The organism is Acidovorax sp. GW460-11-11-14-LB4 (genome assembly GCF_059423685.1).
Genome location: NZ_JBWKYJ010000037.1, coordinates 1 through 43,409, shown reverse-complemented (window position 1 = coordinate 43,409; position 43,409 = coordinate 1). Strand labels below are relative to the sequence as shown.

Annotated in this window: 43 protein-coding genes; 18 read left to right on the top strand and 25 right to left on the bottom strand. The window is 64.7% G+C overall.

The annotated features are described in order from the left end of the window. The 8 genes from AC07X4_RS14435 to AC07X4_RS14400 form a co-directional block, all read left to right on the top strand. On the top strand, positions 1–272 hold a 272-nt coding region (locus AC07X4_RS14435), incomplete at its 5' end, for a hypothetical protein (RefSeq protein ID WP_494740460.1). Beyond that, positions 269–784 carry a hypothetical protein gene (locus AC07X4_RS14430; protein ID WP_494740459.1) on the top strand — a complete coding sequence of 172 codons (516 nt, stop codon included), beginning with the start codon at positions 269–271 and terminating at the stop codon, positions 782–784. The genes AC07X4_RS14435 and AC07X4_RS14430, both read left to right, overlap by 4 nt. 42 nt (positions 785–826) lie before the next feature. Beyond that, a complete protein-coding gene (locus AC07X4_RS14425) occupies positions 827–1,480 on the top strand; it encodes an Lcl C-terminal domain-containing protein (RefSeq protein ID WP_494740458.1) in 654 nt (217 codons plus the stop codon). Between the two features lie 83 nt (positions 1,481–1,563). Further along, on the top strand, positions 1,564–2,064 hold the full coding sequence (locus tag AC07X4_RS14420) for an Lcl domain-containing protein (protein WP_494740457.1): 501 nt from the start codon (positions 1,564–1,566) through the stop codon (positions 2,062–2,064). A gap of 75 nt (positions 2,065–2,139) precedes the next feature. Continuing rightward, on the top strand, positions 2,140–2,610 hold the full coding sequence (locus tag AC07X4_RS14415) for a four helix bundle protein (protein WP_494740456.1): 471 nt from the start codon (positions 2,140–2,142) through the stop codon (positions 2,608–2,610). A gap of 350 nt (positions 2,611–2,960) precedes the next feature. Beyond that, complete coding sequence (locus AC07X4_RS14410) at positions 2,961–3,971, top strand: phosphoadenosine phosphosulfate reductase domain-containing protein (protein WP_494740455.1); 1,011 nt, start codon at positions 2,961–2,963, stop codon at positions 3,969–3,971. A gap of 294 nt (positions 3,972–4,265) precedes the next feature. After that, entirely contained in the window at positions 4,266–5,369 is a 1,104-nt protein-coding gene (locus AC07X4_RS14405; protein WP_494740454.1) for a reverse transcriptase domain-containing protein, read from the top strand. Next, a complete protein-coding gene (locus tag AC07X4_RS14400) occupies positions 5,366–5,665 on the top strand; it encodes a helix-turn-helix transcriptional regulator (protein WP_494740453.1) in 300 nt (99 codons plus the stop codon). The genes AC07X4_RS14405 and AC07X4_RS14400 overlap by 4 nt, the downstream gene beginning before the upstream one ends. On the opposite strand, the gene AC07X4_RS14395 is transcribed toward AC07X4_RS14400, so the two are convergent. Further along, positions 5,637–6,923 carry a tyrosine-type recombinase/integrase gene (locus tag AC07X4_RS14395; protein ID WP_494740452.1) on the bottom strand — a complete coding sequence of 429 codons (1,287 nt, stop codon included), beginning with the start codon at positions 6,921–6,923 and terminating at the stop codon, positions 5,637–5,639. The genes AC07X4_RS14400 and AC07X4_RS14395 overlap by 29 nt on opposite strands. A 211-nt stretch (positions 6,924–7,134) precedes the next feature. On the opposite strand from AC07X4_RS14395, the gene AC07X4_RS14390 reads away from it, so the two are divergent. Continuing rightward, entirely contained in the window at positions 7,135–8,142 is a 1,008-nt protein-coding gene (locus AC07X4_RS14390) for a D-2-hydroxyacid dehydrogenase family protein (RefSeq protein ID WP_056746014.1), read from the top strand. Positions 8,143–8,271: 129 nt separating this feature from the next. Here AC07X4_RS14390 and AC07X4_RS14385 read toward each other — a convergent pair whose 3' ends face one another. The 4 genes from AC07X4_RS14385 to AC07X4_RS14370 form a co-directional block, all read right to left on the bottom strand. Further along, positions 8,272–9,399, bottom strand: a complete 1,128-nt coding sequence (locus AC07X4_RS14385; protein ID WP_056062370.1) for a branched-chain amino acid ABC transporter substrate-binding protein — start codon at positions 9,397–9,399, stop codon at positions 8,272–8,274. Between the two features lie 131 nt (positions 9,400–9,530). After that, positions 9,531–10,124, bottom strand: coding sequence for a hypothetical protein (locus tag AC07X4_RS14380; protein WP_436077467.1), 594 nt, complete (start codon positions 10,122–10,124; stop codon positions 9,531–9,533). Further along, on the bottom strand, positions 10,124–10,558 hold the full coding sequence (locus AC07X4_RS14375) for a DNA polymerase III subunit chi (protein WP_056062368.1): 435 nt from the start codon (positions 10,556–10,558) through the stop codon (positions 10,124–10,126). Before AC07X4_RS14375 ends, AC07X4_RS14380 begins: the two co-directional genes overlap by 1 nt. 6 nt (positions 10,559–10,564) lie before the next feature. Beyond that, positions 10,565–12,121, bottom strand: a complete 1,557-nt coding sequence (locus AC07X4_RS14370) for a leucyl aminopeptidase (protein WP_494740451.1) — start codon at positions 12,119–12,121, stop codon at positions 10,565–10,567. 23 nt (positions 12,122–12,144) lie between these two features. Here AC07X4_RS14370 and lptF point away from each other — a divergent pair, with 23 nt between their 5' ends. The 5 genes from lptF to AC07X4_RS14345 all read left to right on the top strand — a co-directional run bounded on the left by lptF (position 12,145) and on the right by AC07X4_RS14345 (position 16,999). Then, a complete protein-coding gene (gene lptF / locus AC07X4_RS14365; RefSeq protein WP_494740450.1) occupies positions 12,145–13,251 on the top strand; it encodes an LPS export ABC transporter permease LptF in 1,107 nt (368 codons plus the stop codon). Continuing rightward, the gene (gene lptG / locus AC07X4_RS14360; protein ID WP_056062363.1) at positions 13,248–14,357 is read left to right on the top strand and encodes an LPS export ABC transporter permease LptG; all 1,110 of its coding nucleotides are present in this window, start codon (positions 13,248–13,250) and stop codon (positions 14,355–14,357) included. Before lptF ends, lptG begins: the two co-directional genes overlap by 4 nt. A 22-nt stretch (positions 14,358–14,379) precedes the next feature. Then, complete coding sequence (locus tag AC07X4_RS14355) at positions 14,380–14,751, top strand: sirohydrochlorin chelatase (protein WP_260667684.1); 372 nt, start codon at positions 14,380–14,382, stop codon at positions 14,749–14,751. A 72-nt stretch (positions 14,752–14,823) separates the two neighbouring features. Further along, positions 14,824–15,765 carry a CysB family HTH-type transcriptional regulator gene (locus AC07X4_RS14350; protein WP_056062356.1) on the top strand — a complete coding sequence of 314 codons (942 nt, stop codon included), beginning with the start codon at positions 14,824–14,826 and terminating at the stop codon, positions 15,763–15,765. Positions 15,766–15,832: 67 nt separating this feature from the next. Further along, the gene (locus AC07X4_RS14345) at positions 15,833–16,999 is read left to right on the top strand and encodes a pyridoxal phosphate-dependent aminotransferase (protein ID WP_494740449.1); all 1,167 of its coding nucleotides are present in this window, start codon (positions 15,833–15,835) and stop codon (positions 16,997–16,999) included. Between the two features lie 22 nt (positions 17,000–17,021). On the opposite strand, the gene AC07X4_RS14340 is transcribed toward AC07X4_RS14345, so the two are convergent. From AC07X4_RS14340 to AC07X4_RS14285, 12 genes are all read right to left on the bottom strand, one after another. Next, positions 17,022–17,924 (bottom strand): DMT family transporter, encoded by a 903-nt coding sequence (locus tag AC07X4_RS14340; protein ID WP_494740448.1) that lies wholly within the window; start codon positions 17,922–17,924, stop codon positions 17,022–17,024. A 485-nt stretch (positions 17,925–18,409) separates the two neighbouring features. Beyond that, a complete protein-coding gene (locus tag AC07X4_RS14335) occupies positions 18,410–19,945 on the bottom strand; it encodes a RimK family ATP-grasp domain-containing protein (protein WP_137747861.1) in 1,536 nt (511 codons plus the stop codon). 1 nt (position 19,946) lies between these two features. Beyond that, positions 19,947–21,065, bottom strand: coding sequence for a peptidase C39 family protein (locus AC07X4_RS14330; RefSeq protein WP_494740447.1), 1,119 nt, complete (start codon positions 21,063–21,065; stop codon positions 19,947–19,949). Beyond that, complete coding sequence (locus AC07X4_RS14325) at positions 21,062–21,184, bottom strand: hypothetical protein (RefSeq protein WP_436139030.1); 123 nt, start codon at positions 21,182–21,184, stop codon at positions 21,062–21,064. Before AC07X4_RS14325 ends, AC07X4_RS14330 begins: the two co-directional genes overlap by 4 nt. An 87-nt stretch (positions 21,185–21,271) precedes the next feature. Beyond that, positions 21,272–21,604, bottom strand: a complete 333-nt coding sequence (locus AC07X4_RS14320) for a hypothetical protein (protein ID WP_494740446.1) — start codon at positions 21,602–21,604, stop codon at positions 21,272–21,274. A 182-nt stretch (positions 21,605–21,786) separates the two neighbouring features. After that, positions 21,787–22,491, bottom strand: coding sequence for a two-component system response regulator KdpE (kdpE, locus tag AC07X4_RS14315; protein WP_494740445.1), 705 nt, complete (start codon positions 22,489–22,491; stop codon positions 21,787–21,789). A gap of 8 nt (positions 22,492–22,499) precedes the next feature. Next, positions 22,500–25,271, bottom strand: coding sequence for a DUF4118 domain-containing protein (locus tag AC07X4_RS14310; protein WP_494740444.1), 2,772 nt, complete (start codon positions 25,269–25,271; stop codon positions 22,500–22,502). A gap of 46 nt (positions 25,272–25,317) precedes the next feature. Beyond that, entirely contained in the window at positions 25,318–25,890 is a 573-nt protein-coding gene (kdpC, locus tag AC07X4_RS14305) for a potassium-transporting ATPase subunit KdpC (RefSeq protein WP_436139027.1), read from the bottom strand. A gap of 10 nt (positions 25,891–25,900) precedes the next feature. After that, entirely contained in the window at positions 25,901–28,000 is a 2,100-nt protein-coding gene (gene kdpB / locus AC07X4_RS14300; protein WP_494740443.1) for a potassium-transporting ATPase subunit KdpB, read from the bottom strand. Between the two features lie 9 nt (positions 28,001–28,009). Continuing rightward, a complete protein-coding gene (gene kdpA / locus AC07X4_RS14295; protein WP_494740442.1) occupies positions 28,010–29,815 on the bottom strand; it encodes a potassium-transporting ATPase subunit KdpA in 1,806 nt (601 codons plus the stop codon). Position 29,816: 1 nt separating this feature from the next. Further along, the gene (locus AC07X4_RS14290) at positions 29,817–29,915 is read right to left on the bottom strand and encodes a potassium-transporting ATPase subunit F (protein ID WP_055395997.1); all 99 of its coding nucleotides are present in this window, start codon (positions 29,913–29,915) and stop codon (positions 29,817–29,819) included. 229 nt (positions 29,916–30,144) lie between these two features. Continuing rightward, on the bottom strand, positions 30,145–31,119 hold the full coding sequence (locus AC07X4_RS14285; protein WP_494740441.1) for a magnesium and cobalt transport protein CorA: 975 nt from the start codon (positions 31,117–31,119) through the stop codon (positions 30,145–30,147). A gap of 172 nt (positions 31,120–31,291) precedes the next feature. Between AC07X4_RS14285 and AC07X4_RS14280 the strand changes: the two genes are divergently transcribed. Further along, a complete protein-coding gene (locus tag AC07X4_RS14280; RefSeq protein ID WP_494740440.1) occupies positions 31,292–32,023 on the top strand; it encodes a TorF family putative porin in 732 nt (243 codons plus the stop codon). Between the two features lie 30 nt (positions 32,024–32,053). Here AC07X4_RS14280 and AC07X4_RS14275 read toward each other — a convergent pair whose 3' ends face one another. Further along, a complete protein-coding gene (locus tag AC07X4_RS14275; protein ID WP_494740439.1) occupies positions 32,054–33,007 on the bottom strand; it encodes a helix-turn-helix transcriptional regulator in 954 nt (317 codons plus the stop codon). 94 nt (positions 33,008–33,101) lie between these two features. On the opposite strand from AC07X4_RS14275, the gene AC07X4_RS14270 reads away from it, so the two are divergent. Further along, complete coding sequence (locus AC07X4_RS14270) at positions 33,102–33,710, top strand: glutathione S-transferase family protein (protein WP_494740438.1); 609 nt, start codon at positions 33,102–33,104, stop codon at positions 33,708–33,710. Positions 33,711–33,735: 25 nt separating this feature from the next. On the opposite strand, the gene rng is transcribed toward AC07X4_RS14270, so the two are convergent. The 7 genes from rng to AC07X4_RS14235 form a co-directional block, all read right to left on the bottom strand. Continuing rightward, the gene (gene rng / locus AC07X4_RS14265; RefSeq protein WP_494740437.1) at positions 33,736–35,226 is read right to left on the bottom strand and encodes a ribonuclease G; all 1,491 of its coding nucleotides are present in this window, start codon (positions 35,224–35,226) and stop codon (positions 33,736–33,738) included. Between the two features lie 30 nt (positions 35,227–35,256). Continuing rightward, positions 35,257–35,871: a Maf family protein gene (locus tag AC07X4_RS14260; RefSeq protein WP_440597732.1), complete on the bottom strand. Its 615-nt coding sequence runs from the start codon at positions 35,869–35,871 to the stop codon at positions 35,257–35,259. Positions 35,872–36,135: 264 nt separating this feature from the next. After that, on the bottom strand, positions 36,136–36,603 hold the full coding sequence (gene rlmH / locus AC07X4_RS14255) for a 23S rRNA (pseudouridine(1915)-N(3))-methyltransferase RlmH (protein WP_010458753.1): 468 nt from the start codon (positions 36,601–36,603) through the stop codon (positions 36,136–36,138). 73 nt (positions 36,604–36,676) lie between these two features. After that, positions 36,677–37,540, bottom strand: a complete 864-nt coding sequence (rsfS, locus tag AC07X4_RS14250; RefSeq protein ID WP_494740436.1) for a ribosome silencing factor — start codon at positions 37,538–37,540, stop codon at positions 36,677–36,679. A gap of 194 nt (positions 37,541–37,734) precedes the next feature. Beyond that, positions 37,735–38,715, bottom strand: coding sequence for an oxygen-dependent coproporphyrinogen oxidase (hemF, locus tag AC07X4_RS14245; protein ID WP_494740435.1), 981 nt, complete (start codon positions 38,713–38,715; stop codon positions 37,735–37,737). After that, a complete protein-coding gene (gene purD, locus AC07X4_RS14240) occupies positions 38,715–39,995 on the bottom strand; it encodes a phosphoribosylamine--glycine ligase (RefSeq protein ID WP_056746045.1) in 1,281 nt (426 codons plus the stop codon). The genes hemF and purD overlap by 1 nt, the downstream gene beginning before the upstream one ends. A gap of 114 nt (positions 39,996–40,109) precedes the next feature. After that, positions 40,110–40,829, bottom strand: a complete 720-nt coding sequence (locus AC07X4_RS14235) for a YebC/PmpR family DNA-binding transcriptional regulator (protein WP_494740434.1) — start codon at positions 40,827–40,829, stop codon at positions 40,110–40,112. 79 nt (positions 40,830–40,908) lie between these two features. On the opposite strand from AC07X4_RS14235, the gene AC07X4_RS14230 reads away from it, so the two are divergent. Then, on the top strand, positions 40,909–42,447 hold the full coding sequence (locus AC07X4_RS14230; protein WP_494740433.1) for a helicase HerA-like domain-containing protein: 1,539 nt from the start codon (positions 40,909–40,911) through the stop codon (positions 42,445–42,447). A gap of 183 nt (positions 42,448–42,630) precedes the next feature. Beyond that, positions 42,631–43,409: glycine-rich domain-containing protein (locus AC07X4_RS14225; RefSeq protein ID WP_494740432.1), on the top strand; the 779-nt coding region annotated here is incomplete at its 3' end.

Below are 43,409 nucleotides of genomic sequence, written 5' to 3'. Positions count from 1 at the left end.
GCAGCTACGAGGCCCGCCACCCCACCCCGGTGCAAAAAAGCGCAGCCACCCGCGCCGCCAACGCAGCCCGCCGCCGCGCCCAGGCCGAGCGTGTGGACCGCGAAGCACGCGAGCGCAGCGAATTCTTGAACAGCCCGCACTACCGCTGCCCCGAACTGGACCGCAACCCTGGCCTGACCGACGCCCGCTTTGCCGCCTACCACCTGCCCAGCCGCGTGGGCAACCGCCTGCACTTCCCTGACGGCCACATTGAAGAGGTACCCCAGCCATGAACCGCGAACAAAGACGCGCCGCCCAGTTCAAGCGCGGCCTTAGCTACACCCCCCACGGCACCCGCGCCACCGAGAACGACCTGGCGCACAACCGCATCGCCCACGCCCTGGTGCGCGTGCGCATCATGGATGAGGTCATGCAGCTGCGCACCACCGCCGGCATCCACGCCTACATGGGCAGCGACGCCGCCCAGGTGGCCGACACCATGGGCCGCCTTGTCTTTACCGTGGCACACGCTGCAGGCCTGCACGGCCTGGGAGACACGCCAGAGGCCCGCATCCTGCTGGGCACCGCCAACGCCCTGGGCGACGTGGCCGCCACCCCCTCCGCACTGGAGCAGCAACGCGCCGCCATCACCAGCGGCCTGGCCGCCATCGAGCGCCTGCTGCCCCAACTGGCCGAGACCAGCCTGGCCACCGGCGCGCTGGAGTTGGAGTACCAGCTGCGGCGTGGCGACGTGGGCACAGCCAGCGTAGAGCGTGCGCTGCGGCCTGAGCTGGCCACCGCCTAACCCCCAGTCACCTCCGATTCACCCACCACCAAGGCACCCACCATGCACATCGAAACCATCAATATCAACCTGCTGCACACCGGCGAGCCCTTGCCCCCCTCACAAATCGGCATCGACTTGGCGCAGCAGACGCTGGAAGCGCTGCAGCTCCTTGCGAAAGGCGGCAACACCATGCGCACCGCCGTGGCCGCCCCATCGGCACCTGCACCTGCAGCCACCACCGCGCTCACCCCACCCGAACCCGGCCAGCCGTGGCCCGGCCAAGGCGGCATCTTCATCTGCACCCTGCCCGCCCAGTTTGGCCTGCCAGCCCGCCACCTGGTGGTGGGCACCAATGAGGCCGAAGACCTGACCTGGGGCCCTTACGGCGAAGAAGCCCCAGGCGCCACCAGCCAGACCGACGGCCGCACCAACACCACCGCCCTGGTGGCCGCCAGCGACAAATACCCCGCAGCCGAGTGGGCCGCCAAGTACACCGAAGACGGCCATACCGACTACTACCTGCCCAGCCGCATTGAGCTGCTGATGTGCTACCTGCACGCGCCCCAGGTGTTCAAGACCTCACGCTGGTACTGGAGCAGCTCGCAGTGCTCGCGCTACTGCGCCTTTTGCCAGGACTTCGAGTGCGGCGACAGCAGCGCCTACTTCAAGGACGACGAGTTCCGCGCCCGTCCTGTCCGCAGCATTCAACTTTAGCCCTCCAACCCTTCGTCACTTTGGCCCACCCACCACCGGCGCGCAGCGCCGGTCCGACGCAATTTTTTGAAAGGCAGCACCCCATGCGCACCATCACCCTTCCCCTGTTCGGCTCCCTGCTCGCCACCCATGGCGGCCACTTTGGCGCCATCCTGCGCGGCGCAGCCGCCGACGGCAGCCAGGACTACGCCCTGATCGTGTCAGAGGCATCGGCCGACATTGAAGACACCACTTGGTCTGAGGACTACACCACCATCGCCGGAGCCGACAGCAAGACCGACGGCCAGGCCAACACCGACGCCATGGTCGCCGCAGGACTGCAACTGGCGCTGCGCATCAGGGCCCTGGACCTGGGCGGTCATACCGACTGGTACTTGCCCGCCACCGCCGAGCTGCGCGCCCTGTCGGCCACCGTGCCAGAGCTGTTCCAGCAAAAGGACTGGTACTGGAGCAGCACGCAGTACTCGCGCCTCGGCGCCTTTTGCCAGGTCTTCGAGTGCGGCGGCAGCAGCGCCGGCTACAAGGATTTCGAGTTCCGCGCCCGTCCTGTCCGCAGAGTTCAACTTCAGCACTTGAGCACTTAAGCCCTTCCGCCCACCCACCGGCGCGGAGCGCCGGTCGCGCGTGATTTTTTGGCCCACCAGACCCCGCTTTGCACCATGGCCCTCGCCACCGACCTTGAAATCCACAAGTACGGCACCGCCCTGCTTGACCTGTGCACCGACGTGCAGGCCCGCATACCCCGCGCCTTCCGTGCGTCCATGGGGTACCGCATCGCGGACGAGTGCGTGGAGATCCTGGTGCTCATCGGCCGCGCCAACGCGGCCCGCCAGCCGCAAGACCGCGCCACCCACCTGGAGCAGCTGCTGGAACGCCTGCAGGTAGCGCAGATCCTGCTGCGCACTGCGCACGCCAAGCGGCTGATCGCCACCACCCTGTGGGCCAACAGCATCGAGCTGACCGACGCCATCGGCAAGATGGCCAACGGCTGGCTCAAGTCCGCCCGGGCCCGCCTTACCGGCAGCCCTGTGGGCGATGGCGCCAACCAAGCCACCGCCACCCCGTCGGCAGAGCCACAGGGCTATACGCCCAGCCTGTTCGACACCACCGCCGCAGCGCCTGCAGCATGACAGCCAAGGCCGCCATGCCCGTGCGCTTTATGAATCTGGTCGAGCCGCTGGGCGCCAGCAGCACCAGCACCCCAACGGTGCTGCCTGCCAGCCCCACCGCCAGGCGCACCACGGAAACCACCGCGCGGCAAACCAGCGCGGCCCGGTCCGGCGCAGTTTCCCCACTGATCGGCGCAAGCCTTCGGCAGGGCGACGTAGATAGCTCGACGCTTCGCAGTACTCGCGCAACAACGCCTTTTGCCAGGACTTCGAGTACGGCAACAGCAACGCCAACAACAAGGACAACGAGTTCCGCGCCCGTCCTGTCCGCAGATTCATGCCCCACAAAGGGCAAACGCACCACCATCCACGTGGTTTCAGTCTCCAGCGGCAAAGACAGCCTGGCAACGCTGCTCATCGCGCTGGAGAACTGCCCTGCAGACTCCATTCGCGCCATCTTTTGCGACACCGGCAACGAACACGAAGAGGTCTACACCTACCTGGACTACTTGGAAGCCACCCTCGGCATCAAGATCACCCGCCTCAAAGCCGACTTCACCCAGCAGCTGGCGGCCAAGCGCATGTTCATCGCCCGGGACGCACGCACCGGGCGCGACCGAAAAGGCCGCAAGCTGCGCTGGTCCAACAAGGCCAAGCGCCGCGCCCTTGCCGTGATGTACCCCAGCGGCAATCCATTCCTTGACCTGTGCATGTGGAAGGGCCGCTTCCCCAGCCGCAAGGCGCAGTTCTGCACCGAAGAGCTGAAGCGCAACATGGCCGTGGAATACCAGCTGAAGCTGATGGAGTCAGGCCACCGCGTCATCAGCTGGCAGGGCGTTCGCCGCGACGAATCCGAAGCCCGGCGCAATGCCAAGCTGTACGAGCGTGTCGGTGGCGGCCTGTGGATCTTCCGCCCCATCGTGGCATGGACTGCCCATCAGGTGTTTGACTTTGCCCGAGTCAGAGGCATCAAGCCCAACCCGCTATACCTGCAAAACATGGGCCGCGTGGGCTGCATGCCCTGCATCAATTGCCGCAAGGAAGAGCTGCGCGAGATCGCCGCCCGCTGGCCACACCACCTGGAGCGCATTGCCGACTGGGAATGGATCGTCAGCATGTGCAGCAAGCGCGGGTTCTCCACATTCTTTGCCGACAGCCACAGCGCCAGCGACCGCCGCGAGGTGTTTGCCGATCTAAACGTCTGGGCTCGCGTGGAGTGGTCCAAGACCAGCCGCGGCGGCAGGCAGTTCAACCTGCTGGACGAGCTGGAATACGACGGCGCAGGAGGCTGCAGCAGCTCCTACGGCCTGTGCGAACAGCTCGACCCACCTAAGGCTTCATGTAAGCCAAATATGACACATACAGCGAGCCACACGATATGAGCAGCGCAGCCCATGCCGCCCTTGCAGCACTCACAGTCGCGTTAGCAGACCTGATCGCGGCACCCTCTGGACTGTTCAAAAAATCACGACGCAGTTTGCGCTTCGCACTGAACAACCAAAAGCGCAGGCGAACTCGATCCAACCATTTCGGGTGGTCGCCACGCTGGAGAACGTTCTCCATTGCTCTGACATCGCTTTCTGTGACTGCAGTCGCTTCTAGCCACCCACTGAGTTCATCGTTAAAGAGCCGCATACACCCTCCAGGACATGTCTCTTTGCATTTTGACTGACACCATGACCGTGCCCACTCTCAACACCCTGCTGCAGGCCTACATCGACTGCCGCCAGCACAAGCGCAACACAGCCAGCGCCCGCGAGTTTGAGCAGCACCTGGAGCGCAACCTGTGCGACCTGCATGCCGAACTGCTGGACGGCAGCTACCGGCCCGGGCGCAGCATCTGCTTTGCCATCACCCGCCCCAAGCCTCGCGAGGTGTGGGCGGCGCAATTCCGCGACCGCATCGTGCACCACCTGCTGTACAACCATATTGGCCCACGCTTCGAGGCATCGTTTGTGGCCGACTCCTGCGCCTGCATCCCAGGCCGGGGCACCCTGTACGGCGCCCAGCGACTGGAAGCCCAGGTGCGCAGCTGCACCCAGAACTGGGTCCGCCCCACCTTCTACCTGAAGTGCGATTGCGCCAACTTCTTCGTCAGCATCCGCAAGCCCATCCTGCTGCAGCGCCTGGCCGCCCGTATCCATGAGCCCTGGTGGCTGGCGCTCGCCACCACCATCCTCATGCACGACCCGCGCAGCGACGTGGAGGTAAGGGGCAAGACCAGCACCCTACGCCGCGTGCCCGCACACAAGAGCCTGTTCAACGCCCCGGCCGACACCGGCCTGCCCATCGGCAACCTGAGCAGCCAGTTCTTCGCCAACGTGCTGCTGGACGGCCTGGACCAGTATGCCAAGCACCAGCTGCGCGCGCCGTACTACGTGCGCTATGTGGATGACTTTGTGCTGCTGCACCCCGACGCCCAATGGCTCAGCGCCGCACTGCGCGATATCACCGCCTGGCTGCCCGCCAACCTGGGCGTGCAGCTCAACCCCAGCAAGACCATCCTGCAGCCCGTGAGCCGGGGCATCGACTTTGTTGGCCAGGTCATCAAACCCTGGCGCCGCACCACCCGCCGCCGCACCCTGGCCAGCGCCCTGCAGCGCATCGAGCACCTGCCAGCCGCCGAGGTCTTCAGCGCAGGCAACAGCTACCTGGGCCTGGTGCGCCAGGCCAGCCACAGCCACAAGGAGCGCGCGGCCGTGTGCCGGGCGCTGCTGAAGCGCGGGCACGCGGTGGAAGGCATGAATTTGAGCAAGGCATTCAGGAGGAATGAGGCATGACTGATACAACCACCACCGCATTTCCACCCGAAAAGCTGCTCATTCCCGGCACGCCCATGGTGCTGGACCTGCCGGGCGTGGCCACCACGCTGTGCGTGTCGGTCTCCACCGTGCAGCAGATGGTGCGCGAGGGCCACTTCCCCGAGCCGCGCCAGCTCTCAGGCCGCCGCGTGGGGTGGCTGGCGATCGAGGTTGCCACCTGGGCGGCGTCGCGCCCCAAGTCCACCCAGCTGCCACCACCCAACACCGGCGCCCGCAAGCCCCGGCCTACGCAGGCAGCGGCGCAGGCTGCGTGACGATGGATTCCAGCCGCGCATCGAGCGCGGCCAGCCATTGGACCCGCTCTTTGTCGTAGCGGTAGAGGTTGTAGTCACCCGCCACCCCTGGCACCACGTGCCCCAGGATGGCCTCGCCCACCTCATGCGGGCAGCCCATGGCAGCCAGCATGGTGCGGCCAGTGCGGCGCAGGTCATGGGGCGACCAGTGGGTGACGGTCAGGCGCTCGCGCACATGGTCTGGCCGGGTTTTGCAGTAGGGCTGCCGGTAGTGCACTTTGCTCTGCATGTACGCCTGGGTTTGTGGGCCCACCACGCCGGCGCGTGACACGCTGGGGAAAAGCCAGTCACTGTCACCAGCCATCAGCCGCCGCACGATGGCGGCCGCACGGCCAAACAGCGGCACGCGCAGGTCCACCGCGTCCTCGATGTTCCTGTTTTTGGTCAGCCCTTTGGGCATGGTCCACCACAGCACGCCGCCCTCATCCCGCACGAACTCGCGGCGCAGCTGCACGATCTCAGCCCCACGGGTGCAGGTCCACAGCTGCAGCACCAGAAAGTCCTGCACCTGCTGGCTGAACAGGTGCATGTTGCCAGCCACCAGGCCGCGCACCTCGGCATCGGTCAGCACGCGCTTGCCGGTGCCCTTGTGCACGCCGTCGCGCTTGGCACCCTTGCTGCGCAGCTTGCGAGCCAGCACCTGGCGCCACCAGTTGGGCAGATCCTCAGGAATGCGCCCGGCATCCATGGCGTAGTCCCAGGCCGCACCCAGCTCTGTTCTGACCGAATTGGCCAGCACGGGCCGGTCAGACAGGCTGGTGATGAGGTCGAAGGCGAAACGCCGGGTAACTTCGGCAACCGGCAGGGCCTGGTGCTGCAGCGTCGCTTTTTCGAGCCGCTGGCGCACCGCTCGTGCGCCCTTAGCCTCGCGCTGCACATCCATGTACCCCGTGGCGTAGTCCCGCACCAGGTCGCCCAGGGTGTAAACAGCCGGGGCTGGAGGCACCGCCGTGGCGCGCTTCTTGCGGCTGGCCTGGGGGTCGCCACCACCGTCACGCACAGCGCGCAGCTCAGACCACCGGGCCGCAGCCTCCACAGGCGGCATCTCGGGCCAGTAGCCCAAGCGCACCTGTTTCATTTGACCGGTGTCAGGGTGTTTGTAACGATACGTCCACGTTTTGCGACTCGCCGACGCTACAAGCCGTAAGCCTTTGCACCCATCAACGACAATATAAGAACCAGGCTGCAAAGCCTTTGCGGCCCTCGCGTCAAACTGCATTCGCCACCCCTTCAAAGTCAGGGCGGCGCAGGTTTCAAAAAACCTACGCCAAACCTACGCCAAGGCGGCAAGTGTAGCCACATTCAGCCAAGCGCAGACACCAAGAGCCACAACAAAGTGCGCAGCTGAATGAGCGAAAAAATGCAATTAAATCAAGGCGTTGCAGCAAAATCGCCTTGAATATCAATGAGTTATGAAGGCAGAACAAACGATGAATATCGTTATCCTTGACGATTACCAGGATGCAGTGCGCAAGCTGCATTGCGCCTCTCGGCTCGACGCATACACCGCCAAGGTGTACACCAACACAGTCAAAGGGCTGGGGCAGCTTTCGGTGCGACTCAAAGACGCCGACATCATTGTGCTGATCCGCGAACGGACCCAGATCACACGCCAACTGGTTGAAAAGCTCCCGCGGCTCAAGCTCATTGCCCAAACTGGCAAGATTGGGAGCCACATTGATGTAGCGGCATGTACCGAGCGGGGGATCGCGGTGGCAGAAGGGGTCGGCTCCCCCGTGGCTCCCGCCGAGCTGACCTGGGCCCTGGTGATGGCCTCAATGCGCCGCCTGCCCCAGTACATCTCCAACCTCAAGCATGGCGCTTGGCAGCAGTCCGGTCTCAAGACCGCGTCCATGCCCCCCAACTTCGGAGTCGGCAGCGTGCTGCGGGGTAAAACACTGGGTATCTGGGGTTATGGTCGCATCGGACAACTGGTGGCGGGCTATGGACGGGCGTTTGGCATGAACGTGCGCGTCTGGGGGCGTGAAGCCTCACGCGCGCAGGCGCTGACGGATGGGTACCAGGCTGCCGCCACGCGTGAAGAGTTTTTTTCGCAGTGCGACGTGATCTCGTTGCACCTGCGCCTGAACGACGAAACGCGCGGCATCATCTCGCTTGAAGACCTCTCGTGCATGAAGCCCACCTCGCTGCTGGTCAACACGTCCCGTGCAGAATTGATTGAACCCGACGCGCTCATCGCAGCACTCAACCGGGGTCGCCCGGGCCTGGCGGCCGTGGACGTGTTTGAGAGCGAACCCATCCTGCAAGGCCACGCCCTGCTCCGCCTGGAAAACTGCATCTGCACGCCACACATCGGGTACGTGGAGCAGGACAGCTACGAGCTCTACTTTGGTGCAGCTTTCGACAATGTGGTGAATTTCATCAAAGGCACGCCTACCAACATCGTGAATCCTGGCTCGCTACAAGTCAGGCGCTAATCGATCAAACCGTTGCGGCGTTGGCAACGCTGACTACACCGCGCAATTAAAAAAGGCTTCCCGAGGGAAGCCTTTTTTGCGATTGCTGCAAGGCACCGAAATGCCCCGCAGCAGAAAGCAACACTCCAATTACAGAGGTGTCTTCTTGCCGTCCTTGTAGACGTACAGCGTGATCGCTGGGTTCTTCATTTCGCCGTTGGGTTCGAAGGCGATGGTGGAGGTCACGCCCTTGAAGTTGGACTTGGCGAGTTCGTTCACGTACACCTTGGGGTCCACGGAGTTGGCGCGCTTCATAGCGTCCACCAGCAGGAACGTGGCGTCATAGGTGTAGGGGCTGTACACCTGGAACTGGTTGGGGTACTTGGCGTCGTACTTGGCCTTCCAGGCCGTACCGCCAGGCATCTTGGCCAGCGAGGAGCCGCCTTCCGCGCAGATCACATTGGCCAGGGTCTTGGCACCGGCAGCCAGCTTGGCGATTTCGGACGTGCAGACGCCGTCACCACCGAAGTACTTGACGTTGGCCATGCCCAGCTGTTCCATCTGGCGCAGCATGGGGCCGGCTTGAGGGTCCATACCACCGTAGAACACGGCATCAGGGTTCTTGGCCTTGATGGCGGTCAGGATGGCCATGAAGTCCGTGGCCTTGTCGGTGGTGAACTGCTCGTCCACCACCTTCATGCCCTTGGCCGTAGCGGTCTTCTTGAACACGTCGGCAACACCTTGGCCGTAAGCAGTACGGTCATCGATGATGGCAACGGTCTTGAGCTTCAGGGTGTCCACAGCGTAGAAGGCCAGACCAGCGCCCAGGGCGTTGTCGTTGGCGATGATACGGAACGTGGTCTTGTAGCCAGGCTTGGTCAGGTTGGGGTTGGTCGCAGCGCCCGTCACCATGGGGATGCCGCAATCGTTGTACACCTTGGAGGCGGGGATCGTGGTACCGGAGTTGAGGTGGCCGACAACGCCAGCGACCTTGGAGTCGCACAGCTTTTGTGCGGCGGCAGTGCCCTGCTTTGGATCGGCAGCGTCATCTTCAGCCTGCAGCTCGAACTTGATCTTCTTGCCACCGATGGTGACGCCTTGAGCGTTCAGTTCTTCAATGGCCATGCGGGCGCCATTTTCGTTGTCCTTGCCGTAGTGGGCTTGGGCGCCGGAAACCGGAGCCACGTGGCCGATCTTGACCACCTGCTCTTGTGCAGAGGCCACACCAGCAACAGCCGCGATAGCAGCAACCACGGTCAGTTTCAACTTCAATTGCATATCAAATCTCCAGTAAAGATAAACGCTGAGAATCTTCTTGTGTCTCAACGCAGGCGAACATATCGCAATTTACGGGCCAGATCATTAGGGAACACGATTAAACGCAAGAGAAACCACAGGGGAATACCCTGTCATCCCTTGGACACAGGGGGCGCACCACTCGCCAGCTCGTCCGCCACCGCCTCGTACACCGCATGCCGCACCACCGATTCGATCTCTTCGCGCAGACGCGGAAGCACTGACCGCGTCTGCTCCTGCACCACTGTGGCGATTGCTTCGCGCAAGCGCTGGTCCAGCACTACATCCACGCGCTGCATGACGCGGTGCACCATGTACTCCTCCATCCCATCTGGCAAGGCGCGGGCCGCAACGGGCGCAGCCCCTGGCTTTTGGCCAGCAGGGATGGCAGCATGAACCGCCGGGCGAGTTTGGACATGCGATACCGGAGAACGTGATGGCTGGGGAGCAGCCACAGGGATTGGCGCAGCCACCGGGGAGGCCACAGGACGCTCTGTGGCAGGGGGCGCAGCGACCTGCGCCGCACTAGCCGGTCGCGCAGTGGGCAATGCAGGCCTGGCCAACGCCACAGACTGCGACGGCGACAGGACGGTGGTGCGGACCGCCGGATTTGGAGCCCCCGGGGCGAGGGGCGCCACGCCAGGCACCTGCACCACTTCGGTGAGCGTGGGTACAAACCGCGGAGGGGTTTTGGGTGGGAGCGCCATCAGCCCGCTTTCAACACCAGATCATGGCGGGTAATGGCGTAACCCCGGGACGCGTAATGGCGCCAACGCGCACGCGCCTGAGCACGGTCGGCTTCGTCCTGGGCGCTCACCACTTCGACCAGACGGTCAAAGCGACCAAAACCTTCCGGGACTTCCGCATTCAGGTTCAACAGCACTTCGTGATGCGGTGCCAGGCGTGCATCCTGCGCCAGCAACACCGGAGAGGCCTGAACCAGCTCTTCGTCCGAGTCGGCATGGCAATGGGCCACAAAGTCCTGGGGGGCCAACAACCAGAGCATGCGGTCCAGCGCCTGAAGCGCATCCGCAGGCGCGGCAATGACCAAACGAGCCCCGCTGCGCTGCACCTTGCGCGCAAACCGGCATGCGTAGGCCAGCTTGTCGGGTGCGTTGAAGTGAAACGCTACCTCGGTCATGACGCGTCACGCAGCCTTGGGGCTGGAGGACCGCTTGGCGGCTGGCTTGCCCACAGCTCCAGCAGCGGCCGTCCTGGTCACGGAGCGTGACGCGGACTTGGGTGCCTTGGCTTGTCGGACCTGCGACCTGGACTGCTCCAGCACATAGTGCACCAGCAGGCCGACCGGGCGTCCTGTGGAACCCTTGGCCGCGCCTCCCTTCCAGGCAGTGCCCGCAATGTCCAGGTGAGCCCAGGGCATGTCGCCGACGAACTTCTGCAAGAACTTGGCAGCGGTGATGGAGCCACCCGCACGGCCCGCCACGTTGCCCATATCGGCAAAGTTGCTCTTCAAGCCGTCTGCATAGTCATCGTCCAGCGGCATGCGCCAGCAGAGGTCTTGCGCGGCCTCACCAGCCGCCTGCAAGGACTCCGCCAGACCGTCGTTATTGGCAAACAAACCACTGCGTACGCCCCCCAGAGCGATCACGCAGGCGCCGGTCAGCGTCGCAATGTCAACCACGGCAGCAGGCTTGAATCGCGCTGCATAGGTCAACGCATCACACAACACCAGGCGCCCCTCCGCGTCGGTGTTCAAAATCTCGATGGTTTGGCCGCTCATGCTGGTGACCACATCGCCAGGCTTGACGGCGCGCCCGTCCGGCATGTTTTCGCAGGCGGGGATCAGGCCCACCACATTGACGGCAGGCTGCAGTTCGCCCAGCGCGCGGAAGGCTCCCAGCACGCTGGCAGCGCCGCACATGTCGAATTTCATCTCGTCCATCTCGGGCGCGGGCTTGATCGAGATGCCGCCGGTGTCAAAGGTGATGCCCTTGCCCACCAGCACGATGGGTGCCTGGTCCTTGGCAGCGCCGTTGTAGCGCAGCTCGATGAAACGCAGGGGCTCTTCAGAGCCCTTTGCCACAGCCATGAAGGCGCCCATGCCCAGACGCGCCACCTCTGCCGGGCCATGGACCTTGCACTGGATGCGTGGCAGCTTGGCCAGGGTTTTGGCCGCATCCGCCAGCAGGCTGGGGGTGGCATGGTTGGCTGGGCGATTGCCCCACTCCCTCGCAAACTCCACACCAGCGACCAGGGCGACCCCGCTGTCAAACCCGTCACGCGCACCGGTGGCATCGGGCACACCCACCACACAGCGGCTCAGGCTGCGTGCCTCCACCTTGGTCTTGGTGGTGGTGTAGACATAGCTCACGTCTGCCACCGCCTGCACGGCAGCGCTGACAGACGCCGCCGAGGCTGCGCCGGCAAAACACAGCACCATGCGCTTGGTCTGGGGCGCCTTGATGGCACCACCCAGTGCCTGCAGCGCCTGGCGCGTTGCGCGCGCCGACCCATCGCCCAACCCCACCAGCACCACGCGGCGGGCTGCAACGGCAGGCACTTGGTACAGCTGCAGGTGTTTGCCCGCCTTGGTGGTCAGATCTCCGTTCTTGAGTGCCAAGGCCGCCAGGACAGAAAGCGCGTCCTTGCCCGGCTTGAAGCCCTCGGGAAGCAGGACGATCAGCAGGTCGCATTTCTCCGAGGCTGCCGCAGCAAGTTCAAGGGTCTTGAGATCAAAGTTCATAATTGGTGTTTTCCTTCCAGCCAATGTTATTCGATTCATCCATCCGCAAGGAGCTGGCGCGCAGCTTCGGCGCGACCCTTGTGGTGCTGGTGACCGTGGTCATGACCATGATGCTCATCCGCACGCTGGGCCAGGCCTCCAAGGGCAGTGTCAGCCCGTCCGACGTGATGCTCGTCATGGGCTTCACCGTCTTGGGGCAATTGCCCACCATTCTCAGCCTCAGTCTGTTCATTGCGGTGGTCGGCACGCTATCGCGCATGTACCGTGACAGCGAAATGGTGATCTGGTTCGCCAGCGGGCGCGGCCTCATCAGTCTGGTGCGCCCCCTGCTGCGCTTCGCCTGGCCGGTGATGGTGGTGATTGCCGTACTGTCGCTGCTGGTGTGGCCCTGGGCCAACTCCCAGATCCAGGAACTCAAGACCCGCTACGAGCAGCGCAGCGACATCGACCGCATTGCACCGGGCGAGTTCCAGGAGTCGTCCAACGGCAGCCGGGTGTTCTTCATCGACAAGGACACCCCCGACACGCAGGCCGCCAACAACGTCTTCATTGCCGCCAATGACGGCAAACGCGAATCCGTCACTTCCGCCCGCAGCGCCCGGCTGGAGACCCAGGGCGGTGAACGCATGGCCCTGCTGAGCGACGGTCAGCGCCTGGAGACCTCGCGGGACAAGCCCGGCGTGAAGATCAGCGAGTTCAGCCTGTACGGCACCCGCATCGGTAGTGCAGCCCCAGGTGCGGCGGAAGAACTGGCGGTGAAGACACGCACGACCTACGACCTCGTGATGCGGCCGCTGCCGGCCTACCGCGCCGAGCTGGGCTGGCGCCTCGGCCTGGCACTGGCCGCGCTCAACTTTGTGCTGCTGGGTCTGGCCGTGGCCAGCGTCAACCCACGCGCAGCGCGCAGCACGAGCATGGTGTTTGCGCTGTTTGCCTTCATCGTTTACTACAACCTCATGACCTTGGGCCAGAGCTGGGTGGGCGCGGACCGGCTGGGCCTGACCAGTTTCATGGTGCTGCTGCACGGCGGCATGCTGGCGGCCTCACTGCTGGTGCTTGCTGTCCGACACAACCAATGGACGACGGGCCGGCTATGGCAGTCCCTGCGCACCGGAGCGCAGTCCGCATGAAAACCATCCGCCGCCTGATCCACCGTGAGGCGCTGGGCGCCGTCACCTTCGTCACCGTGGGCTTTCTGGCCCTGTTCTTCTTTTTTGACCTGGTGGATGAACTCCGCTGGGTGGGCCGTGCGGGGGAGGATGGCTACCAGCTATCGCACGCGCTGCTGTTTGTGGTGCTCAGCATTCCCAGCCACCTGTACGAACTGCTGCCCATCACCGTGCTGATCGGCACCATCTTTGTGATGGCCCGCCTGGCCCAAAGCTCGGAGTTCACCATCATGCGCACCAGCGGCATGGGCCCCTGGCGGGCGCTGCGCACGCTGCTCACGCTGGGTGGCGTCTTCGTGCTGCTGACCTTTGCTGTCGGTGACTACCTGGCCCCCCTGACGGACCGCACCGCCCAGCTCATCAAGGTGCGCTACCTGGGGCGGCTGACAGCAGGCGCCACGGGCGCATGGCTCAAAGAGCGGCAGGAAGACCACTCCTTTGCCGTCAACGTGCGCGCGCTCACCCCCAATGGCGGCATGCTGGACGTGCGCATCTTCGAGTTTGACGACAAGGGCCGCCTGGCTTCGCAGACGCGGGCCGCGTCAGGGCAGTTCGGCTCGGATGGAGCGTGGACCCTGGAGAAGGTGCAGCGCAGTCACTTTGAACAGCAAAGCGACAAGAACGAGGCCCGCGTGGAGCACCTGGAAAGCCCCTCCCTGCAGTGGCCGACCAAGATCAGTGCCGACATGGTGGCGGCCTCTTTGCTCAAGCCCGATCGCATGGCCACACTGGACCTCTTTCAGTTCATTCGGCACCTGAACGCCAACGGCCAGTCCGCCCAAAAGTACGAGATCGAGTTCTGGCGCAAGGTGTTCTACCCCTTGAGCTGTCTGGTGATGGTGGTGCTGGCGCTGCCTTTTGCGTACTTGCATTTCCGCTCGGGCGGCATCGCGGGCTACGTGTTCGGCGGCGTGATGGCGGGCATCAGCTTCTTCCTGCTCAACAACGTCTTTGGTTATGCAGGCAACCTGCAAAACTGGTCGCCATGGCTGACAGCGGCAGCGCCCGGCCTGATCTACTCCCTGCTCTCGCTGGCGGCCTTTGGCTGGCTGGTGCTGAGACGCTGACACCCTGACCTCGCCCCGCCCCATGACCCACGCCATCGTCCTGTTTGCCCACGGGTCCCGAGACCCCCTGTGGCGCGCCCCTATGGAGGCAGTCGCAACGCGCATTGCAGCGCAAAGTCCGGACCGCCGGGCCATCTGTGCCTACCTGGAACTGTGTGAACCCGCCCTGCCGGACGCCGTCCGGCAATTGGTGGCCGATGGGGCCACCGCCGTCACAGTGGTTCCGATGTTTCTGGGCACCGGCAAGCACGCCCGGGAGGATTTGCCCCTGCTGGTGCAGGAGCTGCGCACCGCCCACCCCGCCGTGCAATTCCACGTCCAGGCCGCCATCGGGGAGGATCCACGCATGACGGCCTTGATGGCAGATATCGCCTGCGAAAGCCCGCCGATCTGAAATTTCTGGGGTGCGGTTCATTCGCTTAGACGATTGCAGCATAATGATGCAATCCTTTAGGCGATATTCGATATGAATCTGCACCAATTCCGCTTCGTTCAAGAGGCTGCGCGCCGCAACCTCAACCTGACCGAGGCCGCCAAGGCCCTGCATACCTCGCAGCCAGGCGTCTCCAAAGCCATCATCGAGCTGGAAGAAGAACTGGGCGTGGACATCTTCGCCCGGCACGGCAAACGCCTCAAGCGCATCACCGAACCCGGCCAGCATGTGCTCAAAAGCATCGAAGTCATCATGCGCGAGGTGGGTAACCTCAAGCGCATCGGCGAGCAGTTCAGCGCGCAAGACAGCGGCACCCTCAGCATCGCCACCACCCACACCCAGGCGCGCTACGTGCTGCCGGTGCCTGTGGCCCGCCTGCGCGAGGCCTACCCCAAGGTCAACGTGAGCCTGCACCAGGCCACACCGCACGAAGTGGCCCGCATGATCATCGACGAGGTGGCCGAGATCGGCATGGCCACCGAATCCCTGGCCGACTACCCCGAACTTGTCACCCTGCCCTGCTACGAATGGCAGCACGTGCTGGTGGTGCCCAACGACCACCCTCTGGCGCAAAAGGAACGCATCGGTCTGGACGACCTTGCGCACGAAGCGCTGATCACCTACCACCCCTCCTTCACCGGGCGCGGCAAGATCGATCACGCCTTCGCAGCGCGCAAGCTCACGCCCCGCATCGTGCTCGAAGCCATCGACTCTGACGTGATCAAGACCTATGTGCGCCTGGGCCTGGGCATCGGCATCGTGGCCGAGATGGCCATGCGCGACGACCCGGTGGGCGACCTGGCCGTGCGCCCCGTGGGCCACCTGTTTGGGCAGAGCGTGGCCCGCGTGGCCTTCAAGCGCGGCGCTTACCTGCGCAACTTTGTCTACAAGTTTGCCGAGCTGCTCAGCGACCGCCTGAGCCGCGAGCTGATTGCCCGCGCGATGACGGGCCATGTCAACGACTACGAGCTGTGACCTCCGTTCAGCCCGAGAAGCACCCTGAACCCTTCCAGAATTTCCTCGTTTTCCACGCTGCTGCGCCATGACCTCCACCACCGCCCGCACACCCGCCTTCCCCAGCAAGCTGCCCAACGTCGGCACCACCATCTTCACCGTGATGTCGGCGCTGGCCACCGAACACAAGGCGGTGAACCTGGGCCAGGGCTTTCCTGACTTTGAATGCGCGCCCGCGCTGGTGAACGCCGTCACCGCCGCCATGCAAGCCGGCCACAACCAGTACCCGCCCATGACCGGTGTGCCCGCCCTGCGCGAAGCCGTGGCCCGCAAGATCGAGGCGCTGCACGGGCGCACCTACAACCCCAACACCGAAATCACCATCACGGCAGGCGCCACGCAGGCCATCATCACCGCCATCCTGGCCATCGTGCACGCGGGCGACGAGGTGATCGTGCTCGACCCGTGCTACGACAGCTATGTGCCGAACATCGAGCTGGCCGGCGGCAAGGCTGTGCGCGTGCCGCTCACACCCGGCACCTTCCGCCCCGACTTTGCCAAGATCAGCGCGGCCATCACGCCCCGCACTCGCGCCATCCTCATCAACAGCCCGCACAACCCCAGCGCCACCATCTGGACGGCCGAGGAAATGCGCCAGCTGGAAGACCTGCTCGCCCCCACCGACATCCTGCTCATCAGCGACGAGGTGTACGAACACATGGTGTTCGACGGTGTCGAGCACCAGAGCGCCGCGCGCTTTCCCGTCCTCGCCGCGCGTGCGTTCATCGTGTCGAGCTTTGGCAAGACCTTCCATGTCACCGGCTGGAAGGTCGGCACCGTGGCCGCCCCTGCAGAACTGACGGCCGAGTTCCGCAAGGTGCACCAGTTCAATGTGTTCACCGTCAACACCCCCGTGCAGCACGGCCTGGTCGCCTACCTGCAAGACCCCACGCCCTACCTGCAGCTGCCCGCGTTCTACCAGGCCAAGCGCGACCTGTTCCGCGAGGGCTTGGCAGGCTCGCGCTTCAAGCTGCTGCCCAGCACGGGCAGCTACTTCCAGTGCGTGGACATCTCGGCGATCAGTGATTTGAACGAGGCTGATTTCTGCCAGTGGCTCACCCGCGAGGTGGGCGTGGCGGCGATTCCGTTGTCGGCGTTTTATGGCGACGGGTTTGACCAGCGTGTGGTGCGGTTCTGCTTCGCCAAGAAGGATGAGACGCTGCGCGCCGCACTGGAGCGGCTGCGCAAGCTGTGATCTGCAGGGCCCTCCAGGACTCTTACTTCGTCTGCCGCGCCAGCCACACACCCGCAGCCGCCAGCGCCATCCCCGCCAGCGCCCAGCCGCTGAGCGTCTCGCCAAACATCGCCCAGGCGATCAGCGCGGTGGTGGGCGGGGTCAGGTAGAACAGGCTGGCCACATTGACCGCGCCGCCCCGGCGGATGAGCAGGTTCAACAGGCTCACGGCTCCCAGTGAGAGCACAAGTACCAGCCAGCCCAGTGCAAACACGAACTCACCGCTCCATGTGATCGCCATGGTTTCGGTGGCATAGGCCAGCACCGCCATGGCAACGGCACACGGCAGGTACTGGATCACCGAGCCGGTACGCAGGTCGAACGAGGGGCAGAACCGCTTCTGGTACAGCGTTCCCGCCGTGATGCCCAGCAGCGCCACCAGGGCGGGCAGCAGCATGCCCGCCAAGGCACAGGCAGGCACGGTCGCCACCTTGCCCACCACCACCAGCGCCACGCCGCTGAACCCCAGCCCCAGCCCCAGCCATTGCGCGGGCCGCACCTTCTCGCCCAGCAATGCGCCCGCGACCAGTGCGGTCAACAGCGGCTGCAAGCCCACGACCAGTGCCGTGATGCCCGACGGCAACCCGTGGCCAATGGCCACGAACACCCCGCCCAGGTACACGCCATGCACCAGCAGGCCCGACACCGCGATGTGCCCCCAGGTCCTGCCGGCCGGGGGCCAGGGCGCGCGCGCCAGCGCCACTACGGCCAGCATGAGCACGGTGACGATGGCAAAGCGCAGCCCCAGGAAGGTCAGCGGCTCGATGTAAGGCAAACCCAGCTTGGCACCGATGAAGCCCGTGCTCCAGAGCGCGACAAACAGCAACGGGACGAGTGAATCCAGCGGATTCGAGACGGGGGACTGTTGGGGTGTTGCCTGGGTCATGGAGTGTGAAGATGAAGCGCCTGCCTGCGGCGGTCACACTGGACTTGGGAGGATGCCAAGGCAGCGGGAGTACGGCAGAGCGCCCGCCAATCATCGCACCGTCTGACTGGCCACTGAGGCTCCGCCCGCGTGCCCTGGTCGTAGACCCGTTCACGAACCAAGCACAAGCAACTGCCATGGCAGCCGTGATGAACCAGCCCCAAGCCCCCGCCGGGCCCACACCTGTGCAGGCTGCGCGGCAAAAGGGGCAGGACTAGCGTCTGTTGGTGAGCGCGGCACAGACACAAACCAAGAAAACAAGAGAAAACACGGCCTTCCGCTCATCTGCAAAGCGCAACATGCTACTTATTTGATAGCAAATCAATCACACACTGCCGCGTCCCCACAGAAGAAAGAGTGGGTGTGAGCAGCCCCACCATCTGCCCACACCCTCCCTTTGCAAACCGGCCGGATTCGGGGGCCGATGCGCCAACGGAAAACACGCGCTAGCCCGCAGCCACCGCCAGGCCCAAGGCGGGCTGGTGATCCAGGCCGCCCACCACCCGGCTGGTACTGAAGCGCTGCTCCACCTGCCTGAGGAAATGCGTGAGCAGCAAGCGGTACAGGCCATCACCCAGCGCGGCGTCCTCCACCCCCACATCCAGGTTCGGGTTGTCGTTGATCTCGATCACGTACACCCCGGACGCCGTGGCCTTCAGGTCCACACCATAAAAACCATGGCCTACCAGGCGGGCAGAGCTGACTGCCGCCGCCAGCACCTGCGGGGGCACCTGGTCCAGCGGTACGGCCTGCACCCGGCCTTCGGTGTATTTGCCGTTGGCCGTGTGTTGCAGGATCTGCCAGTGGCCGTCGCACATGAAGTACTTCGCTGCGAAGATGGCCTGGCCTGCCAGCACGCCGATGCGCCAGTCGAAGTCGGTGTACATGAACTCCTGCACGAGGATGATTTCCGACTCCTTGAGCATGTCCCGGGCGATGCCATGCAGTTGTTCAAAGTTCTCCGCCTTTTTCACACTGCGGCTGAACGCGCCGTCCGGCACCTTCACCACCACCGGGTAGGCCAGCCGGTGCTGCATGTCGGCCAGCGTGCGGCGGCTGACCATGTGCGTGAGCGGGGTGGCGATGGCATGCTCGCGCAGCAGTTCTGCCAGAAAAGCCTTGTTGGTGCAGCGCAGGATGGACGCGGGGTCGTCGATGACCGGCATGCCTTCCGCCATGGCTTTGCGCGCGAACTGGAAGGTGTGGTGGGTCACGGCCGTGGTCTCGCGGATGAAGAGTGCATCAAACTGGGTCAGCCGCGCCAAGTCCTTTTTTTCGATCAGCTCCACGGCAATGCCCATCTCCTGCCCCACATCGACCAGCTTGCGCAGGGTCTTGAGGTTGGACGGCGGCAAACGATCGTGCGGGTCGTGCAGCACCGCCAGGTCCATGCGCGGCTGGGGCATCGCGATCATGGGGCGCCAACTTCGCCGTGTGTACTGGAGCAGCGCTTGCACGAAGACCTCGTCGCGCGCGGCATCCACATCGCGCAGGTCCAGCGCCTGTATGCCACCGATCTGCCAATGGGCCGACTGCTCCTGCCTCTCCAGCGTGACCTCCATCAGCGGGCAACGGAACAGCTCGAAGCTTTTGCGAGCCAGCGCAGCGAGCGCGGGGTCTTCCATGATCCCGAAGAAGACATGCAGCGTCAGTGTGTTCACAGAGCGCGGTATTTCCTTGAGCGGGCCAATCAGCCGGTTGAGCTGCGCCAGCGCCGACGGCTCGATGCGTTTGCGCTGCAGGCTCAGGATGGTGTCCACACTCGGCGTTACGCGGTCACCACGCGCCTCCGCCAGCAGCGAGCAGTAGTAGCCCATGCTGAGGTAGCCGTAGCTCCTGCACAGGTTGGTGACCTTGCGCACGCGCCCACGGTGCAGCGGCTGTTCTGCAACGAATTGCTCTGCCGTGATGACCTTGATGTCGGGCTGGCTCCATCGAAAGTCGGCCAGCTTCTCCACCACGATGACATGTTCTGAGGACAACTTATTTCTTTCCAGAAAGGATGACGGCCGCAGTGCGCCCACGGCGCCCATACCTTGCGACTTTCTTGAATTCGCTCCAGCTGATGGACACACCGCCGTCCGGATCACCGGAAGGTGCCATGGGGTCCAGCAGGCGAAATACCGCACCATCAAAGCCTGTGATGACCACCCAGTGCGGCGTCTTCTGCCGGTGCAGGCGCCACAAGCTGATGAGCACAATGGGCAGGCGCCCCGCCCGCAACTGCTCGATCACGCTGTCGGGCGACACCGGCCGCGCATGGATAGGCACCTGGCGCGCCTCCAGCGCCGCCCTGAAGTCGTTCTCCACCAACTGGATCACGTCCTTCTTGCGGGGGTCGCGCACGCTGTCCATGAACAGCGAGGCACCGGCAGCCGCATACACCGACACCTCAAAGCCGTGGGCCAGCGCGGCATGCGCCAACCCAAAAGGCCCACACCCGCCATGGCCTGCGGCCATGAACACCGTGGTGGCCTCGCGCCACAGGCGGATCTCGGCCGCCTGGTTCACCGGCATGGCCGGGTCCATGGCGGACATCGCCATCAGCAGCGCACAGGGGCCGCAGGTGAAGTCCAGCGTCTGCGCATAGTGGCGCACCTGGTACGACGCCGATGCCTGGGCCAATGCGCCATCGAACAGGTCCTTCTGAAAGCACAGGGCCTGTTCGCCATCCTCGTAGTAAGCGGTTTTGCAACCGGTGTGCACAAAACCGTGGCGTGCGAACAGACGGTGCGCCGACAGGTTGCCAGCCCTGCTCTCCAGCCGCAGCACCGCGCAGCCCGCATCACGCGCACCCTGGATTGCCGCCGCCAGCAGCCCGCTGGCCACGCCCGCGCGCCGCACAGACGGTGCCACCGCAATGGAGTACAGGCGTGCCACAGACGATCCTTCGCGGCGCAATACCACGCAGGCTCCACCCAATGTCTGTCCCGATCGGACCACCAGCACGCGGGCCGAGGGGCTCAACAAAAGACGCCCCCAGCTCCTGCGCGAAATCCTGTCGCTGGAGAACGCGGCGTTTTCCAGCTGCTCCAGTGCGGGCAAATCCGCAGGGCCCGCCTTTGCGACGCCCCGCACATCCGTCGATGGTTGTCGCTTCACGGGCAGTCCCCACGGGGCCGCTGCGCCTTGCGATCGGACAGCTTCAATGCCACCCACCCCACCCCGATCGGAACCACGAGCACCAGCACGGCCATCAGCAATGCGATCCAATCAGCCATGGCGCAGCAGCTCCGAGCCCACGCCAAGCAGGGCACTGCGCACAGAGCCAGCCTCAATGGTTTGGCACCTTTGCGCGCTGCAATGGTTCAATGGCATGAAAGCGCCCCCGCGCAAGAAACGCTGGCCGCACAACCCATTTCGAGCTGGGGCAGGCCAGAGGCCAGGCAACGCTTGGCACTCTCCAGGTCGCGCCGGTGAATGTACAAAGTGCCCTTGGCCGTGCGGCGGGGCACGTCGAACGCCAGGCTGTATCCGCGCAGCTGCCGCCCTAGCACGGCCTGCAGCCTTGCACGCAGGCTTTGCCCATCGGCATACGGCGTTGTGAAGGGAACCAGCACCAACGCGGTGGGCTCGCCATCGCTCTCGCCCAGAGGCAACAGGGATACCCGGTGCAAGCCCATACTTGGACAACTCTTCATGAGCATGTTTTCGCCACACGGAGCCCCCGGCAGGGGCGCTTGTGGCCGGTGTTGAACATGCTGTCAGTCTAGGAAATCCGGCGTAAATCGTTCGTAAAAAATGCGGGGGCCAACATCAAATCGCTGTCAATCCAGCGGGGCTGGCCATGCATGTGCGCGGGCGCACAGGGCTGGCGCCAGCCCTACATCGCAAGGCGGTATCCCACCCCAGACTCGGTGAGCAGATGGCGGGGCTGGGCGGGGTCGGCCTCCAGCTTTTGGCGCAGGTGTCCCATGTAGATGCGCAGGTAGTGGCTCTGGTCCGACCGCATGGGCCCCCACACCTCGCGCAGCAGCTGCTTTTGGGTGATGACCCGCCCCGCATTGGCTACCAGCACCATCAGCATGCGGTACTCGGTGGGGGTCAGGTGCACCTCCGAACCCGCCTTGCGCACCAAGCGCGCACTGCGGTCCACCTCGACATCGCCGAAATGGAACAGGGGCTCCGCCGCCTCCTGCACCAGCCCGTTGCCGGTGGCGGCGCGGGGCCTGCGCAGGTTGGCCCGCACCCGCGCCAGCAACTCGCCGGTGCCAAAGGGTTTGGTGAGGTAGTCGTCTGCACCGGCATCGAGTGCGGCGATCTTGTCGGTCTCATCGGTGCGTGCAGACAGCACGATGATGGGCACGGCGGACCAGCCACGCACATCGCGGATCAGCTCCACCCCATCGCCATCGGGCAGCCCCAGGTCCAGCACCAGCAGGTCGGGGTGGCGGGTGCCTGCGGCAGACAGGCCCTCGCGCAGGGTTCCTGCCTCGTGCACCTGCCAGCCTTCGGCCTCCAGCGCGCTGCGCACAAAGCGCCGGATCTGCGGCTCGTCCTCGATCACCAAAACGGTACGTATCTGCATTGTTTTCTTCAGGGGGCAGAAACGCCCCGCTCCATCTCACTCAAACCGGGGTCGGGCGGAGGCTCGCGCCGCGCCAGGGTCACCGTGAATTCTGCCCCGCCCCCTTCTACGCTGGCGGCGGAGATCGCACCGCCATGCGCTTGCACGACGGCCTTGCAGATCGCCAGCCCCAGGCCCACGCCCGGGGTTGCGGATTCCGCCTGGCCCCGGGTGAATTTTTCAAACAGGGTGTGCTCTTTGCCACGCACCGAGGCGGGCAGGCCCGGGCCATGGTCCCGCACCTTCAGCACCAGCATGTTGTCTGTGGTGGATGCTTTCACCACCACCGGTCCAGCGCCGTATTTGGCCGCATTCTCCAGAAGGTTGACCAGCACGCGCTCGATGAGCACGGGGTCGAACTCCACCAGCGGCAGGTCGGCAGGCACCTCGGTGCGCACAGGCATGTCGCCCAGCGCGGGCCGGGCTGCCCGGATGGCAGAGCCAACCACCTCCTCCACGGACTGCCAGTCCCGCCGCAGATGGACGCTCTGCCCCGACACATCGCTCTCCAGGCGCGCCATGTCCAGCAGGTTGCTGACCAGCGCATTGAGCTGGTGCGCCTGGTGCACGATGGCCTTGGCCACGGTGTTGGTCTCTTGCGGCGGCGCGACCTGCAACGATTCGGCGAGCGTGATCAGGGCCGTGAGGGGGGTGCGCACATCGTGCGATACCGCGCCCAGCAGGGCATTGCGCAGGCGTTCAGACTCCATGTCCACCACGGCCTGCTGCGCAATGTCCACGTAGTGCACACGCTCCAGGGCGATGGCGATCTGCCGGGCGAGGGTGTCGAGCTGCTGCGCCTGTTCCGGGATCAGCAGCCAGCGGGGCTGTGCAGGCTCCAGCGCCAGCACACCACGCACGCGCATGGGGGCCTTCAGGGGCTCATAGCGCCAGGCCTGCGCGGCCAGGGTGTTGGTGGCCAGGCCCGCGCTCTGCCCCTGGCGCAGCGTCCAGTCCGCCACGCTTTTGTCAAAGCCCGGCGGCACATCGTCGGGGTATTCAAGACGGTCCGACGCGTCCAGCGCCACCACCACGGCGCGGCCCCCAAAGTGCCCCTGCACGGCCGCCGCGCCGATCTCGATGACCTGGCTGGTCTCCAGCGCCGCTGACAGCTCGCGCGTCAGCTCAAACAGGGACTGGGCCCGCCGCTCCCGGCTGATCGACACCCCGGCGGCAAACCGCAACCCGGCCGTGAGCTGCCCCACCAGCAGCCCCACGCCCAGCATCACCGCAAAAGTGACGACGTACTGCACATCGCTCACCGCGAACGACAGGCGCGGCGAGACGAAGAAGAAGTCGAACGCCAGCACATTCAGCAAGGCCGCCATCGCTGCGGGCACGCGTCCAAAGCGCATGGCCACCGCGACAACCCCCACCAGGTAGAGCATCACGATGTTGGTGAGCTCCAGCAAACCATGCAACGGTGTCGCCAGCACCGTGACGGCAACGCTGGCGCCCAGTGCCCACAAAAACCCCTGCCAGCGATAGCGCCCTGCGCCGGGCTCGCCCACATCCCCGTCATCGTCCAGGCTCATGTTGCGGTCCCACAGCGCCCGAGGCAGGCGCCGCGAGCTACCCGCATGCGCTGCCTCGACGATGTCGAGCGAAGGCGCCCGTTCGGCCAACTCGCGCGCAACACCCTTGGAAGCGAGAAGTTTGCGCCAGCCCGCCCGCGCGGCGGGGCGCCCCAGCACCAGGGTGGCGCAGTTCAGATGCAGCGCCTGGGCCGCCAGGGCCGGCGCCACGCGGTCGCCCGTGAGCACGGCCGTTTCGGCACCCAGCTCCTGCGCCAGCTGCAGCACGGCCAGAATCCTGTCGCGCTGGGCTGCGCCCAGGCGCTGCAGCCTTGGCGTCTCCACATAGGCGGCATGCCACTTCACATTGAGCTGCCCCGCCAGGCGGGCAGCTGTGCGCACCGTCTGTGCCGCGTCTTCATGGGGCCCGACACAGGCCAGGATGCTGCCCGAGGTGTTCCAGGCACTGGCCACGCGACTGCCGGAAGCACCCGACTGCTCCACCCGCCAGCCCAGCACATCGTCTTCCACGTGCTCCGCCGTGCGCCGCAGCGCAATCTCCCGCAGGGCGATCAGGTTGCCCTTGCGGAAAAAGCTCTGCGCCGCACGCTCGGCCTGCTGGCGCACGTAGACCTTGCCAGCGCCCAGGCGGGCGATCAGCTCGTCGGGCGTGGCATCGACCAGCACCACTTCGTCGGCGTTGTCCAGAACGGTGTCGGGCACCGTTTCGTGCACGCGCACGCCGGTGATGGCCCCCACCGTGCCGTTCAGGCTCTCCAGATGCTGCACATTGAGTGCGGTCCACACGTCGATACCAGCGGCCAGCAGCTCCTGCACATCCTGCCAACGCTTGGCGTGGCGGGAACCCTGCACGTTGGAGTGCGCGAGTTCATCCACCAGCAAGATGGCAGGCTTGCGGGCCAGGGCCGCATCCAGATCGAACTCGGAGAGCGTCCGGCCCCGGTACTCCACCTGCTTCAGGGGCAGCGACTCCAATCCCTCCAGCAGCGCAGCCGTTTCGGCCCGGCCATGGGTTTCCACCACGCCGATGAGGATGTCGCGCCCGGCGCGCCGCTCGCGCTGCGCGGCGCTGAGCATGGCCCAGGTCTTGCCGACCCCGGCATTGGCGCCAAAGTAGATGCGCAGCTTGCCCCGCTGGGTCTGCTCTTCCTGGGCGCGCAGTTGCGCAATCAAAGCATCGGGGTCGGGGCGCTGGATGTCAGTCATGCATCAACAAGTATCGGTGCCAAAAGTCAGAGCATCTAAGCGCACGTCAGCGCAAGCCGTCGAGCGCCAGGTTCAGCGCCAGCACGTTCACCCGGGGTTCACCCAGCAGCCCCCACAGCGGCTGCTCCGCGTGCTTGCCAATCACGGCATTCACGCTGGCCACCGGCAGGCTGCGGGCCCGCGCCACGCGCCCTGCCTGGTACTGCGCCGCAGCCAGGCTGATGTGAGGGTCCAGGCCACTGGCCGAGGCCGTGACCAGGTCCACCGGCACGGGGGCCGTGTTGCCGGGGTCGGCCGCGCGCAGGGCTTCCACGCGCGCTTTCACGGCATCGGCCAGCGCCGGATTGAGCGGCCCCTGGTTGGAACCGCTGGACGCCGCCGCGTTGTACGGCATGGGCGCCGTGGCCGATGGGCGACCCCAGAAATGTCCGGGGTCAGAAAAGTTCTGTCCAATCAGCGAGGAACCGACGGTCTGGCCATTGCGCTGCACCAGACTGCCCGCTGCCTGCTGGGGGAACACCGCCTGGGCGGCGCCCGTCACCACCAGCGGATACAGCAGCCCGGTCAGCACGCTCAACAAGGCAAACAGCACCAGCGCGGGGCGAAGAATGTTTTTCATCAGAATCTCCTCAGATCAGCCCGACGGCCACAAGTATCCAGTCAATCAGCTTGATGCCCACAAACGGCACCAGCAGCCCGCCCAGCCCATAAATGGCCAGGTTGCGACGCAGCAGCGCCGCCGCACCCACCGGGCGGTAGCGCACACCGCTCAAGGCCAGGGGAATCAGGAACACGATCACCAGCGCATTGAAGATCACGGCCGACAGGATGGCGGACGAAGGGCTTGCCAGCTGCATGACATTGAGCGCGGACAGCTGCGGGTAGGTGGACACGAAGATGGCAGGCACGATGGCGAAGTATTTCGCCACATCGTTCGCGATGGAGAAGGTAGTGAGCGAGCCGCGTGTCATCAAGAGCGCCTTGCCGGTCTCCACCACTTCAAGCAACTTGGTGGGGTTGGAGTCCAGGTCCACCATGTTGCCCGCATCCTTGGCGGCCTGTGTGCCGCTGCCCATAGCCACGGCCACGTCGGCCTGAGCGAGTGCAGGGGCATCGTTAGTCCCGTCGCCGGTCATGGCCACCAGCCGGCCTTCGGCCTGGTACTTGCGGATCAGCTCCAGCTTGTCTTCGGGCGTGGCTTCGGCCAGGAAATCGTCCACCCCCGCCTCGGCCGCGATGGCCGCTGCCGTGAGCTTGTTGTCGCCGGTGATCATCACGGTCTTGATGCCCATGCGGCGCAGCTCGATGAAGCGCTCCTTGATGCCCGCCTTGACGATGTCCTTGAGCTCGACGATGCCCAGCACATGGCTGCCCTCGGCCACCGCCAGGGGCGTGCTGCCGCGCAGGGCCACCTGGTCGGCCGCGCTCATGACATCCTGGGGCATCTTGCCGCCCAGAGCTTCCACATGCTTGGCCAGTGCCAGCACGGCGCCCTTGCGCAGCATGGTGCCCGCAGATTCCGGCTGCCCCTCGCCTGCGGGCAGGTCCACGCCGCTCATGCGGGTCTGGGCTGTGAAGGGCACCAGCTTGACGCCCAGCGGGTTCTGGCCGTCCACGCCAGCGCGGCGGGCCAGCTCCACAATGCTGCGGCCTTCCGGCGTTTCATCTGCCAGCGACGCCAGCAAGGCAGCGCGCGCAAGGCGCTCTTTGGACACACCCGGTGCAGGCAAAAATGCGCTGGCCTGGCGGTTGCCGTGGGTGATGGTGCCGGTCTTGTCCAGCAGCAGCACGTCCACGTCACCTGCGGCCTCCACGGCCCGGCCCGAGGTGGCGATCACATTGGCCTGCATCATGCGGCTCATGCCAGCCACCCCCACGGCGGACAGCAGACCGCCAATGGTGGTGGGGATCAGGCACACCAGCAGGGCCACCAGCGCGGTCAGCGAGACCACGGTGCCCGCGCCCGACGCCTGCACGCTGAAAATCGAAAACGGCAGCAAGGTCACGGTAACGACCAGGAACACGATGGTCAGCGCCACCAGCAAAATGGTCAGCGCGATCTCGTTGGGGGTTTTCTGGCGCTTGGCGGCTTCCACCATGCCGATCATCCGGTCGAGGAACGACTCGCCCGGGTTCACTGCCACGCGCACCACCAGCCAGTCGGACAGCACCCGGGTGCCGCCGGTCACGGCAGAAAAATCGCCACCGGATTCACGCACCACAGGGGCCGATTCGCCGGTGATGGCGCTCTCGTCCACCGAGGCCACGCCCTCGATCACCTCGCCGTCCAGCGGGATCACATCGCCAGCCTCCACCAGCACCACATCGCCCCGGCGCAGGTTGGTGGCCAGCTCGGGCAAAAACGCAGCACCGTGCACAGGCTCCTTGAGCTTCTTGGCCCAGGTTTCCTTGCGCAGCCCGCGCAGCGAGGCGGCTTGCGCCTTGCTGCGCCCTTCCGCCAGCGCTTCGGCAAAATTGGCAAACAGCACGGTGAACCACAGCCAGACCGTGATGGCCAGCACAAACGCTGGGCGCATGCTCGCATCCTCAGGCGCATTGAGTGCATGCAGCCACAGCAGCGTGGTGAAGATGCTGCCGATATACACGATGAACATCACCGGGTTGCGCCACTGCACAAACGGACTGAGCTTGGCCAGCGCGCCCCAGAGCGCGGTCTTGATCAACGCTGCATCCAGCAGCGAAACGGAAGAAGTTTTTTTCTTGGTCATTGCCATACCTCACTGAACCCGGAGCATCAGGTGCTCCACCATCGGACCCAGGGCCAGGGAGGGCACGTAATTGAGAAGACCCACCAGCAGCACGGTGCCGATCAGCAGCGTGACAAACAAGGGACCGTGTGTGGGCATGGTGCCCGCCGTGACAGGCAAGCGCTTCTTGGCTGCCAGCGAACCCGCGATGGCCAGCACCGGCACGATCACGCCGAAACGGCCCAGCCACATCGCCAACCCCAGCAGCACGTTATAGAACGGCGTGTTGGCCGACAGGCCCGCAAAGGCGCTGCCGTTGTTGTTGGCGGCAGACGTCAGCGCATACAGAATTTCAGAGAACCCATGCGCACCCGGGTTGGCGATGCCCGCCCTGCCCGCGTCCGTGGCCACAGCAATCGCCGTGCCCACCAGCACCAGAATGGGCGTGACCAGGATGGCCGCCGAGGTGAGCTTCATCTCACGCACCTCGATCTTTTTGCCCAGGTACTCCGGCGTGCGGCCAATCATGAGGCCCGCCATGAAGACGGCGAGGATGGCAAACACCAACATGCCATAGAGGCCCGTGCCCACACCACCAAACACCACTTCGCCCAGCTGCATCAGCACCAGCGGCACCATGCCGCCCAGGGGCGTGAAGGAGTCGTGCATGGCGTTCACGGCACCACACGAGGCGGCAGTGGTCACGGCAGCGAACAGTGCCGACGCATTGATGCCGAACCGTACCTCCTTGCCTTCCATGTTGCCCCCCGCTTGCAGGGCACTGGCGGTTTGCTCCACGCCCAGCCCCACCCATTGCGGATTGCCGGCTTGTTCTGCAGCCACCACAGCGATCACGGCCACCACAAACATCACCGTCATGGCCGCCAGGATCGCAAAGCCCTGGCGTTGGTCGCCTACGATCCGGCCAAACGCAAAACACAGTGCGGCGGGAATCAGAAAAATCGCCAGCATCTGCACAAAGTTGGTCAGGGCCGTCGGGTTCTCATAGGGATGGGCGGAGTTGGCATTAAAAAAGCCACCGCCGTTGGTGCCCAGCATCTTGATGGCTTCCTGCGATGCCACCGGGCCCATGGCCAGAGTCTGGGTGTTGCTTGTCTTGGCTTCCATCACCGGTGCGCCATCGCTCCCCACCACAGGCCGGCCCGACGGGTCGAGCTTGGGCACTTCATAGGCCGTTGTCTCCAGCGTCGCCACATCCTTGTAGGCGTCAAAGTTCTGGATCACGCCCTGCCCGACCAGCACGATGGAAATCACAAACGCGATGGGCACCAGCACCCATGCCGTGATGCGCGTGACATCGGCCCAGAAGTTGCCCACAAAGCCTTGGCCATCGGTGCTGCGCGCTGCAAAACCGCGCGTCAGCGCAAATGCCACGGCGATGCCGGTGGCCGCCGAGAAGAAGTTCTGCACCGACAGGCCCAGCATCTGCGTGAGGTAGCTCATGGTGGACTCGCCCCCATAGCCCTGCCAGTTGGTGTTGGAGACAAAGCTGATGGCGGTGTTGAACGAAGAATCGCCCGACACTGCGGCCATGCCCTGCGGATTGAGCGGCAGCAGGTGCTGCAAACGCTGCAGGCCATACACCGCAAAAGCGCCGATGGCATTGAAAGCCAGCAGCGCCAGCGCATAGCTGCGCCAGTGCATCATCTGTTCCGGCGCGACCCCGGCCAGCTTATACAAAGGTTTTTCGATGGCATGCATCCACCTTGGCAGGCGGCCATCACAGACTGCAGCCAGCCATTTGCCAAGCGGCCACGCCAGCACGCCCAGCACGATCAGGAAGAGCCCCAGCAGGCTCCAGGCAGAGGTATCCATCTCAGAACTCCTCCGCGCAGATCAGCGCAAATATCAGGTAGGCCAGCAGCACCAAGGCCACGATGGCGCCAAAGCCATAGAGCATTTCCATGCCGATCATGAACGCTCCCCCTTGGCCGGGCCGAACTTGCCCAGCAAAACCACGGCCTCAGCCATGACCACCCACAACGCCGCCAGCGCGGCAATCCATAACACGTCCATCGACAACTCCTGCATCAAAACGTATGTTTGATTCTCAGAAGGTGGCCGTAAAAAGTGTGCACAGGTTGTGGAGGGCGCCGTAAAAATGGCGTAAAAATGCCTGCCCGGTCAGCAGATCGCAGACGGGTCTACAGCCAACCCGCCTTGCGAAAGCGGTAGTACAGATAGCCACAGGTGCTTGCGATGAGCGCGAGCGCAGCCGCGTAGCCATAGCGCCATTTCAGCTCGGGCATGCTGTCAAAGTTCATGCCCCAGATGCCCGCAAACGCCGTGCATACGGCAAACAGGCTGGCCCATGCGGCTAGGCGCTTGACGACCTCCCCATCCTCGATGGTCACCATGGAAAGGTTGACGTGGATGGCGGTGCCGATCGTGTCGCGAATGGAATCAATCGAGGTGTTGATCCGGCTCAGGTGGTCCACCACGTCACGAAAGTACTCCTGCGAGCCCATGCAGATCTGCGGAACACGCCCACCATGCAGCTTGGCCGCCCCTTCCAGCAACGGGGCCACTGCATGCTTGAGCACGGTGAGGCGCTGTTTGAGTTCGTACAACCGCCGGATGCTGGCTCGCGCAGCGCCCTGCGTAAAGATCTGCTGTTCGATGGTTTCCAGCTCCACCTCCAGCGCATCGATGACCGGGAAATAGCGGTCCACCACCGCATCCATGAGTGCATACAACACAAAGCCCGGCCCATTGCGCAACAGCTCGGGTTCCTGCTCGCAGCGCGCACGCACATCCACAAATCCACGTTGACTGCGGTTGCGCACCGACACCACATAGTTCTTGCCAACAAAAACATTGAGCTCACCAAGCCGTGACACCGGATCGGCAGCACCGCTGGATTCAAGCAAATGCAGCACCACGAAGAGGGAGGACGCGTACTCCTCGACCTTGGGCCGCTGGTGGCCATGCCGGGCGTCTTCTACCGCCAGTGGGTGCAGGCCGAACTCGGCCTGCAGCTCATCCAGTTCCTGCGGGGTGGCATCCTGCAAAGCCACCCACACGAAACACCCTGGCAGTGAAACGTGCTCGCTGATCTCGCTGACGGGGATGTCGGCCAGCTTGGTGCCGTCCTCGTACACAACACAATTGATCAACACCGCAGCACCCCTTGCAACACAGAATGGAAGATGCAAGCAATCTTGCCATTGCCACAACGCCCCAGATCCACGGGCTTGCGCAACATTTACGGCGTGGGCTGCAATTTTTGCGAACTTTATACGCAGGCTTTTCTACGCTTGCGCTCTTGTCTTTTTCTCAACAATTGTTGCCATGAATCCCGCCTTTTCCAAAGTACTCGCCGTCGCCCTGCTGGCAGCCCTTCCCATGCTGGCCAGTGCCCAGCTCACCGGCAACGTCAGCCTGACCACCAACTACAAGTTCCGTGGCCAGGACCAGGACGCCACCAAGGCCAAGGCCGTCAAGCCCGCCCTGCAAGGCGGTTTTGACTACGCCTTCGGCGACACCGGCTGGTACGTGGGCAACTGGAACTCCAGCGTGGACTGGCTGGCCAACAACTCGCTGGAATCCGACCTGTACGGCGGCTACAAGTTCAAGGCTGGCGGCGCCGACCTGGACGTGGGCGCCCTGACCTACATCTACCCCGGCAACAGCAACGGCAACACCACCGAGCTGTACGGCGCGGCCACCATGGGCCCCTTCACCGCCAAGTACTCGCACACCATCTCCAAGGACTACTTCGGCTTTGCCGGTGCCAAGTCCGGCTCGGGCCTGAAGGGCCGCAACACGGGCTACCTGAACTTCGGCTTTGCGCAGGAAGTGGCGCCCAGCGTCACCGTGAAGGCCTCGGTGGGCTTCACGCGTTTTGCCAGCGACATCAAGGACCTGGGCGTGCCCAACTACATGGACTACAGCGTGGGCGGTGCCTACGACTTCGGCGGTGGCCTGTCCCTCGGCGCGGCCGTGGTCGGCGCCAACAAGAAGGCCTTCTTCGGCCATGTCAACAAGTCGCGCGTGATCGTCACGCTGACCAAAACCCTGTAACCCCGTCCTCCACGGACAAGCAACGGGCCTTCACAGCGCGCACCGCAGCGCCCGTTCCCCCGCCACCCGCAGCCGCTCTTTGAGCGACGCGGGTGCCAGCAGCTCGAACTCGACGTCGAGCGCCATCAGCCAGTACACCAGCGAGTCATTGGCCGCGCATTCCAGCTGGCAACGCTGGCCCTGGTCCAGGCTGGACACCACACCAGCAGACTGCGGGATGCGGCGCGACATGACAGCGTAGGGCACGTGCAGCACCACCCTCGCCTGTTCGGCATGGTGCGGCGCAGAGATGGAGCGCGACACGTAGCCCTTCAAATCCCCCCCGTCGGGCGACGTCCGGGGCGCGAAATGCGCGCCCACCTGCGGCTCGCCCACCATGCGGTCGATGCGAAAGGTGCGCCAGTCGCCACGGTCGCAGTCCCACGCCACCAGGTACCAGCGCATGCCGGTGTGCACCACGCCCTGTGGCTCCACCGAGCGCTGGGTAGCGCGCCCCTTGCCGTCTTCGTACGAGAAGTCAAGCCGCAACTGGTCTCGACATGCAGATGCCAGCGTGGCCAACAGCGAGGCCTCCACCACCGGCCCGGTGCGGTCCAGCGGCAGGATGGTGGAGCGCAACGCGTCCACCTGCTCACGCAGCCGCAGAGGCATGGCCTGCTCCAGTTTCACCAAGGCGCGCAAGGCGGGCTCTTCAATGCCGCCCACGGCACCCGCAGTGGCGGTGCGCAGCGCAATCGATACGGCCAGGGCTTCTTCATCGTCGAGCAGCAACGGGGGCAACGCCTGCCCCGCGCGAAAGGCATAGCCGCCCGCCACGCCACTGCTGGCCTGCACCGGGTAGCCCAGCTGGCGCAGGCGATCGATGTCGCGCCGCAGCGTGCGCGGATGCACTTCCAGCCGCTCGGCCAGCTCGGGGCCCATCCAGTGGCTGCGGGTTTGCAGCAGGGACAGCAGGCGCAACAGGCGTGTGGAAGAACTGAGCATGCCGCCACTGTACGTTGAATCGAGGACTGAAATTGTCCGCAATGGTTCTTACAGTGACTCCACTTTTTCTTCCACCACGACCAAGGAGTTTTCCATGTCCATCGTCCTTTACTGGCACCCCATGTCCAGCGCCACCCCGATTGCCTGCGCACTCACCGAGCTGGGCGTGCCCCACGAGCGCGTGAAGATCGACATCCGCACCGGCGAGCAGCGCCGCCCCGAATATCTCGCCCTGAACCCCAACGGCAAGGTCCCCACGCTGGCGGTGGACGGTGCGCCCATGTTCGAGGCCCTGGCCATCCACCTGTGGCTGGGCCACCGCTACGGCATCGAGCGTGGCCTGTGGCCTGCCGCCGGCACGCCCGAGGCGCTGCAGGCGCTGTCGTGGTGCACCTGGGCGTACGTGACCTATGGCACGGTGCTGGTGCGCCTGCAGTTGGCCACGCAGGGCGAAGAGGCGCTGCGCAGCCCTGCCCATGCACAGGCAGCCACAGCGGGGCTGAACGACCTGCTCACCCTGCTGGATGCCCGCCTGGCCGCCCAGCCCTGGATGCTGGGCGCGGACTATTCGCTAGTGGATCTGGTGGTGGGCTCGGTGCTGGGCTACAGCGTGTACCTGGGTGCACCCGTCAATGCACACCCGCATGTGCAGGCCTGGCTGGCGCGGGTGCAGGCGCGCCCTGCGATGCAAATCGAGGCCTGACGCCCTCAGTCGATCAAGAGTGCCGCTACAGCAGCACGATGTCGTACTGCTCCTGCCCCATCGCGCTTTCGGCCTGCAGCGAGATGGGCTTTTTGATGAAGTCAGAGAGGCCGGCCAGGTGCTGGCTTTCTTCGTCCAGGAACAGCTCCACCACCCGCGCGGACGCCACCACGCGGAACTCGCGCGGGTTGAATTGGCGGGCTTCGCGCAGGATCTCGCGCAGGATGTCGTAGCACACGCTGCGCGCGGTTTTGACGCTGCCCTTGCCCTGGCACACCTCGCAGGGCTCGCACAGCATGTGTGCCAGTGATTCGCGGGTGCGCTTGCGCGTCATCTCCACCAGACCCAGTTGCGAGAAGGTGCCAGATGACATGGTCTTGACCCTGTCGCGGGCCAGCTGCTTTTTGAACTCCGACAGCACGGCCTGCTGGTGGTCGTCCCGCACCATGTCGATGAAGTCCACGATGATGATGCCGCCCAGGTTGCGCAGACGCAGCTGACGCGCAATGGCTTGCGCGGCCTCCAGGTTGGTCTTGAAGATGGTGTCGTCAAAATTACGCGCACCCACGTAGCCGCCGGTGTTCACGTCAATGGTGGTGAGCGCCTCGGTCTGGTCCACGATGAGGTAGCCGCCCGATTTCAAATCGACGCGGCGGCCCAGCGCCTTGGCCACTTCCTCATCGATGGAGTACAGGTCAAAAATCGGCCGCTCACCCTTGTAGTGCTGCAGCTTGCCAGCGGCTGCGGGCATGAACTCCTGCCCGAACGCGCGCAGGCGCTGGAACTGCTCCATCGAATCCAGGCGGATGGTCTGCGTGTGGTCGCCCACCAGATCGCGCAGCACGCGCTGCAGCAGGTCCAGGTCCTGGTGCAAGAGCGACATCGCGGGCAGCTTGAGCGATGCCTCCTTGATGCGCGCCCAGGTCTTGCGCAGGTAGGCGATGTCTTCGGCCAGCTCGGCATCGGTGGAATCTTCGCCGTTGGTGCGCAGGATGAAGCCGCCGCCACCGCCCGTGGATTTGTCGCCCACAAGCGCCTGCAGCCGCGCGCGCAGCGCATCGCGCTCGGCGGGCGGGATCTTCTGCGACACGCCCACATGGTCGTCCTGCGGCAAAAACACCAGCAGGCGACCGGCAATGCTGATCTGCGTGGACAACCGCGCGCCCTTGGTGCCAATCGGGTCCTTGATGACCTGCACCATGAGCGCCTGGCCCTCGAACACCTGCTTCTCGATGGGCACCTGGGGTTCGGTCTTGCGGGCGAACGCGGGCGGCTCGCCATCGGGCTGGCGCTGCCACACATCGGCCACATGCAAAAAGGCCGCACGCTCCAGCCCGATGTCGATGAAGGCCGACTGCATGCCCGGCAGCACGCGCGAGACCTTGCCCAGGTAGACGTTGCCCACCAGGCCCCGCTCCAGCGTGCGCTCGATGTGCAGCTCCTGCACGGCGCCGTGCTCCACCACGGCCACCCGGGTTTCCTGGGGGGACCAATTGATCAGGATGTCTTGTTGCATGGCGTTGTTGTTGTCTTTGGTTGGCGTCGCTCAGATCGCAAAGCCCGCTGCGCGCAGCAGCTGCGCGGTCTCGTACATCGGCAGCCCCATGATGCCCGAATAGCTGCCCGCCAGGTGCTCCACATACGCCGCCGCCCGGCCCTGGATGCCGTAGGCGCCTGCCTTGCCCAGCGGCTCGCCCGTAGCCACATACGCCTCGATTTGCACAGGTGCCATGGGCGCGAAAGTGACGCGCGATACCGACAGGGCCGTCAGCCGTTTGGTGCCTACCTGCAGAGCCACGGCGGTGAGCACGCGGTGCTCGTGCCCTGCCAGTTCAGCCAGCATGCGTGCCGCATGCGCGGCATCGTCGGGCTTGCCATAGATGGTACGGCCCAGGGCCACGGTGGTGTCGGAACACAGGATGGGCGCATCCGGTAACTGGCGCCGTGCACGCCGGGCCACGGCCGCGTCGAGCTTGAGGGCCGTCACGCGCTCCACGTACGCTGTGGGCGCTTCGCCGGGCAGCACCACCTCGATGGCTTCAGCGTCTTCGGGCTCGTCGCCATCCACGTTGGGCAGCAGCAGTTCGTGGCGCACGCCCAACTGTTCAAGCAACTGGCGGCGGCGCGGGCTCTGGGAGGCGAGGTAGATGAAGTCGGGCATGAACGGATTTTGAATAAAAATCGGCTAGGGATGTCCTGCATCACCCTCGCAAGTCGGTGGTAGTGCGGATCGGGATAGGCCGCAAGGCGTCTTTTTGCAGCCAATAGCCGGGCTATTGGCAAGAAAAGCAACGCAGCGGACTGCCCGAGGCCGCGCTATCACAGACCGCGGGGAGTGATGCAGGACATCCCATACGCTTATTCATCACGCGCCAGCAGCTATGAAAACAGGAGTAGCACAGACCATCATCACAAAGGGTCTGCTTCATTCACGATGGTAAGGATGCCCGGCGTTCACCGACCAGGCGCGGTACAGCTGCTCGATGAGCAGCACCCGCACCATGGCGTGCGGCAAAGTCAGGTCCGAGAGGCGGATACGCTCGTGCGCACCCTGGCGAAAGGCCGGGTCCAGCCCGTCGGGGCCACCGATGACCAATGCCACGTCGTCACCGCCCAGTTGCCAGCCCTTGAGCCGTTCGGCCAGGGCCTTGGTGGTGAGGTTGGTACCGCGCTCGTCCAGTGCCACCACGCGCGTGCCACGCGGAATGGCGGCTTCGATGCGCTCGCGCTCGGCGGCATAGAGCGTCTCCAGCGTCTTGGAGCCGCGCGGCTCGGTCTTGACGGCCTTGAGCTCGACCTTGAGTTCAGGTGGAAAACGTTTGGCGTAATCGTCGTACGCGGTCTGCGCCCAGTCGGGCACCCGCTGACCGACCGCCACTATCAGCAGCTTCATGGTTCAACCTGGATGCGTGAGGGAGTCACCGCTGCCGCGCGCAAGCGATGGAGCGCGCGGCAGCTGAAACGGATCAGCCCTTGCTGCGAGCAGGTGCCTTCTTGGCCGCGGGCTTGGAGCCCGATGCGGAGGCTGGCTTGGCAGCTGCGCGCGCAGGGGACTTGGCAGCTGGCGACTTCTTGGCCGCAGGCTTCTTGGCGCCACCGGGCTTGACCACCACCGTCTTGACAGGAGCCTTGGTGGCTGCGGGCTTCTTGGTGGCAACTGCGCCAGTGGTCTTGCTGGCTGGCTTGGCGGTGCTTGTCTTGGCAGCCGATTTGGCAGGTGCAGCCTTGGCGGCAGTTTTTGCAGCGGGCTTGGGGGCTGTTTTGGCAGCAGTCTTCGCAGCGTTCTTGGCGACCGCCTTGACGGTGGCCTTGCCCGAACGGGCGGCTACGATGGGGGCCGCCGCCTTCTTGGCGGGCGCCTTGCCTGCCGCCTTGGCGTCAGACTTGGCCGCCTTCTGAGCCGACTTCTTCTCGGCCAACTCCGTGGCCGCGCTGGACACCGGCTTGGCTGCGCCAAGCTTCAGACGCACGGGGGTGTCGCCCCACAGCTCTTCCAGGCGGTAGTACTGGCGGATGGCCGGTTGCATGATGTGCGCCACAGCCGCGCCACAGTCCACGATGATCCATTCGCCGTTGTCTTCGCCTTCGATGCGGGGCTTGGAGAACCCAGCTTCCTTGACCGCGTCGCGTACGCTGGCGGCCAGGGCCTTGGTCTGGCGGTTGGAGGTGCCCGATGCCACGATCACCCGTTCAAACAGCGGCGAGAGATGCTCGGTGTTGAAGACCTGGATGTCTTGCGCCTTGACGTCTTCCAGGCCATCAACGATGGCGCGCTGGAGTTTGGTGACGTCTTTTTTGGCAGCGGTTTCCGATTTGGTGGAGGTGGTCATCAGGCGGTGATTAGAGAGGAAATGGAATCAATATAGCGTGCAACGCAGCGCGCAACCAGTAGGGCTGCGCCTTGGGTGTTGCGCAGCTGTTGCGCGGTGGCACTGCGTGAGTTTGAGGTGCTTTTGGCCTCTTGCGCTGGTGTGAAAAGCGCGGGCAGCTATTGAAATTATAGCTTTTGCGCTTTTCAAGGCTTTTACACCGCTGCAGCGGACTCGCCAGCCAGCCAGTCGCGCCGCACCAGAAAACGCTGCGTGAGGTCGGCTTCGGCCGAATCGGCTGGGTCAGAGCGCTGGTAAGACCACGACACAAGCGGCGGCATGGACAGCAAAATGGACTCAGTTCGCCCGCCCGACTGCAGGCCAAAGTGTGTACCCCGATCCCACACCAGGTTGAACTCGACATAGCGGCCCCGGCGATAAAGCTGGAAGTCGCGTTCGCGCTCGCCAAAGGGCGTGTTCTGGCGCTTTTCCACGATGGGCAGGTAGGCGCCCAGAAAGGCGTCGCCCACCGACTGCGTCATCGCCAGGCTTTGTTCAAAGCCCAGCTCCGAGAAATCGTCATAGAACACGCCGCCCACGCCGCGCTGCTCGCTGCGATGCTTGAGATAAAAGTACTCGTCGCACCATTGCTTGAAGCGGCGGTACTTGTCGTCGCCAAAGGCGCTGAGCGCATCGCGGCAGGTGCGGTGAAAGTGCACCGCATCCTCTTCAAACCCGTAGTAAGGCGTGAGGTCCATGCCGCCGCCAAACCAGCAGGTGGGCGCCTGACCGGGGTGGCCGGCGGCGATCATGCGCACGTTCATGTGCACCGTGGGCACATACGGGTTGCGCGGGTGGAACACCAGCGACACGCCCATGGCCTCGAACGGCGCACCCGCCAGCTCGGGCCGGTGCTGCGTGGCCGAAGGTGGCAGCTGCGGGCCGCGCACATGACTGAAGCCGCAACCCGCGCGCTCGAACACGCGGCCGCCCTCCATGATCTTGGTGATGCCGTCACCCTGCAGCGGCTCGCCGGGTGGCTTGCTCCAGGCATCGGCCAGAAAGCGTGCGCCGCCCTCGCCTTCAGCGGCTTCCACGGCTTCCAGCGCATCGGTGATGCGGGCCTGAAGGCCCACCAGGTAGCCGCGCACGCGGGCCACCGTGTCGGCAGGGTTCAAGGTCTGAGCGTCTGCCATCAGCTCTTCAGGGCACGGAAGCCAATATCGCGGCGGTACTGCGCGCCATCAAACTGGATGCCGCGTGCCACGTCATACGCACGTTGCTGCGCCTGCTTGACGCTGTCGGCCAGCACCGTCACACACAACACCCGGCCACCGGTCACGCTGACCACACCATCCTTCAGCTGCGTGCCCGCATGGAACACCACGGCATCGTCCGCCTCGGCTGGCAGGCCGGTGATGGGGTCACCCTTGCGCGGGTTCTCCGGGTAGCCATGGGCGGCCATGACCACACCCAGTGCGGTGCGGCGGTCCCATTGCAGTTCCATCTGGTCGAGTTTGCCGTCAGCGGCAGCAGCCATCACGTCGCTGAAGTCGCTTTTCAGGCGCATGAGGATGGGTTGCGTCTCGGGGTCGCCCATGCGGCAGTTGAATTCGAGCGTCTTGGGCTGGCCCTTGGCGTCGATCATCAGGCCGGCATACAGGAAGCCGGTGTAGGGAATGCCGTCCTTTTCCATGCCACGGATCGTGGGCAGGATGATCTCGCGCATGGCGCGGGCATGCACATCGGCCGTGACCACGGGCGCGGGCGAGTAGGCACCCATGCCGCCGGTGTTGGGGCCTTCGTCGCCGTCTTTGAGGCGCTTGTGGTCCTGGCTGGTCGCCAGGGCCAACACGTTCTTGCCGTCGCACAGCACGATGAAACTGGCTTCCTCGCCTTCGAGGAATTCCTCGATCACCACGCGCGCGCCGCCTTCGTTGTGCGTCACACCGTACTTGTTGTCCACCAGCATGAAGTCCACGGCGTCGTGGGCTTCCTGCAGCGTCATGGCCACGACCACGCCCTTGCCCGCTGCCAGGCCGTCGGCCTTGATGACGATGGGTGCACCCAGCCGGTCCACAAACGCGTGGGCGGCGACCGGGTCGGTGAAGGTGTCGTAGTCGGCCGTGGGGATGCCATGGCGGCGCATGAAGGCCTTAGAGAAGGCCTTGGAGCTTTCGAGCTGTGCTGCCGCCTTGGTGGGGCCGAAGATGCGCAGGCCGTTGGCGCGGAACTCATCGACCACACCAGCGGCCAGGGGCGCCTCGGGGCCCACCACCGTCAGCGCGATCTTCTCGGCCTGGGCCCAGGTGCGCAGTTCGCGCACGTCGGAGATCGCCACGTTTTCGAGCTTGGGGTTCAGGGCCGTGCCACCGTTGCCGGGTGCCACAAACACCTTGGTCACCTTGGGGGACTGGCTCAGTTTCCACGCCATCGCGTGTTCACGGCCGCCGCCACCAATCACAAGTACTTTCATAGGAACCTTTTGTGAATCCGGCCCACAGCGCTGCGCTGCTGGGCGGGATTCGGGGGAATATCAGTCGGAAAACAGGTCAGGGCAAGAAAAAAGCGGTGATCAACGGATGCAAAGTCACAGCGCCGCGTTGTGGTAGACCTCTTGCGTGTCGTCCAGGTCTTCCAGCACATCCAGCAGCTTCTGCATCTTGGCGGCATCTTCGCCGGTCAGTTCGATGGTGTTTTCGGGCCGCATGGTCACGCCCGCCACCTCGGCCGTCAGGCCTGCGGCCTCCAGCGCGTTCTTTACCGCTTCAAAGTCGGCTGGGGCGGTCAGCACCTCCACCGCGCCGTCTTCGTCGGTCACCACGTCGTCAGCGCCTGCCTCCAGCGCCACTTCCATCACCTTGTCTTCGCTGGTGCCGGGGGCAAAAATCAGCTGGCCGCAGTGCTTGAACTGGAACACCACCGAGCCTTCGGTGCCCATGTTGCCACCGTGTTTGCTGAACGCATGGCGCACTTCGGCCACGGTGCGCACGCGGTTGTCGGTCATGGTGTCGATCATGATGGCTGCGCCGCCAATGCCATAGCCTTCGTAGCGGATTTCTTCGTAGGTCAGGCCTTCGGCGTTGCCCGTGGCCTTGTCGATGTTGTACTTGATGCGGTCGGCGGGCATGTTGGCCGCCTTGGCCTTGTCCACCGCCAGGCGCAGGCGGGGGTTGGCTGACAGGTCGCCGCCACCGGCACGGGCGGCCACAGTGATTTCACGAATGATGCGGGTCCAGATCTTGCCGCGTTTTTCATCCTGGCGCCCTTTGCGGTGCTGGATATTCGCCCATTTACTGTGTCCTGCCACGAGAAGTCCTTTTGTATTGATTTAATCTAGTCGGTGGATTTTACTTTTTGCCGAACCCGTACCCCCGAGGAAACCCGAAATGGCCGAACCCCTGCTGATTGCCAAGCACGACACGATTGAATGCCACCTGCTTCCCGGCCTGGCCAACCGCCACGGGCTCATCACCGGCGCCACCGGCACGGGCAAGACCGTCACCCTGCAGACCCTGGCTGAGAACTTCTCGCGCATCGGCGTGCCAGTATTCATGGCCGATGTGAAGGGCGATCTCACGGGCGCCAGCCAGCCCGGCAAGATTGGCGACAAGCTGGCCGGCGTACTCAAGGAGCGGGGCCTGGACCTGCCCACGCCCCTGGCCTGTCCCACCACGCTGTGGGATGTGTTTGGCGAACAGGGCCACCCGGTGCGCGCCACTGTGTCGGACATGGGCCCGCTGCTGCTGGGCCGCATGCTCAACCTGAACGAAACACAGCTGGGCGTACTCAACCTGGTCTTCAAGATTGCCGACGACAACGGCATGCTGCTGCTGGACCTGAAGGACCTGCGCGCCATGCTGCAATATGTGGGCGACAACGCCAAGGACTTCACCACCGAGTACGGCAACGTGAGTGCCGCCAGCGTGGGCGCCATCCAGCGCGGCCTGCTGCAGATCGAGCAGCAGGGCGGCACGCAGTTCTTTGGCGAGCCCATGCTCAACATCCAGGATTTCATGCAGACGGTGGACGGCCACGGCGTGGTCAATATCCTGGCGGCCGACAAGCTCATGAACTCGCCGCGCCTGTATGCCACCTTCCTCTTGTGGATGCTGTCCGAGCTGTTCGAGCAGCTGCCTGAGATCGGCGACCCAGAGCAGCCCAAGCTGGTGTTCTTCTTCGACGAGGCCCACCTGCTGTTCAACGAGGCGCCCAAGGTGCTCATCGAGCGCATCGAGCTGGTGGTGCGACTGGTGCGCTCCAAGGGCGTGGGCGTGTATTTCGTCACGCAGAACCCTCTGGACATCCCCGACAGCGTGCTGGCCCAGCTGGGCAACCGCGTGCAGCACGCGCTGCGCGCCTTCACCCCGCGTGACCAAAAGGCCGTGAAGGCCACGGCCACCACCATGCGGCAAAAGCCGGGCCTGGACATCGAAACCGCCATCACCGAGCTGGCCGTGGGCGAGGCGCTGGTGAGCTTTCTGGACGCCAAGGGCCGCCCCAGCGTGACCGAGCGCGTGTTTGTATTGCCTCCCGGCAGCCAGTTGGGCCCCATCACCCCGCAGCAGCGCCAGGCCCTGATGGCCAGTTCTCTGGTCGCGGGTGTGTATGAAAAGGTGGTGGACCGCGAGTCGGCCTACGAAAAACTCAAGGGCCGCGCCGCCGAAGCCGGCGGGCAGGCGGGTAACGCAGCGGGCGGAGGCAACGGCAAGGTGGCCACCGGTGCGCCCGCCGAAGAAGGCGGCGGCCTGCTGGGCGGGCTGAACGACGTGCTGTTTGGCAGCACCGGGCCGCGCGGCGGCAAACGTGACGGCCTGGCGCAGACCATGGCCAAGTCCGCCGTGCGCACCATGGGCACCACGATCGGCAAGGAGATTTTGCGGGGCGTGCTCGGCGGCATCTTTGGCGGCGGCAGCAAGCGCCGCTGACGCCGTTGGGGCGGCGCCCGGCGTCATAGACCGGCGGCGCCCCTCCCGCCATTGGCTCGCCTCCCTGTGAAAGCGCATAACACGGCGCCTGTGACCTTTTGACGACACCCTGCGATTCGTCACAAATCAGTCACATGACCGCCGTGAAATCGCCATACACAACAACAAAAAGAAGGAGGGACGATGACACGCATTGAAAACGTTCTGCTGCGCTGGGGCGGCAAGGTCATGCTGCTGGCCATTGGGGTGTGGGTGGCAGCCATCCTCGGGATCTTTGCAGGCGCCTGGCGCCTGCGCTGGCCCTGGGTTCTGTACTTCATTGCCACCGTGATATTCACGGCGCTGGTGATCCAGTGGACCAACGCAGTGCGCCAGCGCTACATCCGCGAGGCTCCCCTGCCCCGCTTTCTGCAGCGCAAGCTGCGCGAAACCTACCCCCACCTGAGCACCCGCGACTGTGAGCTGGTGGAACGCGGCCTTCGCCAGTTCTTCATGGCCTGCCTGCGCAGCAACCAGCAGTTTGTGGCCATGCCTTCCAAGGCGGTTGATGCGCTGTGGCACGAATTCATCCTGCACACGCAGGCGTACAAACTGTGGTGCCAGAACGCACTGGGTTTCTTTTTGCACCACACACCCGCCGAGGCGCTGGGCCACAAGGCGCGCCACAACGACGGACTGCGCCGCTGCTGGTACTGGGTGTGCAAGGAAGAATCCATCGACCCCAAGGCGCCCAGCCGCCTGCCCCTGCTGTTTGCACTGGACGCCAAGTTCGCGATTGCCGGAGGCTTCAGCTACGTGCCTGACTGCTCCGACATTGCCCGCAAGAGCGACGCGGGCGGCAGCGGCGGCGACAGCTACTGCGGCACCAGTTTTTCGGACGGCAGCTACAGCGGCAGCTCGGGCGACTTTGGCGGTGCCGAGAGTTCGGATGCAGGCAGTGACGGCGGCGGGGATGGCGGGGG

Excerpts from the sequence above, each read along its gene's own strand:
- kdpE (WP_494740445.1), bottom strand. The coding sequence starts at position 22,491 with ATGCAGATACGTACCGTTTTGGTGATCGAGGACGAGCCGCAGATCCGG.
- AC07X4_RS14310 (WP_494740444.1), bottom strand. The coding sequence starts at position 25,271 with ATGACTGACATCCAGCGCCCCGACCCCGATGCTTTGATTGCGCAACTG.
- AC07X4_RS14380 (WP_436077467.1), bottom strand. The coding sequence starts at position 10,124 with ATGGCGCTCCCACCCAAAACCCCTCCGCGGTTTGTACCCACGCTCACC.
- AC07X4_RS14370 (WP_494740451.1), bottom strand. The coding sequence starts at position 12,121 with ATGAACTTTGATCTCAAGACCCTTGAACTTGCTGCGGCAGCCTCGGAG.
- AC07X4_RS14395 (WP_494740452.1), bottom strand. The coding sequence starts at position 6,923 with ATGCAGTTTGACGCGAGGGCCGCAAAGGCTTTGCAGCCTGGTTCTTAT.
- AC07X4_RS14260 (WP_440597732.1), bottom strand. The coding sequence starts at position 35,871 with ATGCCCGACTTCATCTACCTCGCCTCCCAGAGCCCGCGCCGCCGCCAG.
- rsfS (WP_494740436.1), bottom strand. The coding sequence starts at position 37,540 with ATGACCACCTCCACCAAATCGGAAACCGCTGCCAAAAAAGACGTCACC.
- AC07X4_RS14390 (WP_056746014.1), top strand. The coding sequence starts at position 7,135 with ATGAATATCGTTATCCTTGACGATTACCAGGATGCAGTGCGCAAGCTG.
- AC07X4_RS14430 (WP_494740459.1), top strand. The coding sequence starts at position 269 with ATGAACCGCGAACAAAGACGCGCCGCCCAGTTCAAGCGCGGCCTTAGC.
- rng (WP_494740437.1), bottom strand. The coding sequence starts at position 35,226 with ATGCAACAAGACATCCTGATCAATTGGTCCCCCCAGGAAACCCGGGTG.
- AC07X4_RS14340 (WP_494740448.1), bottom strand. The coding sequence starts at position 17,924 with ATGACCCAGGCAACACCCCAACAGTCCCCCGTCTCGAATCCGCTGGAT.
- AC07X4_RS14290 (WP_055395997.1), bottom strand. The coding sequence starts at position 29,915 with ATGATCGGCATGGAAATGCTCTATGGCTTTGGCGCCATCGTGGCCTTG.
- AC07X4_RS14405 (WP_494740454.1), top strand. The coding sequence starts at position 4,266 with ATGACCGTGCCCACTCTCAACACCCTGCTGCAGGCCTACATCGACTGC.
- AC07X4_RS14230 (WP_494740433.1), top strand. The coding sequence starts at position 40,909 with ATGGCCGAACCCCTGCTGATTGCCAAGCACGACACGATTGAATGCCAC.
- AC07X4_RS14425 (WP_494740458.1), top strand. The coding sequence starts at position 827 with ATGCACATCGAAACCATCAATATCAACCTGCTGCACACCGGCGAGCCC.
- AC07X4_RS14320 (WP_494740446.1), bottom strand. The coding sequence starts at position 21,604 with ATGAAGAGTTGTCCAAGTATGGGCTTGCACCGGGTATCCCTGTTGCCT.
- AC07X4_RS14400 (WP_494740453.1), top strand. The coding sequence starts at position 5,366 with ATGACTGATACAACCACCACCGCATTTCCACCCGAAAAGCTGCTCATT.
- AC07X4_RS14325 (WP_436139030.1), bottom strand. The coding sequence starts at position 21,184 with ATGGCTGATTGGATCGCATTGCTGATGGCCGTGCTGGTGCTCGTGGTT.
- hemF (WP_494740435.1), bottom strand. The coding sequence starts at position 38,715 with ATGGCAGACGCTCAGACCTTGAACCCTGCCGACACGGTGGCCCGCGTG.
- kdpB (WP_494740443.1), bottom strand. The coding sequence starts at position 28,000 with ATGACCAAGAAAAAAACTTCTTCCGTTTCGCTGCTGGATGCAGCGTTG.
- AC07X4_RS14355 (WP_260667684.1), top strand. The coding sequence starts at position 14,380 with ATGACCCACGCCATCGTCCTGTTTGCCCACGGGTCCCGAGACCCCCTG.
- AC07X4_RS14420 (WP_494740457.1), top strand. The coding sequence starts at position 1,564 with ATGCGCACCATCACCCTTCCCCTGTTCGGCTCCCTGCTCGCCACCCAT.
- AC07X4_RS14385 (WP_056062370.1), bottom strand. The coding sequence starts at position 9,399 with ATGCAATTGAAGTTGAAACTGACCGTGGTTGCTGCTATCGCGGCTGTT.
- AC07X4_RS14415 (WP_494740456.1), top strand. The coding sequence starts at position 2,140 with ATGGCCCTCGCCACCGACCTTGAAATCCACAAGTACGGCACCGCCCTG.
- AC07X4_RS14280 (WP_494740440.1), top strand. The coding sequence starts at position 31,292 with ATGAATCCCGCCTTTTCCAAAGTACTCGCCGTCGCCCTGCTGGCAGCC.
- AC07X4_RS14345 (WP_494740449.1), top strand. The coding sequence starts at position 15,833 with ATGACCTCCACCACCGCCCGCACACCCGCCTTCCCCAGCAAGCTGCCC.
- lptG (WP_056062363.1), top strand. The coding sequence starts at position 13,248 with ATGAAAACCATCCGCCGCCTGATCCACCGTGAGGCGCTGGGCGCCGTC.
- AC07X4_RS14375 (WP_056062368.1), bottom strand. The coding sequence starts at position 10,558 with ATGACCGAGGTAGCGTTTCACTTCAACGCACCCGACAAGCTGGCCTAC.
- purD (WP_056746045.1), bottom strand. The coding sequence starts at position 39,995 with ATGAAAGTACTTGTGATTGGTGGCGGCGGCCGTGAACACGCGATGGCG.
- AC07X4_RS14270 (WP_494740438.1), top strand. The coding sequence starts at position 33,102 with ATGTCCATCGTCCTTTACTGGCACCCCATGTCCAGCGCCACCCCGATT.
- kdpA (WP_494740442.1), bottom strand. The coding sequence starts at position 29,815 with ATGGATACCTCTGCCTGGAGCCTGCTGGGGCTCTTCCTGATCGTGCTG.
- rlmH (WP_010458753.1), bottom strand. The coding sequence starts at position 36,603 with ATGAAGCTGCTGATAGTGGCGGTCGGTCAGCGGGTGCCCGACTGGGCG.
- lptF (WP_494740450.1), top strand. The coding sequence starts at position 12,145 with ATGTTATTCGATTCATCCATCCGCAAGGAGCTGGCGCGCAGCTTCGGC.
- kdpC (WP_436139027.1), bottom strand. The coding sequence starts at position 25,890 with ATGAAAAACATTCTTCGCCCCGCGCTGGTGCTGTTTGCCTTGTTGAGC.
- AC07X4_RS14350 (WP_056062356.1), top strand. The coding sequence starts at position 14,824 with ATGAATCTGCACCAATTCCGCTTCGTTCAAGAGGCTGCGCGCCGCAAC.
- AC07X4_RS14275 (WP_494740439.1), bottom strand. The coding sequence starts at position 33,007 with ATGCTCAGTTCTTCCACACGCCTGTTGCGCCTGCTGTCCCTGCTGCAA.